The sequence below is a fragment of the Geodermatophilus obscurus genome (assembly GCF_900115395.1).
Lineage (GTDB): Bacteria > Actinomycetota > Actinomycetes > Mycobacteriales > Geodermatophilaceae > Geodermatophilus > Geodermatophilus obscurus_B.
Window position 1 is genome coordinate 113,735 of sequence record NZ_FOWE01000001.1, and the last position, 56,871, is coordinate 170,605.

Below are 56,871 nucleotides of genomic sequence, written 5' to 3' on the forward strand. Positions count from 1 at the left end.
CGCGCCGTTCAACGTGCCGACCATCCTCGCCATCCGAGCGGTCGCCCCGGCCCTGGCGCTGGGCAACGCCGTCGTGCTCAAGCCCGACCCGCGCACCGCGATCTCCGGCGGGGCGGTCTTCGCCCGCGTCTTCGAGGAGGCCGGGCTGCCGGCCGGGGTGCTGCAGGTGCTGCCCGGCGGCGCCGACGTCGGCGAGGCGCTGGTCACCGCACCGCAGGTGCGGGTGATCGCGTTCACCGGCTCCACGCGGGCCGGGCGGGCGGTCGGGGCGCTGGCCGGGCAGCACCTCAAGCGCGCGCACCTGGAACTGGGCGGGAACTCCGCGCTGATCGTGCTGCCCGACGTCGACGTCACCGCCGCGGCCAGCGTGGGGGCCTGGGGCACCTTCGCCCACCAGGGTCAGATCTGCATGGCGACGTCGCGGCACCTGGTGCACGAGTCGATCGCCGAGGAGTACACCGCCGTGCTCACCGAGAAGGTCGCGCACCTGCCGGTCGGGGACCCGTTCCGCGAGCAGGTGGCGATGGGCCCGCTCATCGACGCCGGGCAGCGCGACCGGGTGCACGGGCTGGTCACCGCCAGCGTCGACGCGGGGGCCACGGTGCGCACCGGCGGCACCTACGAGGGGCTGTTCTACCGGCCGACCGTCCTGGGCGGGGTGACCATCGACCACCCGGCCTACACCGAGGAGATCTTCGGTCCCGTCGCGCCGGTGACGCCGTTCGCGAGCCTGGACGAGGTCGTCGGGCTGGCGAGCGGCACCGACTACGGGCTGAGCCTGGGCGTCCTCACCCGCGACGTGTACGCCGGTCTCGAACTCGCCGAGCGCATCCCGTCGGGGCTGGTCCACGTCAACGACCAGACCGTCAACGACGAGGCGGTCGCCCCCTTCGGCGGGGTCGGCGCGTCCGGCACCGGGTCCCGGCACGGCGGGCCGCAGGCCAACATCGAGGCGTTCACCGAGACGCAGTGGGTCACCGTGCGCGGCGACCTGCCCGCCTACCCCTTCTGACCCGCCGGCCGGCGGGCCGTCGCCCGGGAGGACTCAGCCGCCCGGGCGGCGGCCCGCCGGTCCCGCTCCGCGGGCCAGCGCGCCAGGGCGGCCGTCAGCTCCTCGCGGAGGAAGGCCAGGAAGTCCCGGGTCTCGGCGAGGCGGCGCCCGCCGGGCCGGTGTGCTCCGAGGACCTCGACGCCGCTCGCCGCGGCCTCCTCGAAGCGCTCCAAGGTCGCCAGTTCCGTGCCCATGAACCGTGACCACAGGTCCCGGTCGTCGAGGACGTAGAGGTCGCTACGGGTCCCGGGCTCGCGCTCGCGGCTGAGCAGGCGCAGCGAGACGAGGAGCCGCACGGCCCCGGAGATGGCGGCGGGGCTGACGTCGAGCCCCCGCGCGAGATCGCCCGCCGTGTAGCGGTCGGCGTCATCGGCCAGCGCGTAGGCCAGGACGCGCGCGGGCATCGGCGGCATGCCCGACTCCCGGAGCACGAGCGCGAACCGCTCCACGAACCGCAGCAGGACCATCCGGTCGTCGTCCTCGGTCACGGCCACCTCCCCGGCGCACGATAGACGACGCGACACGCACTCCACATACTTCACAAATGTGTGAAAGATGTGTACGTTCCTCGGCCATGACACCGGTCATCGAAGCCTCCGGGCTCGTCAAGACCTTCGGCACAGCGCGCGCCCTCGACGGGCTCGACCTCGATGTCGCGCCCGGCGAGGTGCACGGCTTCCTGGGTCCCAACGGGGCCGGCAAGTCCACCACCATCCGCGTCCTGCTGGGCCTGCTGCGGGCCGATGGCGGCTCGGTGCGGCTGCTCGGCGGGGACCCGTGGCGCGACGCCGTGGCGCTGCACCGCCGCCTGGCCTACGTCCCCGGCGACGTCACGCTGTGGCCGGGCGTCACCGGCGGCGAGGCCATCGACCTGCTGGGCCGGCTGCAGGGCGGAGTCGACCCCGCCCGCCGGGCCGAGCTGCTCGAGCGGTTCGACCTGGACCCGCGCAAGCGGGCCCGCACCTACTCGAAGGGCAACCGGCAGAAGGTGGCGCTGGTGGCGGCGCTGGCCTCGGACGCCGAGCTGTTCGTCCTCGACGAGCCCACCTCCGGCCTCGACCCGCTCATGGAGGCCGTCTTCCAGGAGGAGGTGCGCGCGCTCCGCGCCCAGGGCCGCACGGTGCTGTTGTCCAGCCACGTCCTCGCGGAGGCCGAGAACCTCTGCGACCGGCTGACCATCGTCCGGCGCGGCCGCACGGTGCAGAGCGGCACCCTGGCCGGGATGCGGCACCTCACCCGCACCTCGGTCACCGTCGAGACCGACCGGCCGGTGCACGGGCTGGCACAGCTGCCGGGCGTCCACGACCTGCGCACCGACGGCGGCCGGTCTCACATGGACGTCGACACCGACGCCCTCGACGACGTCGTCCGGTTGCTGGCCGGGTGCGGTGTCCGGTCCCTCGTCAGCGCGCCGCCGACGCTGGAGGAGCTCTTCCTCCGGCACTACGGCGACGAGCTCGCGGCCGACGGCATCCCGGCCCTGGCGGTGCGGTGATGCGCGCGCCCCGGACGACCCTCAGCGGCACCGGCCCCCTGGTGCGGTTCGCCCTGCGTCGGGACCGCGTGCGGCTGCCGGTGTGGATCGGGGTCGGCGCGGGTCTGGTGGCCACCCAGTCGGTGTCCAGCCAGGCGCTGTACGACTCCCCGCAGGACCTGGCCGCCTACGCCGCCTCGGTGGGCGCGAACGCCGCCACGATCGCCCTGTCCGGCCCGCCGGTCGGCCTCGTCACCGTCGCGGGCGCGGTCGCCTTCGAGATCTCCTCGTTCGTCGTCGTCCTCACCGCCCTCATGGCCGCCGCCACCACCGGCCGGCACACCCGCGCCGACGAGGAGGCCGGCCGCGCCGAGCTGGTGCGCGCCGCCCGCGTGGGCCGCCACGCACCGCTCGCGGCCGCGGTCCTCGTCGCGGCGGCGGCGTGCCTGGCCATGGCGCTGGCCATCGGGACGGCGGCCACCGCGACCGGCCTGCCCGCCGACGGTTCGTTCCTCCTCGGTGCGTCGGTGGGCGCTGCGGGTCTGGTCTTCACGGGCGTCACCGCCGTCGCCGTCCAGGTGGCCGCGAGTGCCCGCGCCGCCCAGGGAGCGGTCGCCGCCGTCCTCGGCGCCGCCTTCGTGCTGCGGGCGCTGGGCGACGTCCAGGGTTCCTGGCCGGTGTGGACCTCCCCGATCGGCTGGGCGCAGGCCACCCACCCCTACTCGGGCAACCGGGTGCTCCCGCTCGCGCTCTGCCTGGTGGCCACCGGGGTCCTGCTCGCCGTCGCGGTCGCCCTGCTCGACCGGCGCGACCTGGGGTCGGGGCTGCTGGCGGCACGCCCCGGGCCGGCCTCGGCGCCGTGGTCGCTGCGCTCGCCCCTCGGGCTCGCCGTCCGGCTGCACCGCGGCGCCTTCGCCGGGTGGACGGCGGGCCTGGCGCTCCTGGGCGTGGCCCTCGGCGGCCTGGCGGGGTCGGTGGAGACGCTCTTCGGCGACAACCCCGAGGCGCGGGCGTTTCTCCCCGACGCCGCCAGCGTGGTCGACGCCTACCTGGCCACCGCACTGTCGATGGCCGCGCTGCTGTCCGGTGCGTACGCGGCGTCCGCGGTGCTGCGCGCCCGCGCCGAGGAGGCCGCCGGGCGGGCCGAGCCGGTGCTGGCGACGGCGACCGGCCGGGTCGCGTGGCTCGGCGGTCACGCCGCCGTGGCGCTGGTCGGGGCGACCCTGCTGCTCCTGGTCGCCGGGGCGGCCGTCGGGGCGGTCCGTGCCCTGGCCACGGGGGAGCCCGCCGAGCTCGGCCGGCTCCTGGGCGCCACCGGGGCGTACCTGCCGGCGGTGTGGGTGCTCGCGGGCCTGGCCGTCGCGCTGTCGGGGCTGCTGCCCCGGCCGGCCGCGGCGCTGGCCTGGGCCGCCGTCGCCTACGTCACGGTGACCACCTTCTTCGCCGCCTCCCTCGACTGGCCGGGCTGGGTCGACGCCGCCTCGCCGCTGGCCTGGACCCCGCTCGTACCGGTCGACGACGCGGCCGCCGCGCCGCTGGCCGTCCTCACCGCCGTCGCCGCGGCGCTGCTCGGCGCGGGCCTGGCCGGCTTCCGGCACCGGGACCTGGTGGCCGGCTGATGGGTGCAGTTCCGCGGAAGTGCACGGGGTCAGCGGCGCAGGCGCAGGGTCTGGCCGGGGCGGAGCTGGCCGCAGCGGTCGACGTCGGGGTCGGCGACGTACCCGGCCACCGGGTAGCCGCCGGTCACCGGGGCGTCGGCGAGGAAGAGCACCGGCGTCCCCGACGGCGGCACCTGCAGCGCGCCGCGGACCAGCCCCTCGCTGGGCAGCTCGCCGGTCTCGCGGCGCTCCAGCGGCGGGCCGGCCAGCCGCAGGCCGACGCGGTTGCTCTCGGTCGTGACCGTCCACGCGGCGGTGGCCAGGACGTCGAGCGCGTCGCCGGTCAGCCAGTCCGACCGCGGGCCCGGCAGTAGCCGCACGGTGAGCTCGCCGCCGGGCGGGTCGGGGACCGGCGCGACGTCGACGCCGGGCATGGGGCCGCTGGGGGTGCCCACCGGCAGCACGTCACCGGCCCGCAGCGCCGGCGGGCCCAGGCCGGCGAGCAGGTCGGTGGACCGCGAGCCGAGCACCGGCTCGACGGCGATCCCGCCCCGCACGGCCAGGTAGGTCCGCAGCCCCGCCGCCGGCGTGCCCAGCCGCAGCGTCGCGCCCGCGCGCAGCGCCACCGGGGCGTCGTGCGCGGGGCCCCCCGCCGGCCGCGCACCGGTGGTGACCACCACCAGGTCGGCCTCCGCGCGCACCGCCAGCCCGCCGAGGGTCGCCTCGAGCACGGCCGCTCCGGGGTCGTTGCCCACCAGCCGGTTGGCCAGCGCGGCCGCCGCCCGGTCGCAGGCACCCGAGCGGCCCACCCCGATGCCGGCCAGCCCCGGGCGGCCGAGGTCCTGGACGGTGGTGAGCGGGCCCGGGGCCACGACCGTCAGCACGGCACACCCCTCAGCACGGCACGAACCGCACCCGCACGCCCGGCCGCAGCAGCGCGGCGGGATCGCGGGCCAGGTCGAAGACGGCGACGTCGGTGTGGCCGACCAGCTGCCACCCGCCCGGGGACTCCCGCGGGTAGACGCCGGTGAAGCCGCCGGCCAGCGCCACGGAGCCCGCCGGCACCCGGGTGCGCGGCGAGGGCCGGCGCGGCAGGTCCCAGGCGCCGGCCGCCGGCGTGAGGTAGCCGAAGCCCGGCGCGAAGCCGGAGAACGCGACGGTCCACTCGGTGTCGCTGTGCCGGCGCACGACCTCGCCGGGGTCGACGCCGAGGTGGTCCGCGACGTCGCCGAGGTCCTCGCCGTCGTAGACGACCGGCAGCTCGAGCAGCTCGCCGGGACCCTGGTGCCCGGGGCGGGGCGTCACCCGCCGCAGCGCCGCCTCGACGGCGGCCAGCGTGGTGACGGCCGGGTCGGTCACCACCAGGACCGTGCGCGCCGCCGGCACGAGGTCCACGACGCCGGGCGGGCGGTCCTCCTCCAGCGCGGCGTGCAGGGCCAGGACGGCGTCGAGGTCGTCGAGCTCCACGAGCAGCGCCGTGGAGCCGCTGGGCAGGACGCGCATCACGGCGCGAAGGGCGCCAGGTCGACGCCGGCGCCGGTCAGGGCCGCCCGCACCCGCCGGGCGATGTCGACCGCGCCGGGGGTGTCGCCGTGCACGCAGATCGACGCGGGTGCCAGCGACAGGCTGCCGCCCTCGACGTCGGTGACCGGCTCCCCGGTGGCCATCGCGACGCAGCGGGCGGCGATCTCGCCGGCGTCGTGCAGCACCGCGCCGGGCAGCCGCCGCGACACCAGCGTCCCCTCCGGTGTGTACGCCCGGTCGGCGAACGCCTCCGCCACCGTCGTCAGCCCGGCCTCCCCGGCCAGCCGCAGCCACGCCGACCCGGGCAACCCCAGCACCGGCAGGGTGCGGTCGTACTCGACGACGGCGCGCACCACGGCCGCCGCCTGCTCCTCGTGCGCGACGATCGCGTTGTAGAGCGCGCCGTGCGGCTTGACGTAGCGGACGCGGGTGCCGGCCACGCGGGCGAACGCCTCCAGCGCGCCCACCTGGTACAGCACGTCCTGGGTGAGCGCGTCGGGCTCGACGTCGACGAACCGGCGGCCGAAGCCCGCGAGGTCGCGGTAACCGACCTGCGCGCCCACCGCCACGCCGGCCGCCGCGGCGCGGTCGCACACCCGGCGCAGGATCACCGGGTCGCCGGCGTGGAACCCGCAGGCGACGTTGGCGCTGGTGACCACGCCGAGCAGGGCGTCGTCGTCGCCGAGGGTCCACTGGCCGAAGCCCTCGCCGAGGTCGGAGTTCAGGTCCACGTGGTGACCCCGCTCAGGAGAACAGGTCGATGACGGGGCGGACGGAGTTGACCGCGAGGTAGAGGGTGCCCAGCCACGCCACCCAGCCGATCGCCAGCAGCCAGCGCGGGTAGCGGTAGCCGCCGAGCAGGTCGGTGCGCCGGGTGGCCACCCAGAGCACCACCGCGATGCCGATCGGCAGCAGCAGGCCGTTGAACGCCCCGGCGAAGACCAGCAGCGTCGTGGGCGCGGCGCCGACGAGCAGGAACGCCAGCGTCGTGACGGCGATGAAGCCGACCACCAGCAGCGTGCGGGTGCGGTCGGACGTGCGGGTCCGGGAGGTCACGAACGACACCGAGGTGTACGAGGCCCCGATGACGCTGGTGATCGAGGCCGCCCACAGCACGACGCCGAACACGCGCATGCCGACGTCGCCGGCGGCCGCCTGGAAGGCGTTGGCGGCCTGGTTCTCGGTGCCGAGGTCCGCCCCGCTGGTGACGACGCCGAGGATGGCGAGGAAGAGGACGACCCGCATGATCCCGGTGACGACGATCCCGGTGACCGAGCCGCGGGTGATGTCGCGGACGTGCGCGGGTCCGGTGACGCCGGAGTCGAGCAGCCGGTGCGCCCCGGCGTAGACGATGTAGCCGCCGATCGTGCCGCCGACCAGCGTGGTGATCGCCAGGACGTCGACCTGCTCGGGGAGCACGACGTTGCGCAGCGCCGTCCCGACCGGCGGCCCGGAGGTGACGGCGATGTAGGTCGTCAGCAGGATCATCACCAGCCCGAGGACGACGACGATCCGGTCGACGGCGACCCCGGCCCGCTTGCTGACGAAGACGCCGATCGCCACCAGCGCCGACAGCGCGCCGCCGATCCGCGGGTCGAGGCCGAACATCGCGTCGGTGCCCAGGCCCGACCCGGCGACGTTGCCGACGTTGAACACCAGCCCGCCGACGACGAGCAGGCCGGCCATGAACCAGCCGAGGCCCGGCAGGACGAGGTTGCCCAGCTCCTGCGCCCGGCGGCCCGAGACGCCGACGACCCGCCACACGTTCAGCTGCAGCGCGATGTCGATGACGATCGAGACGGCGATCGCGAAGGCGAACGCGGCGCCGAGCTGGACGGTGAACGTCGTCGTCTGGGTGATGAAGCCCGGCCCGATGGCCGAGGTGGCCATGAGGAACATGGCGCCGAGGACGGTCGAGCGGGTGCTCGCCGACATGCGCCCGCCGGGAGGCGCCGGGGACTCCTCGGTGGCCACGGGACGGTCCGTCGGTGGATGCGACATCGGCGCTCCAGGAGCGATCGGCAGGCGTGCGGATCGGGGCGTCCTGCGCGGCGGGCGTCGCCGCCCGCCGCCCGTGACGCTAGCCAGGCCGTCGGTGGGCGGCAACGCGAACCGGCCGGACCGGTTCCGGTCAGCGGCCGCGCTGGGCGAGGACGACGCTGCCGAGGGCGAGCACCACGCCCGCCAGCTGCAGCGGTCCCAGCGACTGCCCGAGCAGCACCCAGCCGGCGGCCGCGGCGACGACGGGGGACAGCAGCGCGAGGAAGCTCACCCGGTCGGCGGGCAGGAGGCCGATGCCGCGCAGCCAGAGCACGTAGGCCAGCGCGGTGTTGACCACCGCGAGGTAGAGGAAGCCCCCGACGTGGCCGGCGGTGAGGGCCGGCGGGAGGCCCTCGACCGCGAGCGCGACCGGGAGCAGCAGCAGGCCGCCCGCGGCGAGCTGCCAGCCGGTGAAGGCGAGCACCGGCACCGGCCGGCCCCACCGCTTGGTGAGGACCACCCCGGCGCCCATGCACACGGTGCCCACCAGCCCGGCGAGGACGCCGAGCGCGTCGAGCCGCGCCGCGTCGGTGAGCACGACCAGCGCCACCCCGGCCACGCCGGTCGCGCCGAGGACGAACGTGCGGGCCCGGAGCGGCTGGCCGAGGAGCGGCAGCGCCAGCAGGGCGACCACCAGGGGCTGGACGGCGCCGAGGACCGCGGCCACCCCGCCGGGCAGCCGGTAGGCGGCGACGAACAGCAGCGCGAAGAACGCGCCGATGTTCAGGGTGCCGAGCACCGCGGCCTTCCACCACCAGGCGCCGCGCGGCAGCACCCGCCCGGCGGCGACGAGGAGGAGGCCGGCCGGCAGGGCGCGCACGGTGGCCGCCAGCAGCGGGCGGTCGGGTGGCAGCCACTCGGTGGTGACGACGTACGTCGTCCCCCAGGTGACGGGGGCGACGGCGGTCAGCGCGGTCACCAGCCACAGCGACCGGCGGGCCGCGGTGGGGACGGCGGGTGCCGGGGGCGGTGCGGTGGTGACCATGTCGGCTCCCTCGATCGGATGTATCTCGATATCAAGATACTCAGCATCGAGAATCTGTCCACCGTGGGATGTGGCAGCATCGGTGCCGTGACCGACCGGGACGGGGTGGACGAGATCGTCGGGCAGTGGGCGCGGGAGCGCCCCGAGCTCGACACCACGGCGATGGCCGTCTTCGGCCGCGTCTACCGCACCGCCCGGCTGGTCGGTGACGCCCAGGAGCGGTGCTACGCCCGGTTCGGCATCACCCGGGCCGACTTCGACGTCCTCGCGACGCTGCGCCGGGCCGGCGGGGCCGACGGTCTCTCGCCCGGCCGGCTCACCGGCGCGCTGATGCTGAGCACCGGGGGGACGACCAGCCGGCTCGACCGGTTGGAGCGGGCCGGGCACCTGGTGCGCACCCCGGACCCGGCCGACCGCCGCGCGCTGCTGGTCCGGCTCACCGACTCCGGCCGGGCGCTGGTCGACGAGGCGGTCACCGCCGGGCTCGCCGAGCAGCAGCGCCTGCTGGGCGGCATGTCGCCGGCCGACGTCGCGCGGCTGCAGGACCTGCTGCGCGAGCTGCTCGCCTCGGTCGAGGAGCGGGCGGCCGAGGAGACGCCGGGGTCAGCCGGTCGGTGACCCGGCCAGCGCCGCACGGCGGATGCGGGAGTGCCGGTACCCGTACACGGCGTAGACCACCATGCCCAGCGCCAGCCAGGCCAGGAAGCGCAGCCACGTCTCGATGCTGAGGTTGAGCATCAGGTACAGGCAGGCCAGCGCCGCGACGAGCGGGAGCCCCGGCGACAGCGGCACCCGGAACGGGCGCTCGAGGTCGGGCCGCGTGCGCCGCAGCACCACCACGGCGACCGACACCAGCAGGAACGCGAACAGCGTGCCGATGCTCACCAGGTCGGCGAGCGTCCCCAGCGGCACGAACGTCGCGAGGGCCAGCACCAGCACGGCGAACAGCAGCGTGATCCGCGCCGGGACGCCGGTGCGCGGGCTGACCCGGGCGACCGCCTGCGGCAGCAGCCCGTCGCGGCCCATGGCGAAGCCGATCCGGCCGATGGTGATCAGGTCGACCAGGATCACCGAGGTCAGGCCGGCCACGGCGGCGATCGCCACCAGGGACGACGCCCAGCCCAGCCCCACCTGGTCGAAGGCGTCGGCGATCGGGGCGCCCTCGTCGATGTCGCCGTACGCGACCATCCCGACCAGGACGAAGGCGACGCCGACGTAGAGCGCGGTCGCCAGCCCCAGCGTGCCGAGCAGGCCCAGCGGCACGTCCCGCGCCGGGCGCCGGGTCTCCTCCGACAGGTTGGCCACCGCCTCGAAGCCGGTGTAGGCGAAGAAGACGACGGCGGCCGCGGTCAGGACCCCGCCCACGCCGAACGCGACCGGGTCGAGGCCCGCGACCACCTCGATGACCGGTCGGGTCAGCCCGCTGCCGCCCTCGGCCGGCTCGGCGGGCGGGACGAACGGCGTGAGGTTGGCGCCCCGCACGAACCAGGCCCCCGCGACGACGACGAACACGCACACGGCGACCTTGACGACCACCAGCGCGCCGGTGACCCGCGCCGACTCGCGGATGCCGAGCACCGCCACGGCGGTGAGCACCAGCACGACCGCGGCCGCGCCGACGTTCACCGTCGACGTCTCGCCGAACATCGACGGTGGCAGGTCCAGCAGGTTGCCCACGTAGCCCGACCACCCGCGCGCGACGACCGCGGCGCCCAGCGCGAACTCGAGGAACAGGTCCCAGCCGATCACCCACGCCACCACCTCGCCAGCGGTCGCGTAGGCGTAGGTGTACGCGCTGCCGGCCGTCGGCACCGAGGAGGCGAGCTCGGCGTAGCAGAGGGCGGCCAGCAGGGCGACCAGCCCGGCGACGAGGAAGGAGACGACGACGGCGGGCCCCGCGTTCTGCTTCGCCTGCACGCCGGTCAGCGTGAAGATGCCGGTGCCGATGACGATCCCGATGCCGAAGCCCACCAGGTGCCGGGCGCTGAGCCGCTTCCGCAACCGGCCGGTGCCGCCGTGCGCCTCGCCGTCCCCCGCGTCCGCGTCCGCGCGGACGGCCTCCACCGACTTCGTCCGGAACAGGTCCACCCGACCATGCTGAACGCCCCGGTCCGGACGTGCCCGGTGGGGACCGGCCGCTAGACCTCCTCGACGGGGAAGGTCCGCGACGGGGACACGTACTCCTCCTGCGCGGCGACCAGCAGGATCTCCCGCGACCCGGCCTCCTCGGTGCGGCGCAGCAGCCCCCACACGCTGGCGGCGGCCCGGGACAGCGCCTCGCCGGCCGAGCGGGTGTCGAGCCAGTGGGCGAGGAACAGCGCCGCGATGGCGTCGCCGGCGCCGTTGACCGACACCGACAGCCGCGGCGTCCGCACCCGGAAGTGGCGGCCGCCCTCGGAGGCGAGCAGGTCGACCGCGTCCTCCGGGGTGTCGTCGGCGGCCAGCGAGGTCGTGAGCACCACCCGCGGCCCCATGCCCTGCACCGCGGCGACGGCGTCCTTCACCGACGCCAGCGAGCGCGTCGTCGTCTGCGCCAGCAGGTCGAGCTCGTAGTGGTTCGGGGTCACGAGGTCCGCGGCGGGGACGGCGACGTCCCGCATGAACTCCTCGATGCCCGGCCGGACGAACACGCCCCGGCCGACGTCGCCGATCACCGGGTCGCAGCAGTAGACGGCGTCGGGGTTGGCCGCCCGCACCCGCGCCACCGTGCCGACGACGGCGTGCCCGATGTCGGCCGAGCCGAGGTAGCCGGACAGGACGGCGTCGGCGGTGCCCAGCACGCCCCGGTCGGCGATGCCGTCGACGACCTCCTCGACCGCCTGGCCGTCGAACACCCGCCCCGTCCACGCGCCGTAGCCGGTGTGGTTGGAGAACTGCACGGTGTGCACCGGCCACACCTCGACGCCGAGGCGCTGCAGCGGGAAGACGGCCGAGGAGTTGCCCACGTGCCCGTAGGCGACGTGCGACTGGATCGAGAGGACGTTCACCACGGGCGCACACGGTGCCATGCGCCCGGCGACCGGTCAGCCGAGGGTCACGCCGGTCCGGGTCCGGTCCAGCCAGGCGACGACCAGCGCGTGCGGCAGGGTGAGGGCGGCCAGCAGCGGCAGCGCGGTGGCGACCAGGCCGGTCCACCCGTCGCCGGCCGACCACAGCAGGGCGCCGACGGCGAGCACGGCGGCCGTCGGCAGGGCCGCGGCGACGGCGAACCGGCGCAGGGCGTCGGGGTCGTCGCCCGGGTCGTCGGCGACGGCCCGCGCCACGTGGCGGACGGAGTGCCAGCAACCGAACCAGACGCCGAAGGCGGCGAAGGGCGGGGCGAGCAGGACCAGCGCGAGGAGGACGGCGACCTCCGCGGCCTCCAGCCACCGGCCGGCGAGCAGCCGCTCGACCGCCAGCGCCGCTCCGGCCGGCGCGACGACGGCGAGCACGACGGTCACCACGGCCGCGGGAACGGTCCCGCCGCCACCCGGGACGACGGCGGCCAGCACCGGCGCTGCCTCGTGGGCGCCACGTGCCAGCGGGACCAGCAGGACCAGGCTCCCGAGCACGAGGGAGGCGGTCGCCTGCCGACGCACGGGACGGCCGGCGCGGAGGTCGGCGAACGCGGCCTCCCCGGTGCCGAAGTGCCGGACGGAGAGGGCGACGAAGACCAGCAGCGCGGGTACGGGGGCGGCCCGGAACGCCAGCCAGGCGAGCACCGCGACGACGGCGTAGCCGAGGGCGAACAGCGCCGTCCGCGGCAGCCGCCAGCCCAGCCGGTGCGCGGGGACCGGGTGGTCGACGGCGCCGTGCGGCAGGCCGAGCAGCAGGCCCGCGACCAGCGGCACCCAGGCGAGGTCGCCCCAGCCGACGGCGAGCTCGACGGCGACGACGGCGACGACGGCGCCCAGCGAGAACGCCGTCGCGACGCGGACCGGACCCGCCACGGGGCCGGCCGGCCGGTGCCGGGCGCCGGTCAGGACCACGTCAGCCCCGGTCGGACGCCGTCCGCGTCGCGCCGGACCGGTGCCCGTCCCCGTGGTCGTGGTCGTGCGCGTGGTCGTGCTCCGGGGCGTGCTCGCCGCGGATCGTGGCCGCCGCCGGGGTGGAGACGCGGGCGAGCTCGGGCAGCACGCCGTCGCTCTCGTGCACGTTGCTGATCCACACCGGCTCGGGATGGGTGTCCTCACCGGCCCGCACGTCCTCGGCGGTGCGCAGCAGGGCGACCTTGTGGATCAGCAGGCCGAAGCCCACCTTGGCGATGACGTCGGCGGCCGAGTAGGCGACCTGCATGGTGGCGAGCCAGGCGGGTGTGACGTCGGCGAAGACCGGGATCGCGTAGACGAGCGGGTACACGCCGAAGCTGGCCAGCAGCACGATCGTGGCGTTGCGGAGGCTGACGGCCGCCGCCCGGCCCATGTGCGGCAGCGAGGCCCGCACCGCCCCGATCAGGGCGACGTAGAGGTAGACGAAGAAGGCGGTGCTGATCAGCCCCCAGACGACGAGGGCGGTGCGGTCGCGCCCGTCGGCGACCAACTGCGAGCCGACGTAGCCGGTGAGGATCATGAGGAACGCCGCGGCCACCGTCGTCGCGCGCAGGTTGCGCGCCCGCCTCCCGGCCAGCGAGCACACGGCGAGCAGCTCGATCGTGAGCAACGGGACGGTGACCGCCCAGTCGGGATAGCGGGTGGAGCCGGTGAACCGGGCCTCGGCGTTGGGCTCGTACACGCCGTCGGTGAGCGTGAAGCCGCTGTCCCACTTGAGGAACAGCACGAGGTAGCTGACCGTCGCGATCGCGGCCAGGCACAGGCCGGCGTGGACGGCCGGCCGATAGCGGCGGCCGACCTCGCCCCTGCTGGCCCAGTTGTAGAGGAAGTAGGCGAACAGGGCGAAGCCCGCGGCCATCAGCGCGAAGTGCACCAGGTCGTAGAGGCCGAGCGACATGGTCTGCAGCTCGGGCGTTGGCGTGTCGACCACGTCCACGGGAGACTCCTGCGAGGCGACGGGGGTCCCGGCGCGGGGCCGGAGGGGCTCCTGCTCGACCCCGGGCGAGCGCTACCCGGTCGTGCCCCGTCGAACCCGGGGTCGCGCGGCTCCCGCGTCCCAGTGGCGGCGGGCGGCCCGCACGAGCACCCGGCCCTCGCCCCGGCAGCCGCGGGGGAGCGGGGGGAAGCGGTGCCCCGCGACGTCGGTGGACTCGTAGGCGTGGTCGTCGTCGTCCCCGTCGCACCGGTGGATGCCGCTGCGGGGGCCGATCCGGCCCGGGTGGAAGACCTGGGCGTCGTCGGTGGTCACGTCTGCTCCTCGGGGTCAGCCCGCCTGCGGCGGGGTGCCGGTGGCCGCCCGGACGTCCTGCCGGACGCTGGCGACCGTCCGCTCCGGCACCAGGGAGCCGGCCCGGCGCAGCTCCTGGCGGGCGGTGGACGCCAGCGCGGCGGCGCCCCCGCCGTAGAGCAGCGTCGCCAGGGCGGCGGCGGTGGGCGGGGAGAAGCGGCGTTCGAGCAGGCGGACCAGGGTGGCGCTCGACGTCCCCACGGCCAGGACGCCGAGGCCGGCTGCGCCGCCGAGCATCGCGGCCGCCCGCCCCGCGCGCCGCGCCTTCACGGCCAGCTCGGCGCGGGCCTGCGCGAGCTCGTCACGCACCAGCGTGGTCAGGTCGTCGGTCAGCGACTGAAGGAGGTCGGCGGTCGAGGCGCTCGCGGGCGGGGGGCTCTCGGTCATCGGTCCTCGCTGCGGCTCGGGTCGGCGGGACCGGGCGGTCCCGGAGCCCGCCTACCCGGCGGTCCCCGGGTCAACCGGGGGCGGGCACGCCGCCACGGCCCGGGCACCCGCCGGTCGTGACCGGAAGCCGGCGGCACGGGCCCGGTCAGGTCCCCGGGACGACGTCCAGCGGGCCGGGCGCGCCGGACTCGGCCAGCCAGCCGGGCACGCTGGCCTGCCACCCGGCGCGCTCCTCCGGGAGGACGCCGCGCAGGATGCGGTGCCAGGTCAGCGCCCGCTCCAGCGGGGCGATCCGCAGGGCGAGGCCGGTCAGCTCGTGGAGCGCGGGGGCCTCGGCGAACGCCCGCCACGGCCGCAGGTAGGCGTCGCGCAACCGCAGCAGGGCCGGGGAGCCGGGCGGCAGGCCGAGCGCGGCAGCGGCCACCCGCAGCGGCACGAGCAGGGCGAGGAACGGGTGCGACACCGAGGCGTCGCCCCAGTCGAAGAACCGGTGTCCGTCGCCGGCCACGAAGACGTTGCCGTCGTGCAGGTCGTCGTGCTGCAGCGACGCCGGCACCGGGCCGGCGGCGAGGGCCCGGCACAGCTCGGCGAGCTGGGCGAGCGACCCGCGCAGCCGCTCGCGCAGTGCGGGGTCGATGCCGTCGGGGGAGCCGGCGAGCAGCGCGTCGTCGTCGGCGAGGAGGCCGGCGACCAGCCCGGGCAGCCGCTCGGGGCGGGCGTCGGGCACCCCGAGGGCGACCATCTCCCCGGCGTGCTCCGCGACCTCGACCTGCAGGCGGGCGGAGTCGGCCAGCAGGGCCTCCCACGCCTCGACGGCGCCGCCGCGACCGCTCGCCCGCAGCGTCGTCCCGCCGTCGGGCAGGAGCAGCAGGCGACGGCCGGCGTCCGCACCCAGCGGCACCGGCACCCGCCCGGGCACCCAGCGGCCGAGGGCCACGGCCAGCGGCGGCTCCTGCGCCGAGCCGGCGCCCACGGACTCCAGCCACACCGCGCCGTCGTCGGTGGGGATGCGGATCGCCGTCGACCAGGCGCGCACGTGCACCTGCTCCGGCCGGCCGACGGGCGTCCGGCCGGAGGCGGCGAGCCGCTCGTGCGCCCACGCGACCGCGGGCTCCCGCCAGCCCGGGTCCCGCCAGGTGGCGGCCCCGGTGAGGTCCGGCGCGTCGGTGTCCACGCGGTCCGACGCCAGGGGACACGGGGCACTCCTGGCAGTCGGGGACACGACTCCGACCGGACTCCCCGGCCCCCCGGCTCCGCGGCGCAGCCCTCCGGCGTCCCCCGCGGGTGCCATCCGCCCGTCACGGGACCGTCATGCCCGACCGGGTGTCCGCGGCGCCCGTCGCCGGTATGGGAAGGGCATGTCCGGAGCGGAGGAGGCGCTCCCGGGCGGTCGCGGCCGCCAGAGCCGGCCGGGACGGCCACAGGGGGAGGACCCGTGGAGCTGACCACGACCGAGAGCGTCGTCGGAGCGCTGCTGCTGGCCGCCGTCCTGGCCGGACTCCACCTGGCGGCGCCGCACATCCGGCGGCTGCCGCTGGTGCCCGAGCGGGCGACGGCCTCCTTCGCCGGCGGGCTCGCGGTCGCCTACGTCTTCCTGCACCTCCTGCCCGAGATCGCCGAGGGCAACGAGGCGGTCGGGGAGGCGCTCGACGACGTCGTGGAGACCACCCCGCTGGTCGACCTCGGGATCTTCGTCGTGGCGCTCGCCGGCTTCGCGGCCTTCTACGGGCTGCAGCGGCTGGCCGACGAGCGTGCCCCCGCGGCGTCCCGCGTCCCGGACGGGCGGCCGGCCACGGTCGAGGAGCCGGCCGGGGTCTACTGGCTGCACCTCGGCTCGTTCATGGTCTACAACGCCCTGATCACCTACACGATGGCGCTGCGGCTGCGCACCGGCGTGGCCTTCGCCGTCCTGTTCACCGTCGCCATGGGACTGCACTTCGTGCTGACCGACCGGTCGCTCGAGGAGCACTACCCGCGGCGCTTCCCCGGCAGCGGCCGCCCCCTGCTCGCGGGCGCGCTGCTGGCCGGCTGGCTGCTCGATGCCGTCCTCGCACCGACGAGCACGCTGCTGGTCGCCCTGCTGACCGCGGGGCTCGGCGGGTCGATCCTGCTCAACGTCTTCAAGGAGGAGCTGCCGGCCACCCGGCGGTCCAGCTACCGCTGGTTCCTGACCGGGCTGGTCCTCTACGCCGGCCTGCTCGCCCTGGTCACCGCGTCCGGCGGGTGACGGCGTCCCCGGCACGCCCGGGTCCGGTCACCTCGTCAGGGCGGCCGTCCCCCTGCACTCAGTCCGGACTGACGGCCGGCCAGGACCCGGCCAGGGCCTGCTCCAGCCGCAGCGCCCAGGCCTGCCGTTCCTCGGCGGTCACCCGGGTGCTGTCCCCGGCCACGGCGGCCACGGCGGCGACGTGGCCGCGCAACCGGTCGTCGAGCAGGCCCCGGGGCGCGCGCCAGGCGACCTCTCGCAGAAGCGCGGCCATGCGCCGTAGGACCGCCGGCTGACCGGAGGCGTACTGCAGTGGCTCCTCGAGCGCCAGGTCGAGCAGCGCCGTCGCGGACCACTGCCGCACCACGGCCCGCAGCACGCCGTCGTCGCTCAGCCGGCGCGCCTCCAGCGGCCTCGTCACCAGGTCGCCGAGCAGCGCCGAGCGTGGGACAGGGCGTGCACCGCCGTCGTCGGGTCGTTGGTGCCGGGGGAGAGTGCGCGGACGGCGACGTCGACGACCTTGCGCAGTCCGTAGGAGAGGTCGCGGTCCGGCGAGCGCTCGAACCCCAGGTGCACCGCGCCCGCCACCGCCTTCCCGAGCGCGCCGGCGTCCACCGGGCCATCCGCCGGTCCCGGCCAGGCGTGCGCGAGCGGGGTGCCGGTGATCACCGAGTCGCCGATCCGGGCGGCCAGCAGCACGACGGCGCCGTGCCCTCGCGCGGCCTCCACCAGCGCCGCCTCGTCGACGGCGACGAGGAAGCCACTCGACGTCGCCGGGACCGGCGTGCCCGGTCCGCGGGGCAGCGCCGGGCCCGCGACCCCGGGTCCGGGTCCGGGTCGGGGTCCGGCCGGCAGCTCGCGGGCCAGCGTCGCGCTGCCCTCGTCATGGACGTCGCGCAGCATCGTCTCCACCCGCAGCATGCGCGCCAGGTGGCCGAGGAACAGGAGCAGGGCGACGACGGAGCCCAGCGTGAGGACGTAGCCCACGGTGATCGACAGGCGGGGGACGAACGCGCTCTCGTCCGTCGTCGCGTCCTCGGTGCGGACGGTGCGCAGCACCGTGAGCGCGTAGACGAATGTCGCCGTCAGGACGGCGAGGGTCAGCTGCACGCCCCGGTCGGTGACGAAGGTCTGCAGCAACCGGGGTGAGTACTGGCTGCTGCCCAGCTGCAGGGCCACGACCGTCAGCGAGAAGGTCAGACCGGTCACCGAGATCAGGGAGCCGGCGATCGCGGCGAGCAGGTCCCGCGCTGCAGCCGGGCCACCGCCGAAGACGAAGGCCAGCGGATGTCCCGACCCGCCGTCCCCGAGAAGGCCGTCGAGAGCGGGCAGGCCGACGCCGGCGCCGATGGCCAGGACCACCGCCACCGCGGGGATCGGCCACAGGGCGCTCTGCAGCCGCGCGCGCAGTCCCCGTCGGCGCCTCGGCCGGGCGGTCCTGCTGGTCCCGGGCACGGACCCAGCCTGGTCCACCCGTGCAGGCGGCGCCGGTCGACCGGCAGCCGGGCGGCCGTGCGGCGCCGGAGTCGTCGAGCGGGGCCTCAGGCGGGTGTGACCCCGGGCTCGTTGCGCAGCAGCAGGCGGGTGCCGCGTCCGGACAGCGTGTCGCGCAGTGTGTGCAGGGCGTCCAGGCCGGCGTCGTCGGCGGCTCGGACGCCGGCCAGGTCGACCACCACGACGGGGGATCCCGTGCGGCGCGCCGTCTCCACCGTGCCCCGCACCAGGTCGGCCCCCTGGCGGGTGAGGTGTCCGCTCACCCGGATCGGGCCGACCCGCGGGACGACGACCTCGGTGCGCGGCGCAGCATCGCGCGACGGGCTGCCGGCAGTGGTCATGCGGTCCTCCCGAGAGGGTCGGTGCGGCCGGGTGCGGGTCCACCCTGGCAGCCGGGGCCGTTCCCGCCGAGATCCCGGCGCAGGTCGTCACGAGGTCGTCACGTCCGCGGCGGGGAGTCGCGGTCCTCAGGTCGGGGGCGAGGTGAGGAAGACGGCGTAGTCGGCCTCGGTGAGCGGAGCCGAGGTCAGCTCGCCGGAGGGCAGCGGCGCCTCGACGGGGACGCCGTCGCGGGTGAGGAGCACCGCGTCCGCGCCGGGCAGGCTGGTCGCGGTCAGGACGACCTGGGCGACCGCCGACCGGCTCTCCCGGCCAGACGGCGCGTCGACGGGCCCGCCGAGGTCGACCGTCACGGTCCCGTCGTCGTCCCCGGTCACGCCCAGCTCCACCCCGGGCGGCAGGGCGGTGGACAGCCCCTCGGCGCGCTCGCCCTCGGTCGGGCCCGCGGCCAGCGCGGCCAGCAGCGCGTCGAGCCGGTCGGCCGGCGTGCCGGTGCCTGTGCCGCGGCCCCGCGGGACCAGCAGGTCGCCCGGCCCCACGAGGAACACCAGGGGCTCGTCGGCGCGGGGGACGGGGGAGGCCGTGGAGGGCGACGCCTCGGTCGGGGACGCCAGGCCGTAGGGCACGTCGCTCGGCGCGATCGTCGTGGGGGCGTCGCCGACCGGGACCCCGCACCCCGCGGCGGCGAGCGCGACGAGGAGCGCGGCGCCGGCCGGGGCGAGGCGGCGGGCGGTCACCGGGCCGACCTCGGGACGGAGAGGGTGAAGCGGGCGCCGCCGCAGGGGCCGTCGGTGACCCAGGCCGCCCCGCCCGCGCGGGCCGCGGTCTCGGCGACGATGGCCAGGCCCAGACCCGCTCCCGGCCGGGAGCCCCGGGTCGAGGCGCTGCCCCGCGCGAAGCGCTCGAAGACGCGTCCGCGGTCGCCGGCGGGCACCCCGGGGCCGGCGTCGTCGACGGACACCAGGACCACGTCGTCGCGGGGGACGACCTCCACCCCCCGGACGCCGCCGCCGTGCCGGTCGGCGTTGTCGAGCAGGTTGCGCAGCGCCCGCTCCAGCCGGCCCTTGTCGACCGGCACCCGCGTGTCGCCGTCCTCCGGGGTCAGCAGGTCGGGGTCCCGGTCTGTCCGGACCAGCACCTCGCGGGCGAGCTCGGCGAGGTCGACCGGGTCCGCGTGCGGGTCGGTGGCGTCGCTGTCGAGCCGGGCGAGCTCCAGCAGGTCGTCCAGCGTCCGCCGGAACCGAGCGAGCTCGGTCTCCACCAGCGCCAGGGCCTCCCGCGAGCGCGGCGGCAGCTCCCCGCGCCGGGCCCCCAGCACGGAGACGCTGGTCACCAGGGTGGTGAGGGGACTTCGCAGCTCGTGGCTGACGTCGCCCACGAAGCGGGCGTCCCGCTCGATGCGGGCGGCCAGCGCGTCGACCATGGCGTTGAAGCCGCCGACGATGGCCACCAGGTCCGGGTCCTGCGTGGCCGGCAGTCGGGTCGCGAGGTCACCGGCGGCGATCCGGGTCGCCGCGCCGGCGACCTGCTCCAGCGGCTGCACCACGCGGCGGCTGGCCCAGACGCCGAACGCCGCGCCGACGAGGGTGGCTGCCCCCGCGCCGGCCGTCAGGACCGCCGCCAGGGTGCGGAGCACCTCCTGCAGCTCGGTGAGCGGGGAGAGCTCGTAGAACTCGAGGTCCGCGCCCGGCACGGGGACGCCCACGACCAGGCGCGGCCCGTCGGCCGACCCGGTCCGCACGGTGGCCGCCGTGCCGTCGTCGACGAGGTCACGGAGGTCGGCCGGGACGTCCCGGGCCCCGACCTCCAGGCTCGAGGAGTACCAGGAGCCGCCGTGGTGGACGACGACGTCGGAGGAGCCGGACGGCTCCAGTTCCTCGAGAGCGGTGCCGATCTCGGCGCCGGCGGTCGACAGCCGGCTGCGCAGGACGTCGGCGTCGGCGAAGGCCTGCCGGGTGAGGGTCCGCTCGCGCTGGTCGAGCAGGTAGCCCCGGGCCAGGAGGAACGTCGTGGTCACGAGCACGGCCGACACCAGCAGGGTGGCCGCCGCGAACCCGAGCACGATGCGCGCCCGCAGGCCCCGGGGCCCCGGGGCGCGCCTCATCGCAGGTCCAGCCGGTACCCCAGGCCGCGGACGGTGACCACCACCCGCGGCGCGCCGGGGTCGCGCTCGACCTTCGTGCGCAGCCGGCGGATGTGCACGTCGACGAGCCGCTCGTCCCCGAAGAACCCGTGCTCCCACACGCGGGCCAGCAGGTCCTGCCGGCTCAGCACCCTTCCCGGCACGGCGGCGAGCTCGCACAGCAGCCGGAACTCGGTGAGGGTGAGCGCGAGCTGCTCCTCCCCGCGGTGCACGGTGCCGGCGTCGACGGTCAGCACCAGGGGCGCCTCCGGGTCCTGCTCCAGGACGACCGGCCGCGGCTCCGGGGCCGGCCCGGTCGACCCCACCCGGCGTCGCAGGGCCCGCAGCCGCGCGGTGATCTCCTTGACCTCGAAGGGCTTGGTCACGTAGTCGTCGGCTCCGGCCTCGAGGGCGGCCACGATGTCGTGGGTGTCGGCGCGGGCGCTGACCACGATGATCGGCAGGTCGTGGCGCCGCCGGACCTCGCGGACGACGGCGAACCCGTCCATCCGGCCGAGCATGAGGTCGACGACCATCAGGTCCGGCACGGCATCCCGCACCTGCCGGACGGCGTCCTCACCGCTCACCGCCTCCTCGACGGCGTACCCCTCGTCCTCCAGCGCCCAGCGCAGCGCGGTCCGGATCGCGTCGTCGTCCTCGACGACCAGGAGACGCGGCAGCACCCGGCCACTGTGCCACCGTGAGGTACGGCCCTCCCGGTTCCGCACGCGGACCGTCACCGGATCGCAAAGCGGCCGACCGGGTCCCCGCAACGGACGGCGAGCATGCTCGGGAGAGCCCACCAGCCGCCCGGGACCGGGAGGACACCCGTGACCCCACCTGCCGCGACCGGCGCCGCGAGCGCTCCGCCGCGCTCGGACGAGGTCGTCGTCGCCGTGACCCCGGCCCTGCTCGACGACGGGCTGGCCGACCTCCGGTGGCTGTTGCACGACGCGTTGACGGCCGGCGCCCGCACCGTCGTCGTCGACGTCGCCCGGCTCCCGCAGCTGACCAGCCCGCTCCTGGCCAGCCTGCTCGAGGCGCACCGGGTGTGCCGCGCCCGGGGCGGCGGCGTCGTCCTGCGCGGTGCGGGCCGCCGCACGCGCGACGTCCTCGTGCGGACCGGTCTGTGGCGGGTGCTGCAGGTGCAGCCCGCTCACCGCCGCCGGGCCGGGTAGAGCCGCGGGCATGTGGTTCGACGCGTGGTCCGACCTCGGCCGGGTGGCCGCCGTCGGGGCCAGCGCCTACCTGACCGTGGTCGTCGTGCTGCGGCTGTCGGGAAAGCGGACGCTGGCGAAGCTCAACGCCTTCGACCTGGTCGTCACCGTCGCTCTCGGGTCGACGCTGGCCACCATCCTGCTCAGCTCCGACGTGTCGTGGTCGGAGGGTGCGCTCGCCCTGGCCCTGCTGGCCCTGCTGCAGTTCGTGGTGGCGCAGATGACCTCGCGGCTCCCGTGGGCGCGTGCGGTCGTCACCGCCGAACCCACGCTCCTGTTGCGCGACGGCCGGCTGCTCCCCGACGCGCTCGCCCGGCAGCGGGTCGCGGTCGACGAGGTCCGGCAGGCCGTGCGGGCCACCGGGCAGGGCGACCTGTCCTCCGTCGCGGCGGTGGTGCTCGAGACCGACGGGTCGCTGAGCGTCGTCCCCGCCTCGCAGGCCGGTGACCGGTCGGCACTGGACGGGGTGCGCCGCGAGACCGCCTGACCGGCGTGCGCCGCCCGCGGGGGACGGCGCACGCCGGCCCGCTCCCGCCGACGTCCTCGTGGACCGCACGGGACCCCAGGCGGACCATGGCGGCATGCTGCTCGACCCTGCCCCGGCGGCCCACGAGCCGGCCCGCGACCCCGCGGCGGCCCGCGCGGCCTTCCGCGCCGGCCTCGCCGTCCCCTCGTCGGGCTGGGCCCCCGGGCACGCGCAGGCCAACCTCGTCGTCCTGCCGCGGGACTGGGCGATGGACATGCTGCTGTTCGCCCAGCGCAACCCCCGGCCGGTACCCCTGCTCGACGTCACCGACCCCGGGTCGTACCGCACCCCGCTGGCCCCTGACGCCGACCTGCGGACCGACCTGCCGCGCTACCGGGTCTGGCGCGACGGCGAGTGCGTGGACGAGCCGACCGACGTGACCGGCCTGTGGACCGGTGACCTGGTCGCGTTCCTCGTCGGCTGCAGCTTCAGCTTCGAGACGGCGCTGCTCGACGCCGGCGTCCCGGTGCGTAACATCGAGCAGGGCCGAAACGTGTCGATGTACCGCACCGATCGGCCGTGCCGTTCCGCCGGGCGGCTGTCCGGGCCGCTGGTGGTATCGATGCGGCCGGTCCCGGGCTCCCTGGTGCCCACCGCGGTCCAGGTCACCGCCCGCATGCCCGAGGTGCACGGGGCGCCGGTGCACGTCGGCGCACCCGGGGCCCTCGGCATCGCCGACCTCGACCGCCCTGACTACGGCGACCCGGTCGTCGCCGAGGACGGCGACGTGCCGGTGTTCTGGGCCTGCGGGGTCACCCCTCAGGCGGCGCTGCTGGGCTCCCGACCGCCGTTCGCGATCACCCACGCCCCGGGGCACATGTTCGTCACCGACGTCACGGACGCCGCCCTCCGCCTGCCCTGACGGGAGCCCGCCCGGGGTTTCCGCCCCGGGCGCGACGGGGCAGGACGCGCCGGTGAGCACCCGCATCGGGCTGGTCGGAGCCGGGTTCATCGCCGGCCGGCACGTCGAGTCCTTGACCGCACTGGACGGCGTCACCGTCGCCGGGGTCGCCGACCCGCAGGCCGACCGCGCGCAGCGGCTGGCCGAGCGCGCCGGTGCACGGGCCTACGCGACGTGGGAGGACCTGCTCGGCGGCGAGACGCTCGACGCCCTCTACGTCTGCGTCCCTCCGCACCAGCACGGCGCCGTCGAGGACGCCGCGGTCGACGCCGGCCTGCCGCTGTTCGTGGAGAAGCCGCTGGCCACCGACCTGCCCACCGCCGAGCGGCTGGCTACCCGGATCGAGGCGGCCGGGCTGCTCACCGCGGTCGGCTACCACTGGCGCTACCTCGACACCCTCGAGCAGGCCCGCGCCCTGCTGGCCGACGCGCCGCCGCGGCTGCTGCTGGGCGCGTGGCTGGACAAGGCGCCCAACGTGCCGTGGTGGGCGCGCCAGGACCAGTCCGGCGGGCAGACCGTCGAGCAGGCCACCCACCTGCTCGACGTCGGCCGCGTCCTGGCCGGGGAGGTGACCGGCGGGTTCGCCACCGGCGGGCGCTCCCCGGACGGGCCCGGCGACGTCCTCGACGTCTGCACCGCGTCGCTGCGCTTCGCGTCCGGCGCGGTCGGGACCTTCTCCAACAGCTGCGTGGCCCCGCGCGGCTACCGGATCGGCGTGCAGGTGGTCGCCCCCGGCCTCGGGCTGGACCTCACCGAGCACGACCTGCGGATCACCGACGCCGCGGGCGAGCGCACGGTGCCCCGGCAGCGGGACCCGATCGCCGCCGAGGACGCCGCCTTCGTCGCCGCCGTCCGCGGGGAGGGCGACGACGTCCGGGCGCCCTACGCCGAGGCGCTGCGCACCCACCGGCTCGCCGTCGCGGTGGCGCGGGCCGCGGCCGACGGCGGGACGGTGCAGCTGTGAGCGGGCGGGCCGTGCGCACGATCGGCGTCCTCACCCCCGGCCACCCGGCCGTCCTCGACGACACCGAGGCCGAGCCCGGTCCCGGGCAGGCGTGGGTGACCACCGAGTACAGCGGCGTCAGCGCCGGCACCGAGGTGGCCCTGGTGCGCGGCACCGATCCCCACCACCGGTTGCACTGGGACCCCGACGTGCGCTCCTTCTCCCGCGGCCCGGTGGCCGGCTACCCGGTGACCAACCTCGGCTACATGGAGGTCGGGCTGGTCACCGAGAGCCGCGCCGACGGCCTGGCCGAGGGCACGCGGGTGGCGATGGCCTACGGGCACCGCACCGGCCGGTGCGCCGACCCGGCGAGCATGCACGTCATCCCGGTGCCCGGCGACCTCGACCCGCTGCTCGGCGTCTACCTCGCCCAGATGGGCCCGATCTGCGTCAACGGCCTGCTCCACGCGACGGCGCAGTTCGCCGGCCCCGGCGGCGGGGTGGGCGACGGCGTCCGCGACCGGCACGTGCTGGTCACCGGCGCCGGGGTGATCGGGCTGCTGTCGGCGGTGCTCGCCGTCCGGCACGGCGCCGCCGACGTCGTCGTCGAGGACCCCTCGCCGCAGCGGCGGGCGGTGGCCGAGACGCTCGGGCTGGCCACCGTCGACGCCGACGGCGCCTGGGAGGCGGTCAAGCAGCGGTGGCGGCACGGGCCCGGCGACGCCGGTGCGGACCTGGTGCTGCAGTGTCGCGGCCACGACTCGGCACTGGCCACCGGCCTCAAGGCGCTGCGGCCGCAGGGCGTCGTGGTCGACCTGGGCTTCTACCAGGGCGGCGCGGAGGCCGTCCGGCTCGGTGAGGAGTTCCACCACAACGGCCTGTCGGTGGTGTGCGCCCAGATCAGCCGGGTGCCGCGCGGGATGGCCGCGGACTGGTCACGGCCGGCGCTGGCCGCCGTCACCCTCGACCTGCTCCGCGAGCGGGGCGACGACGTCCGCCGGCACGTGGTCACCGACGTCGTCCCCTTCGACGACGGCCCGGCGCTGCTGGCCGACCTCGCCGGGCGCCGCCTCCCGTCCCCGCCGCTGCAGGCCGTCCTGCGGTTCTGAGCCGACTCCCCGAGGCGACCCGTCGCACCGGACGGGGATCATCCGGCATCTGCCTGATCCGCCCGTCGGGCCGTTCGACGGCGACCGCGTCGACGCCTCCGACGACGCCTACCGGCGGGCGCGAATCCGGACGGCTGGGCATGGTGCTGACCTGCGCCGTCACCGCCTGGCTCGCGGGGGCGGGCGGTCAGGACCGGGCGCGGCACCGGCCGGTGCTGCCCCTGCTGATGACGGCCGGGGTGGTCGCCGACGTCACGCCACCGGCGCGTCGCCCGGTGCGCCGCGCCGACCACTTGTCCTGGCCCGTCGACGGCGGGATCCTCCGGTCATCGCCGCGGACGCCGGGCCGCCGGGCTGTGCGGCGTGGTCCAGGGGAGGACCACCATGCTGTGGGCAGCCGTCAGCGTCCTCGGCTTCGTCGTCCTGACCGCGCTCGTGGTGGTGATGGCCCGCGGCAACACCGCCCGGTGGGAACGCGACCACCGCGCACCGCAGGCCGCGGCCCGGGCGCACGGGGCGGCCGTGCGCAGCGGGTGGAAGCGGACGCTGTCGCGGTGGCAGCAGGCGGAGGAGTCGCAGGACCGGCCGGCCCGCGTTCCCGCCCTCCACCTGCCCGCCGGGCTGGCGGCGCGGCTGCCGCACCCGCACCTGCCGCACCCCCACCTGCCCCTGCACCTGCCGCGTGTGCACCTGCCGCGGCGGGCGCGGTCGGTCCCGCAGGACGACGCGGGGGAGGACCCGCGCCCCTAGCCGGCGGCCGGGAACGGCAGGGTGCCGGTGCGGACGTCCCACGGGACGGCGCCGGCCCGCTGCGACCACCGCCCCGCCTGCCGGGCCACCCGGCGCGCGGCGTCCTGCCGGGCGGCGGCCCGCCGCTGGTGCGCCGCCCGTGCCTCCGCCAGCCCGGGCGCGGTGATGCCGTCGGCGGTGAGCCGGCAGGCCGCGAGGCGCACCCACCGGACCCCGCCGCCGGCGTCGCGGACCCCGACGAGCAATCCGCGGTCGTGACGGCGCAGCGACAGCGCCGCACCGCGCACGCTCGCCTCGGTGGCCGCGACGCCGTCGGCCTCGGGGCCGTGCAGCCAGGTGACCGACCGCGCCGTGCGGCGGACCCGGTCGTCGCGCGCCCGCCAGGCGGTGTCGGTGAGGGGTGCGAGCTGGACCTCGACCGCGGCGCCGAGCGCGTCGACGACGACGTGCAGCCCGGTGTGCCCGTCCGGCCCGGTCACCGTCGCCACGCGCGAGGAGAGCCCCTGGGCGGTGAGCCAGCCGGTCAGCGCCGACCGGTAGCGCAGGTGGTCGTAGGCGTGCCCCGCCGCCGCCCCCCGGCGGAGGAACCGGCACGGCGCGTCGACGGTGTGCCGGAACGCCGGACGGGCGCCGTCGAGGACGACCCGCAGCGCTCCGCCGCAGCCGCCTGCCCGGCGCGCGCACCAGAAGCCGCCGGCCTGCCCGTCGAGCCGGCGCGCCGAGGCGGCGTCGTCGGGCAGCTCGACCGCCGCCGTGCCGTCGGGTCCGTCCGTCACCGCCCACGTCAGCTCGTCCACGCGCCCGACGGTAGGGACGGGCTACGACAGTCCGGGACGCCCGCACGTCCTGCGGACCACGGAGGCCGCGCCGACCGCCGGTGCCCGTGCACCGGTGAGCGGATCGCTGTCCTCGGGGCACGCTCACACCCACACGACGCGTGCGCCTGCGAGAGGAGCCGACGGCAACCGCCACAGCGGCGACCACCCGGGGTGCGACGGGACCCAGGCAGGCGGCGTCGCGACCTGGGTGGTCGCGGTGGGCGTCTGCGTCCGTGTCCGGTGACGTGGCGGTGACGCCGGCAGGGCCAGGCTCACGTATCGACGGTGTGGTCCGCGGCTCGGTGCGCTCGTCGTCCCCGTCCGTACGTGGGCCCGGTGGGCGACCGCGTCCCATTCGACGAGTCCGTCGTGGTCAGTTCCCGCATGCAGCCGGTCCGGGTCGTCCAGAGGAGCCGTCAGTGGTGCTGAGTCCAGTCACACCGGTGCAGGACGTGCGGATGTTCCTGGATCCGCCATTCCGTGCGCCGACAGCCGTCGCCCCGAACGGCCAGGCGGCTCCGGATGACTTCAACAAGCTGTTCCCCCACCTCCCTCCGTTCGCCGCCTGCGAACCGACGGTCATCGCCCGGATCCGCGAACTGGGCAAGAGGACCGGGCTGATGGACGCCCTCGATCCGCGGGTCACGGTCACCAACCCGCTCGCCGCCAACGACACCGAGACCCCGCACCCGACCCATCCCAACCGCAACCCGGACAATCCGAACCCGGACATGACCGTCGGCTTCACCTTTCTCGGCCAGTTCATCGACCACGATCTGACCTTCGACCCCATGCCGATCAGGTGTGGTCGGACAGCGAGTCCGAACCTGCGCTCACGGTTCTTCGACCTGGACAGCGTCTACGGCCGCGGACCGGACCTCGATCGCCTCCTCTACGACCGAGCGTCCGAACTCGACCGACAGGCACCGGTCAAGTTCTTCGTCGACTTCGACGCCCCGCGGGACCTGCCGAGAACGAGCCAACTGCGCGCCGTCATCGCCGATCCGCGGAACGACGAGAACGTCATCACCTCGCAGCTCCATCTGGCGTTCCTCAGGTTCCACAACGAGGTCACCGATCACCTGGCCGCGCAGAGGGCAGGGGAGCTCGCCGCACTCGCTCCTGCGGAGCGGCCGCGACGACTCTTCGAACTGACCCGGGAATCCGTGCGACGTCACTACCAGTGGGTGGTCGTCGAGCAGTTCCTCGCCGCAACGCTCGACCCAGCAGTCCTCGCCACCGTCGCAGCTGCCGGTCCGACGGTCTACACGGGTGCCGGGACCCAGAAGATCCCCCGCGAGTTCCAGGTCGCCGCGTACCGGTTCGGGCACAGTCAGATCAGGCCCGGGTACAAGCTGAACGTCGGATTCGGAGCCCCCATCTTCGACGCCCGGGTCGATCCGCGCGAGGAGGACCCGAACGACCTGCGCGGTGGACGCCGGGCCCCACGCCGGTTCGTCGAGTGGGACACCTTCTTCGACTTCGGGACGAAGGAGGTCGACCCGGACACCGGGGCCGTCCGGGCCAAGGTCAAGCGGAACAAGCGGATCGACCCCTACATCTCCTCGCCGATGTTCGACCTGCCGGTGGGGCCAGGTCTGGTCGAGCCGGACGATGCGCTCAAGTCCCTCGCCGGGCGCAACCTGGAACGGCACCTCCAGCACGGACTGGCCTCCGGGCAGGACATCGCCACGGCCCTCGGCTACACGCCGCTCGCGGCCGCCGACCTCAGCGAACTGCAGCCGCTGGGCTTCGAGAGCGCGACTCCGCTCTGGTACTACGTCTTGAAGGAGGCGCTGGTCCAGCAGCAGGGCACGCGGCTCGGTGAGGTCGGGAGCCGGATCATCGCCGAGGTCTTCTACGGACTCCTGCTCGCCGATTCCCGCTCCTACCTGAACTGCCCAGGCTGGACGCCCGACCTCCCGCGGCGTGACGGTTCCACCGGTGGGGGGTTCACGATGACCGACCTGCTGACCTTCGCCGGCGTCGCCTGAACGGCTGTGGGAACGGGCGGCCGCCCAGTGGTGCGTCACCGACGACGAGGGACGGGCGTAGCACCTCCGTACGGGCCACCGGAGCCGGTGACGAGCGATCGAACCTGGGATCCGGCGCCTCGGAACGCCTCCGCCGTCACCGCCGGCGACGGTGGCCGCGGCGACGTCAGCGGGCGATCGAGCGGAACAGGTCCACCAGGCGGTCGGCGTGCGCGTCGAAGGTGTGCCGATCCCGCGCGGCCAGCGCCGCGGCGTGCCCCGCCCGGGTCGCGACCTCCTCGTGCAGCACCGCGGCGACGTCGTCGGCCGAGCGGTAGAACAGCCCGGTCCCGTCCTCGCGCAGCACCCGCTCCACCGACACCCGCGAGCCCGGGTTGGCCTGCTGCAGCAGCGGCAGTCCCGCGGCCAGGCACACCGGCAGCCGGGCGGGGGAGTTGAGGTCGTCCCAGGTGGCCCGGCGCAGGTCGCCGCCGTTGGCCGAGTCGAAGCGGTGCAGCCAGCCGGCGTCGTGGCGGGACAGCTCGCGCACCCAGTCCTCGGGCCCGACCGCCGGGTGCACGTGCACGAACCCCGGCGCGCGGGCCAGCGCCTCCTCCAGCCAGCCGGTCCAGGAGCCCTTCGGCCCGGGCGCGCGCACCTGCCCGTAGAGGTGCGTGTGCACCCCACGCTGGGCCAGGGCCAGCACCCAGTCCAGGTCCAGCCCGGAGGGCCGGCCGACGACGGCGGCGTGCGGCTGCCCGTCGGCGTCCGACAGCTTCGGTGACGGCGGCGCGTCGAGCCAGTCGCGCTTGGGCAGGTCGCCGTCGAGGACACCGAGCCGTGCGGGGTCGACCCGGCCGGACAGCGCGAGGGCGAACCAGTCGCGCTCCTCCTCGGTGGCCAGCAGGACGGCGTCGGCGCCGCAGACGAGGTCGGCCAGCAGCGGCCACTCCCCGCGGACGACGCTGCGCTGCGGCGCCTCCTTGAAGTGCCAGACGAACGGCAGGTCGGGGAAGGCGGTGCGGACGGCGTGCGCGAACGGCACCGCCCGCCAGTTCAGCTGCGCCCAGACGACGTCGGGGGCCAGGGCCCGCACGCCGTCGCGCCAGGAGTCGCGGTCGACGTCGGGGACGGAGCCGAACGGCAGCGGGCCGACGGTCGCGTCGCCCAGCCCGTCGGCGGTCCACAGCCCGGTGAGCCGGTGCCCGCGCTCGGCCAGCGCCAGGACCCGCTCGGGGTTGAAGGCCAGCTCGCCGACGACGAGCACCGACAGCCCGTCGGGACCGGCCTCGTACGTGCGCGAGCGGAACCGCGCGTAGCGGGCCTCCTCGTCGAGGTCGCTGCCGTCGGTGGAGGCGAACCGCAGCGGCCCGGCCACGCGGTAGCGGGTGCGGAACACGTTGGGGCCGCCGTCGAAGGACTCCCGGATCGCCCGGGAGCGCTGGCCGGGGTGCTGCGTCCAGGCGCAGGTGACCCGGCCGGTGCCGGTCGCCGTCCCGCGCGCGCCCACCCGGGCCCACATCAGCCGGTCGAGGTCGTCGGTCTCGAGCTCCGCGCGCTCGGTCCAGCGGTCGCCGGTGCGGCGGTAGACCACCTGCACCAGCTGCGCGTACGGGGTGCCGGCGGGCTCGGCGAGCTCCGCGCGCACCAGCACCACCGCGGGGTCGGCGAGCCGGTCGAGCGCGGTGGCCAGGTGGTCGGGGAACCAGACGTCGTCGGCCGGCAGGTACGCGACCACCGGCGCGGTCGTCTCGTCCAGCGCCCGGTTGAGCGCCGCCCCCAGCCCCCGGTTGTCCTCGGTGCGCACCAGCCGCAGCCGCGGGTCGGCCGGGACGGTCACCGGCTCCCGCGACCCGTCGTCGACGACCACCGCCTCCCACGCCGTCTCCTCCTGCGCGAGCAGCGACTCCAGCGCGCGCGGCAGGAACGCCGCCTGCTCGTGCACCGGCACGAGCACGGCGACCCGGGGGGTCACGCGGCCGGCTCGAGGTCGGCCGTCAGGCCCCGTGCCCGGTCGTACACGGCGGCGACCCGCGCGGCGAGGGCCGGCCAGCCGTACTCGGCCGAGCGCGCCCGGGCGCCGGCGGCCAGCCGGTCCCGCAGCCCCGGCTCGGCGACGAGCCGGTCGAGCGCGGCGGCCAGCGCGCCGACGTCGCCCGGCGGGACGAGCAGCCCGGTGACCCCGTGCCGCACGACCTCGGGGATCCCGCCGACCTCGCTGGCCACCACCGGCAGGCCCGCGGCCATCGCCTCGGTGAGCACCGAGCCCATCTCCTCGTAGACCGAGGGCAGCACCAGCACGTCGAGGGAGGCGAGCACCGCCGGGACGCGGGCGTGCTCCACGAAGCCCGCCAGGGTGATCCGGTCGGCGGCGGGGCTCTCGGCGGCCAGCCGGTGCACCAGCGCCCGGTCCGGGCCGTCGCCGACCACGACCAGCGACGCCGTCTCCCGCATCCGCCCGAACGCCTGCACCAGGGTGCCGGGGCTCTTCTGCGGCGCCAGCCGGCCGACGTAGCCGATCCGCGGCCGCGGCGTCCCGGGGAGGACGTCGCCGGTGTCGCCGGTGAACAAGGCCGGGTCGAACCCCGACGGGATGGTGCGGATGCGCGCGGCCGGCACGCCGTCCTCGCGCAGCGCCGCGGCGGTCCGCCCGGTCAGCACGACGACGGCGTCCGCGCGGCGGAGCGTGCTGCGCTCGATCCAGCCGCCCAGCGCGCGCAGCAGCCGCACCTTCGGGCCGCCGCCGGTGAGGGTGTGCCCGACGCTGCAGTGCACCGTGACCACCAGCGGGCAGCGGTGGACGCGGGCGGCGAGGCGGCCGAGCGGCAGGGTGGCGAGGTCCTCGCCCTGGTGAGCGTGCACGACGTCGACCGGTGCCCGGCGGCCGGCGCGCAGCACCGCCGGCAGGCCGCGCAGCGCCCACAGCTGGCGCAGCCGCGGGACCGGCAGCCCCGTGCGGTGCACCCGCGCGGACGCGCCCAGCGGCGTGACCCCCGCCGGACCGGCCAGCCGGGCGGTCACCACCGTCTGCCGCACCCCGCGGGCGTCCAGGCAGCGGGTGAGCGTCGCGGTGTGGTTCTGCATGCCGCCGATCGGGTCGAACCGCGCCGCGCGGGCGTCCAGCTCACCGGGCAGTGCGCCCGGCCGCGCCCGGCCGGTCGCCGCGCGGGGTTCGAACACGCTGCACAGGCGCAGCACGTGCAGGTCGGCGGCAGGGCGGGACACGCAGGGGACCTCCGGTTCCTCGGCAGGGGGACCCGTAGTGCACCACGAGTTAGCGCACGGCACAGCCGGGGCAGAGGGCCCGGGTGATCACGCCCCTCGCCGACCCCGCCGTCCGCCGGGTGGCGCTCGTCCGGCTCCGGGTGGGCCTGGGCGACCTGCTGTGCACCGTGCCCGCGCTGCGCCGGCTGCGCGCGGCGCGCCCCGACGTCGAGGTCACGCTGGTGACCTTCGGCCGGATGGCGCCGGTGGTCGACCGGCTCGGCGGCACCGTCGACTCCCTGCTCGCCTTCCCCGGCGCCCCCGGCGTCCCCGACGGCCCGGTCGACCCCGCGGGCTGGGCGCCGTTCACCGCCGCCGCCCGCGCGCGCCGCTTCGACCTCGGCCTGCAGGCCTACGGCGACCGGCCGGCCGCCAACCGGGTGACCGCCGCGCTCGGCGCCCGGCTGACCGGCGGCTTCGCGCCCACCGGCTGGGACCCTCCGGCCGGCAGCGAGGCGCTGCACCTGCGCTACCCGCTGCACCTGCACGAGGCCGCGCGGCACGTCGCGCTGCTCGAGCACCTGGGACTGCCGCCCGGCGGCGAGGCGGCCATGGACTTCCCGGTCACCACCGACGACGAGGCCGAGCACGCCGCCACGCTGGCCGCGCACGGCCTGGTGCCCGGCCGCTACGCCGTCCTGCACCCCGGCGCGTCGGCCCCCACCCGCCGCTGGCCGGTGGACCGCTACGCCGCGGTGGGTGACGCGCTGGCCGCCGACGGGCTGGCCGTCGTCGTCACCGGGGTCGCCACCGAGCGCGACGTCTCCGCGCGCGTGGTCGCCGCGATGCGTGCCCCGGCCGTCGACCTCACCGGCGCCACCGGCCTGGGCGGCCTCGCCGCACTGCTGCGCGACAGCGCCGTCCTCGTCGGCAACGACACCGGCTCGGCGCACCTGGCCGCCGCCGTCGGCGCGCGCAGCGTCACCGTCTTCCTCCCCGGTGACCCGGTGCGCTGGGCACACCCCGGACCGCGGCACCGCGCCCTGACCCCGACCGTCGCCTGCGCGCCGTGCCCGCACCTGGCCTGCCCGATCGAGTTCCGCTGCGCGCTGACGGTCGACCCCGCCGACGTCGCCGGCGCGGCGCGGGAGCTGGCGGCCCCGTGAGGGTCTCGTTCGTCGCCGACTCCGATGCCTGGGGCGGCGCGGAGGTGTGGCTGAGCCACCACCTGCGCCGCGCCGCGGACAACGGGGCGACGGCGTCGCTCGTCTGCGCCGAGCCGGTGGCCGGCGGCTTCGCCTCCCTCGGCCTCGACCGCGCCCTCGTCCCGCTGACCCGGCACACCGCCACCGCACCGGCCACCCGGGCGGCACTCGCGGCGCAGTGCCCCGACGTCGTCGTGGTCAACCTCGTCGACCCCGCGTCCAACGCGGCCGCCGTCGCCGCGGCCCAGCAGGTCGCGCCCACCGTCGGCGTCCTGCACCTGGTGGGCGACACGGGGACGGGGGAGGAGCGCGCCGCGCTCACCGCGCTGTACCGGCGCATGGCGGCGGTGGTCAGCCCGTCGGCGCAGGGGCGGGGCCAGCTGGTCGCCGAGCTCGGCGTCGACCCCGCACGGGCGCACGTGGTGCCCAACGGCGTGGACGTCCCGACCGACCCGGCGGGTCCGGCCGGGAACCCGGTGCCGCGGGTCGGCGCCTTCGGCCGGCTGACCGCGCAGAAGGGATTCGACGTGCTGCTGGCCGCGCTGCGCCGCGTCGATGCGCCGTTCGAGGCCGTCATCGGCGGCGCCGGGCGCGACGGCGACGCGCTGCGGGCCGCGGCGGCGGGCCTGCCGGTGACCTTCCCGGGGTGGGTGTCCGACGTCCGCGGGTTCCTCGCCGGGCTGGACCTGTTCGTGCTGTCCTCGCGCGTCGAGGCGCTCCCGCTGGTGCTGCTCGAGGCGATGGCCGAGGGCCTGCCGTGCGTGGCCACCGACGTCGGCGACGTGCGCCGGGCGGTGGGGGAGGACGCGGTCGTCGTCCCGGTCGAGGACGCCGGCGCGCTCGCCGACGCGGTCGCCGGACTGCTCGCCGACCCCGCGCGGCGGGCCGCCCTGGGCGTGCGGGCCCGGGAGCGCGCGGTGCGCGACCTCGGCGCCGACCTGATGGCCGCGCGGACGTTCCGGGTCCTGTCCGGCGCGGCGGGCGGTCCTCCGGTCAGTGGCCCGCGGTGAGCGGGCGGACCGATCCCGACGCCCAGCGAGCCGCCGTCCGGAAAGCAGGGCCCCTCGCCCAGTGAGGCCGGCGCGACCACCGGTGCCTCGGAGCAGACGGACCACGTCCGGAAGGGCGACGACCGGCACGGGCACTCCGGCGCGCAGGGCAGGAGCAGGAGCCGAGGAGGCCCCACCCACGAGACCGGGGGGCGGCGGCGTCCCTCCGTCAGGCGCCGCCGCTCCCCGGCCGGTCTACCCGGCGGTCCCGCCGGTGGTGGGCAGCCCGTCGGCCACCCAGGCCCGGTGCCCGCCGATCACGTCGGCGGCCTTCGTGAGGCCCAGCGCGCGCAGCGCGTCGGCGGCCAGGCTGGAGGTGTAGCCCTCCTGGCACAGCACCACGACCTCGACGTCGTAGCCGGTGGCCTGCGGGAGCCGGGCGTCGCTCTCGGGGTCGAACCGCCACTCCAGGTGGTTGCGCTCGACGACCAGCGCGCCGGGCACCTCGCCGTCGGCCTCCCGCTGCGACTGCGGCCGGATGTCGACCAGCAGGGCGCCGTCGGCGACGCGCTGCGCCGCCTCGACGGGCGTCAGCCGGGTGATGCGGGACCGGGCCTCCGCCAGCAGCTGGTCGACGCTCCGGGCGCCGGGCGGACGCGAGCCGCTCACCAGTCGACGCCGGCGCGCTCGGTACCGGTGTGCAGGAGGACACCGGACTCGAGGGCGTAGGTGCTCATCTGCCGGAGGGCGGGGGTGTAGGCGTGCACGCTCACGGCCGCCACCGTGCCCCGGTTGGTCACCCGGTGCACGTGGTGCGGGCCGAACGGGCGCACCCGCCCGGCCGACAGCTCGACCGACACCTCCCGGACGGCGCCGGCCGGGCCGCCGACGGTGTCCTCGGTCAGCGCGCCCCGGACGACGGCGAACGCGCCCGCCGACCCGCCGTGGTCGTGCAGCGGCGTGCCCTGGCCGGGCAGCCAGGTGAGCAGCCAGACCTGGGCGCCGGCGACGTCGGCCGCCGCCGACGGGTCGAGCAGCGCGGCCGCCTCGTCGGCGGGCAGCAGCCCGGTCCAGCGGCCGTCCTCCCGGAACGCGACGCGGGGCAGCCACGCGTCGGCGACGGCGGCGAGGGCAGCCGCGACCGCGGCCGCGGAGGTGGAGCGGGTGACGGACCCGGGGTCGTGGGCGACGTCGGACAGCAGGGAGGTCATGGAGGTCTCCGGGTGCGGGCGCGCGAGGGCCCCGTCCTGGGGCGGCGCGAGAGGTGGCGGGCGGCCGGGGGGTCAGGCGGCCGGACAGAGCGCGCTGGCCACCCGCAGCAGGTCCACGGCGGACCGGCGGGTGAGCGTCAGGGTCTGTGCCACCCCTCCATGTGACCCCGGTCCCCAATCCGTGTCAAGTCGATCGGCCTGGTAGGGATTGCGGCATGACGGCGAGGGGACCGCGGGCGTCAGTCGGGGACGACGACGGTGCGCAGCTCGTGCGCGCCGTCCTCCCGGGTGGCCTCGTAGAACCAGCGCGCCCCACCGCCGGGCAGCGCGACGACGTCGGCGTAGCGCAGCCCGTGCGGGGCGTGCGGGCTCTGCAGGTACGGGCCGCCGGGCACCGGCCGGAAGGCGCCGCCGTCGAGCCGGGCGAGGCCGGTGCGCTCCTCCCAGTTCTCCTCGGCTGTGGCCCGGCCGTCGTAGAGCGCCCAGCTGCGGTCCCCGTCGAGCACCACCGTGCTGATGCGCGTGCCGCGGGCGTCCCAGCCACCCGGGGTGCCGGCCAGGGCGGTGCCGTGCCAGGTCCAGGTCACGCCGTCGGGGCTGGTGGCGTGCTCGGTGGTCATCCGGTCGGTGGCGCCGGGGTCGTCGAGCGGGTGGACCGAGGCCCACAGGTGCCACTGCGTGCCGTCCCAGCGGACCACCGGGTCCTTCGGCGCCTCGGTGGCGCTGCCGGGGAGCACGGTGCGCGCCTCCGCCGTCGCCAGGCCCGCCACGGTCCCGGCCTCGAGCAGGTCCACGCGCCAGTGCTTCGTGCCCGGCGTCGCGCAGCTGACGTAGAGCCGCCAGCGACCATCCGGGGTGTGCACGAGCGCGGGCCGCTCGAGCGACTCGGCGCCGAAGCGGTCCTTGCCGACCGCGACCACCGGCTCGAACCGCACGCCGTCGTCGGAGCGGGCCACCACGTTGCCGAAGCCGCGACCCTCGCCGACCGGGCGGCGCAGCCGGTAGGCCAGCCACCAGACACCGTCGACGAGCTGGGCCGACGGGCCGCCGGCCCACGACCCCGGGCGCGGGTCCTCCGGCTCGACGACGACCGTCGCACCACTCCAGAAGGCGTCGGCCACCGGCGGGCGGGGCACGGTCACGGGGCGTCTCCGTTCGGGGAGGGGGACAGACCTGCCCGTGTGTACACGGCGGGCCGTCGCGGACCGGGAGGGGACCGATGAGCACCGACGCCGACCGCCTGCCGCAGTTCGTGATCGCCGGGGCGCCGAAGGCCGGGACGACGGCGCTGCACGCCGCGCTGGCCACCCACCCCGGGCTGTACCTCTCGCCGGTGAAGGAGCCGAAGTACTACCTGACCGGCGGCCGGCCGCCGCCGCGCAGCGGGCAGCGGGGTCCCGGGGATGCGCACAGCGCGCAGGAGTGGGTGTGGCGCCGCGAGGAGTACCTGCGCCTCTTCGACGGCGCCCCGGCCGGTGCCGTCCGCGGGGAGAGCACGCCGTTCTACCTGCACGACCGCGCCGCGCAGCGCCGGCTGGTGGCCGACGTGCCCGGCATCCGCGTCGTCGCGATCGTGCGGGACCCGGTGGACCGGGCGTGGTCGAACTGGGTGCACCTGCGTGCCGACGGACTCGAGCCCGAGGCCGACTTCGCCGCCGCCGTCGAGCGGGAGGAGTCCCGCGTGGCGGCCGGCTGGGCGCCGTTCTGGCGGTACCGGGACCTCGGCCGCTACGGCGAGCAGCTGCGCGACCTGTACACCCTGCTGCCGCGGGCGCAGGTGCTGCTGCTGCGGTACCGGCAGTTGGTGGACACCCCCGACAAGACGCTCGACCGGGTCAGCGCCTTCCTCGGCGTCGAGCGCGGGATGGCGCACACCGTGCCGCCGGAGAACGTCAAGCCGTACGTGGCCGACACCCTGCGCCACCGGGCGCTGGCCCGGGTGACCCGCGCCGGTGCGGCCCTGGGCGCCTACACGCCCCCGCAGGTGTGGCGGCAGGTGTCCCGCCCGCTGCTGGCCGCGCTTCACGCCGGCCGGGCCCCGCGCCCGCCGATGCCGGTCGAGGTGCGGCGGGAGGTGCTCGCGCCGCTGCTGCCCGACATCGCGCTGCTCGAGGAGCTCACCGGCGAGTCCTTCGACGACTGGCGCCGCGACACCGGCCGCGGCGACTTCCGCTCCCGCCGCCAGGGCTGACCAGCGCTGCACCCGGTAGGTGGGGTGGTGCACACCGGGGAGACCTCCACCGCGACCCGGGTGAGCCGGTGCCGGCCGACCCCGGCGAGTCGTGGGCCGGTCGATGTCCCATCACCGGGCCCTACATCGACGCCCACGCACGTGCTGACGGGGCCTGCCCGGGCCGGGGGACCGGTCTGGGCACGCCTCATCGCCGTGTCCGTCCGGCGGTTCGATGACGACTGTCGAGCGGTCGTACGGATCCGTGGACAAGCTCTTGACCTGCGGAAACAGGTCGCCGCTCGCGTCTGGTCGCGGTAGACTTCGTACATGCGTTCGGATGACTGGCAGCTGGGTGACGTGCTCGACGACGTCGCCGGGCTGTTCGCCGAGCGCAACCGGATCGACGCCGCGCTGGCCCGCCGTGTTCGGGCCGCGGAGCTGGCGCAGGCCCCGGAGCGGGACGGTCAGCGGTCGATGGCTGCGTGGTTGCGGGGGCACTGCCGGCTCTCCGGTGCCGAGGCGTCGCGGGTGGTGACCGCCGGGCGCGCGCTGGAGCACCTGCCCGCGCTGGCCGAGGCGGCCGAGGCGGGGCTGGTGTCGGCCGGTCAGGTCGCCGAGGCGGCGAAGGCGGTGACGCCGCGGCGGCTGGCGGTGGCAGCGGCCGCCGGGGTGGACCTGGCGGTCATCGACGCGGTGTTCACCGGCGTCGCCAGTGAGCAGCCGCACGCCGACCTGGTGGCGGTGGTGGCCCGCTACCTGCTCGGGCTGGAGCCCGACGGACCCGAGCCGGACCCCACCGAGGGCCGGTCTCTGACCATCGTGCGGCACGCCGACGGCACCGTGACCTTCTCCGGCCGCCTCGACCCCGTGGGTGCGGAGAAGTTCCAGACGGCGGTGGAGGCGCACGTGCAGGCCGACCGGCCCGCCGGGGACGAGCGCACCCGCGCCCAGCGGCAGGCCGACGCCCTGGTGCAGACCTGCGACAACGCCCTGTCGGCGGGCTCGGTGCCGGTGCTGCGCACCGTCAAGCCCCACGTCGCGGTGCGGATCGACATCGGGGACCTGGCGACCGGTGAGGGGACCGCGCAGCTGGGGTCCGGCGCGGTGATCTCTGCAGCGAGAGCCCGCTGGCTGGCCTGCGACGGCGGCATCGCCCGGATCGTGTTCGGCCCCGACGGCGTCCCGCTCGACGTGGGACGCGAGCAGCGCCTCGTCAGCGGAGCGCTGCGGCGGGCGGTCGAACTGCGGGACGGCGGCTGCGTGTTCACCGGCTGCGACGCCCCGAACTCCTGGTGCGACGTCCACCACCTGGTGCACTGGATCGACGGCGGCGACACCAGCCTCGACAACTCAGCCCTGCTCTGCGAACGCCACCACACCCAGGTCCACCACGGCTACCGGGTCGAACGACGACCCGAGGGGCGATGGCGCACCTGGCGACCCGACGGCACCGAGATCACCGTCCCCGCACCCCTGGCACCCACGGCTGCGTGAATCGGCGGGGCTGGCAGGCTGGGCGCGCCGACCACCGACCCGAGGACGCCATGCCCCCGGACCCGATCGCCAGCGGCGCGCCCCCGTCGGGACCGCGTGCCACCGCGGCCGTGCCGTTCGGCACCGCCGTCCGCGCGTGGTTCCTCATCTCGCTGCAGACCTTCGGCGGCCCGGCCGGCCAGATCGCGGTCATGCAGCGCACGTTGGTCGACGAGAAGCGCTGGATCGGTCAGCGCCGCTTCCTGCACGCCCTCAACTACTGCACCCTGCTGCCCGGGCCGGAGGCCCAGCAGCTGGCCACCTACGTCGGATGGCTGCTGCACGGCACCCGCGGGGGCCTGGTCGCCGGCGGCCTGTTCGTCCTGCCCGGCGTGGTCGCGCTCCTGGCGCTGTCGGCCGTCTACGTCGCCTACGGCACCACCACCGCCGTCACCGCGCTGTTCACCGGCCTCGCCGCGGCCGTGCTCGCCATCGTCGTGCAGGCGGTCATCCGCGTCGCCAGGAAGGCGCTCGACAGCCGCGCCCTCGTGGTCCTCGCGGTGCTCGCCTTCGCCGCGCTGGCGCTGTTCGCCGTCCCGTTCCCGGTCGTCGTCGCCCTCGCCGGCGTCGCCGGCTGGTCCCTCGGGCGGTGGCGGCCCTCCGCCCTGCCGCAGGAGAAGGCCGCCGACGCGGCCGACGGCGGCCCGGCGCCGGTGGTCTCCGACGACGTCCTGCACCACGAGGCCCCGACGACCCGCCGCACGCTCCGGGTGCTGCTCGTCGGGCTGGGGGTCTGGGCCGTGCCGGTCGCCGCGGTCGCCCTGCTCACCGGCGCCGGCAGCACGCTGACCGAGCAGGGGGTGTTCTTCTCCGGGGCGGCGGTGGTCACCTTCGGCGGCGCCTACGCGGTGCTGGCCTACGTCGCCCAGCAGGCCGTCGCGGTCTACGGGTGGCTTTCGCCGGGGGAGATGGTGCGCGGGCTGGCGCTGGCCGAGACCACGCCCGGCCCGCTGGTCATGGTCGTGCTCTTCGTCGCCTTCCTCGGCACCCACCGCGACCCCGGCTCCCTCGACCCGTGGGCCGCGGCGGTGATCGCCGCGCTCCTGGTCACCTGGGTGACGTTCGTGCCGAGCTTCCTGTTCGTCCTCCTCGGCGCCCCCTACATGGAGCGGCTGCGGGGCAACCGGTCGCTGTCGGCGGCGCTCACCGGCATCACCGCGGCCGTCGTCGGCGTGATCGCGAACCTGGGCGTCTACTTCGCCGTCCACACGCTGTTCTCGCGGACGGTCGACGTCGACCAGGGGCCGCTGGCGCTGGAGCTGCCCGACCCCACCACGCTGCGGCCGGTGCCGCTGGTCATCGCGCTGGTCGCGGCCGTGCTGCTCTTCCGGGTGCGGTGGTCGGTGCTGCGCACCCTCGGCGTATGCGCCGTCCTCGGCCTGGCCGCGGGGCTGGCGGGGCTGCCGGTCGGCTGACGCGGGTGACCGGCGGCCGGCCGGGTAGGGCCCCTGGCCGGAGGTGCGCGCAGGACGTGCGCGCCGCGGACGGGAGGCGACCGACATGGCCATCGCGACGATCAACCCGACGACCGGCGAGACGGTGACGACCTACGAGCCGCTGTCGGACGATGCCCTCGAGGACCGCATCGCCCGCGCGGCGGCCGCCTACCGGGCCTACCGGCTGACCAGCCCCGAGGAGCGGGTGGGCTGGCTGCGCTCGGCCGCCGACGTCCTCGAGGCCGACACCGGCGCCGTCGCCGAGCTCATGGTCACCGAGATGGGCAAGACGCTGGCCTCCGCGACGGCGGAGGTCGGCAAGTGCGTCACGGCGCTGCGGTACTACGCCGAGCACGGCCCGGCCATGCTCGAGCCGAAGCCCGCCGACGCCGCCGCCGTCGGGGCTCAGCAGGCCTTCGTCGTGCACCGGCCGATCGGCGTCGTCCTGGCGATCATGCCGTGGAACTTCCCGCTCTGGCAGGCGATGCGCTTCGCCGCCCCGGCGCTGGTGGCCGGCAACGTCGGCCTGCTCAAGCACGCCAGCAACGTGCCGCAGACGGCGCTGTACCTGGAGGAGCTGTTCCGCAGGGCCGGGTTCCCCGCCGACGTGTTCCAGACGCTGCTCATCGGCTCCTCGACCATCGAGCGGGTGCTGCGCGACGACCGCGTCGCCGCGGCCACCCTCACCGGCAGCGCCCCGGCCGGGCAGTCGGTGGCCGCCATCGCCGGCGACGTCCTGAAGAAGACCGTCCTCGAGCTCGGCGGCAGCGACCCCTTCATCGTCATGCCGTCGGCCGACCTCGACCGCGCCGCCGAGGTCGCGGTCACCGCCCGCTGCCAGAACAACGGGCAGAGCTGCATCGCCGCCAAGCGGTTCTTCGTGCACGCCGACGTCGCCGAGGAGTTCACCCGGCTCTTCGCCGAGAAGCTCGGCGCGCTCGTCGTCGGCGACCCGATGGAGGCGACCACCCAGGTCGGCCCGCTGGCCACCGAGTCCGGCCGGGAGGACGTCGAGCGGTACGTGCAGGACGCCGTCGACAAGGGCGCGACCGTCGTCGTCGGGGGCAACCGGCCCGACCGGCCCGGCTGGTACTACGAGCCGACGCTGCTCACCGGCATCACGCCCGAGATGGACCTCTACGACGAGGAGGTCTTCGGCCCGGTCGCGGCGCTGTGGACCGTGCGGTCCCTGGAGGAGGCGCTGGAGATCGCCAACAGCCACCCCTACGGCCTCGGCGCCAACCTGTGGAGCGAGGACGAGGACGAGCGGGCGACGTTCGTCCGCGACGTGGAGAGCGGCATGGCGTTCGTCAACGGCATGGTCACCAGCTACCCCGAGCTGCCCTTCGGCGGGGTCAAGCAGAGCGGCTACGGCCGGGAGCTCACCGAGCTCGGCATGTACGAGTTCATGAACGCCACGACCGTCTGGATCGGCCCGCCGAGCAGCGAGCAGGCGTCGGGGGACACCGCCAGCGCCTCCGAGTGAGACCGACCGCAGAAGACCGACCGCAGAAGACCGACCGCAGAAGACCGGCCGAGTGACCGGCGCGGACCGCGGGTAGGCCGCTGCGCACGACCGGCCCCTCAGCAGCGGGGACGCCGGCCGACGACCCGACGGGTGCGCTCGGCACCCGGACAGGAGCACTCGTGACGACGACGACCACGGACAACCACTTCCTCGCCCAGGCCGTCCACGACCTCGGCGCCGCACTGTGGTTCGGCGGCTCGGTGATGGGAGTCGCCGGCGTCAACAAGTCCGGCAGCGACCTGACCTCCGGCATCGACAAGGTCCGGGTGGCCAGCTCCGCCTGGGGCCGGTTCTCGCCGGCGCAGTGGGGCGGCATCCTCGCCACCCTCGGGACCGGGCTGCAGCTGACCAGCACCAACAAGACCCGGCTGGCCCTGCAGGAGGGCTACGGGCGGGTCGGCGCGGTCAAGGCGGCCCTGACCGTGGCCGGGGCGGGCGCCACCGCCTTCGCCGCCTACTCGGGCGGCAAGATCGGCAAGCTGGCCGAGCAGGCCGACCGCGACGGCGGCCTCGACGTCAAGGACGCCACGCTGCCCTCGGCCGGGACGCCGCCGGAGGTCGCCACCTGGCAGGGGCGGCAGCGGGTCGCGCAGGCCGCCGTCCCGCTGCTGGCCGGCGGCGTGATCGTGTGCAACGCCTGGCTGGTGCAGGCCTACCGTCCGGCGTCGACCCTCAAGGGCCTGCTGGGCAAGGTGCTGCCCGGCTGATCAGCGGGCCTCCGGCTCCCCGCCGCCGTCGGCCAGCCGCACCCGGCGACCCGGGTGGCGCCCGGCCACCAGGCCGACCAGCCGCCCGGTCGGCCCGGCGGCCCCCACCAGGTTCAGCCCCGGTGGGCCGGCGGCGGCGGCGACCAGCGTGTCGGCCGCGTCGACGTCGAGGAAGTGCAGGTCGGTGACGTCCCAGGTCACCGGGCGGGTGGCCCGGGACGTCGCGGCCAGCACCGCCCGCAGCGCGTCGGGGTCGGCCGACGACAGCTCACCGGCCAGCCGCAGCACCGAGCCGTCCCGGACGAGACGGAAGACGCCGTCGTCGTACTCGGCCGTGGCGTCGTGCTCGGCGTCGTGCAGGGCGGTGAGCTCCTCGCGCTGGCCCGGCAGGAGCAGGTCGCGGAAGTAGGGGCAGAGCACCGTGAGCGGCAGGGTCGCGGTCAGCTCGGTCACCACGGCCTCGAAGTCGTTGCGCCCCGGCGTGGTCAGCGCCCCGGTGAAGCGGACACCGCGCTGCCCGCCGGCCAGGGAGTCGGTGATCGCGGCGCGCAGCACGTGCGGGTCCGGGGGCAGCACGAGCACCGCCCCGGCGTTCGCCGGCAGGCCCTGCCGCCGCAGGCGGGCGCGCAGCCGTTCCTCGCGGTCCTCCACCCCGATGAGCAGGACCCGTTCGCCCCGGCGCACGCCCTCGGCGACGAAGTCACCCACGACCTGGGCGTGCGCCTCCTCGCTGTCGAGCACGACCCAGTCGTGCCGGCCCACGCTCACCGCGCGTTGCGCGCCGCCAGGGACCGCCGTCGTTCCACGGTGCACCGCCGCACCTCCAGCCGGGACCTGCCCGGGACGAGGGAGTGCGCGACGTCCGCTGTTCGATCCGTCGCGGTTCTCCGGTGGCCGCGATGGTGCCACCGGAGTGCGCGACACGCCCACGACCACCCCCGAGAGTGAGGCAGTGGACACGCGCCGCTCAGGTCGGGGCGCCTTCGTGCCGAACCCACCGGCGTGACCGCCACCCCGAGGACGCAGGCCGAGCGCGAGGACGTGCTCGCCACCCTGCTCCGGTTGCCCGACGCCGTGCTGGCCGCCGTCGCCTCCGACGGCGTCCTCGTGCCCATGCCGGCCTCGGTCGGCATCGCCCCGCAGCGGGCCATGACCCCACCGGCCGACCGCGCCACGCTCCTCGACGTGATCCTGCCCGCCGAGGCGATGCTCGTGATCACCGCCTGGGAGCGCGCCCGCAGCCACGGCGTGGGGCTGGCCACGGTGCACGGGCGCCGCGAGCCCGACGTCGCGCTGTCCCTGACCTTCGTCGACGTCCGCGATTCCCACGGCGTCGTCGTCTGCGCGCTCGACGTGGTCGCCTCCGGCACCCCGGCCGGCGACGGCACCGCGCCGCTGGCCGGCCTGGAGGTCTCCCGCCGGCCGCGCACCGCGACGGTCCGCAAGACCGCCCTGGCGGTCGTCACCGAGATCGACGAGCGCACCACCCGGATGCTGGGCTGGACGGCGGCGCAGATGGTCGGCCAGCGCTCCTCGGACTTCGTCCACCCCGACGACCAGGAGCGGGCGATCGCCACCTGGCTGGAGCTGCTGTCCCGCCAGGACTCCCAGCGGGTCCGGCTGCGGCACCGGCGCGCCGACGGCACCTGGGCGTGGCTGGAGCTGGAGAACCAGTACGTGCCGGCCGACGACCCCGCCGACGCCGTCGTCGTCACGCAGATGAGCGACGTCTCCGACGAGATGGCCGCGCACGAGGCACTGCAGCAGCAGGAGCGGCTGCTGCGGCGCCTGACCGAGTCGCTGCCGCAGGGCATCGCCCAGCTGACCCCCGACCGGGAGGTCGTGCACAGCAACTCGCGGCTGCCGGTGGTCCTCGGCGTGCCGGCCGTGCGCACGTGGGACGACGTCGCCGCGGTCGTCGACGAGGGTGCCCGCGCGGCGCTGGACACCGCGCTGTCCCGGGCGCTCGGCGAGGGGGTCGACGCGACCCTCGAGGTGGCCGTCCACACCCCGGCCGGCGAGGGGCGGGTGTGCGCGGTGAGCCTGGTCGCGCTCGGCGACCGCGAGGGCGCCCCGGGCGCGCTGGTGTGCGTCGCCGACGTGACCGACAGCGCCCGGATGCGCGAGGAGCTCACCGCCAAGGCCACCTTCGACCCGCTCACCGGCTGCCACAACCGGGCCTCGACGATGGCCGTGCTGGAGGCGTCCCTCGCCGAGGGCGCCACGGCGGTGGTCTTCGTCGACCTCGACGACTTCAAGCCGGTCAACGACACCCTCGGCCACGACGCCGGCGACGAGCTGCTGGTCACCACGGCCGCCCGGCTGGCCGGCGTGCTCCGCCGCGACGACATCGTCGGGCGCATCGGCGGCGACGAGTTCCTCGTCGTCAGCCGTGGTGTCGACGGCGACGACGCAGCGGTGGCGCTCGGCGCGCGGATCCGGGCCGCCCTTGCCGTCCCCGCCGAGATCAGCGCGGGCACCGTGCCGCTGCAGGCCAGCCTGGGCATCGCCTGGGCCGGCCCGGGCACCGACGGGGCCGTGCTGACCAAGCGCGCCGACCAGGCCATGTACCTGTCCAAGCAGGGCCACCGCGGCGAGCCGGTGCTGTGGACGCAGGACGTGGCCGCCCCCGCCCGGTGACCCGCCGCCGCTAGCGTCGCGGGGTGACCGGCACCGTCCGAGACGCCACCCTGCGCGACGCCGCGGCCTGCCGGGACGTCTACGCCCCCTACGTCACCGGCACCGCCGTCTCCTTCGAGGCCGAGGCCCCGACTGCGGAGGAGATGGCCCGGCGGATCGCCGCCGCCCAGGAGCGCCACGCGTGGCTGGTCCTCGACGACGGCGGGGCGGTGCGCGGTTTCGCCTACGGCGGACCGTTCATGGCCCGGGAGGCCTACCGGTGGTCGTGCTCGGTGAGCGTCTACCTCGAGCCCGGCCGGCGGCGCACCGGCGCCGGCCGGTTGCTCTACGGCGCGCTGTTCGACCGGCTCGCCGCCCGCGGGTACCGGCGCGCCCTGGCCGGCGTCGCCCTGCCCAACGAGGCCAGCCTCGGCCTGCACCGGGCGCTGGGCTTCGAGGACGTCGGCACCTATCGGCGGGTGGGCTGGAAGGACGGCGCCTGGCACGACGTCACCTGGCTGCAGCGCGACCTCGGACACGACGTCGACGGCCCGCCCGCCGAGCCGCGGTGACGGCCGGCCGGCTCTACTCTCCGGCCCGTGCGTGCGCTGCTGACCAGTTTCCGCAACTTCGCCTTCTCGGGGAGCCTCGTCGACCTCGCCGTCGGCCTGGCCATCGGGGCGGCCTTCGCCACGGTGGTCGAGTCCCTGGTGGGGGACGTCATCCTGCCGCTGGTCGCGGCCGTGTTCGGACAGCCGGACTTCGACGCCCTCGTGCTCACCGTCAACGGCTCGCAGATCCGCTACGGGTCCTTCCTCACCGCGTTCGTCTCGTTCCTGCTGCTCGCGGTGACGATCATGTTCCTCGTCCAGGCCGTCCGGCGGGCCACCGGCCGCGAGACCGCCGGCGCGCAGGGCAGCCGCGAGTGCGACCACTGCAAGAGCTTCATCCCGGTCGACGCCTCGGTGTGCATGTTCTGCACGCGCGACGTCGAGCCCGTGGTGCCCTGAACCCGGTGGTGCCCTGAAGGCTCCGGTGCCCTGAACCCGGTGGTGCCCTGACCGCCGGGGTGCCAGCATCCGCGGCGTGGACCTGGTCGCCTCCCTGCCGGCCTTCCTGCTGGCCGTCCTGCTCATCTCGGCGTCACCGGGCCCGGCGATGGCGCTGATCCTGCGCCGCGCCGCGCTGCGGGGGTTCCGCGCCGCCGTCCCGACCGTCCTCGGCCTCGAGCTCGGCCTCTACCTCTGGGCGCTGCTGGCCGCGGCGGGGTTCGCGGCGCTGGTCGCCGCGTCGGAGCTGGCGTTCCTGGTGCTGCGGGTCGTCGGCGCCGTCGTGCTCGTGTGGCTGGGCGTGCAGGCCTGGCGCGCCGCCTGGCGCCAGCGGCGCGGTGCCGCGGCGGCGGGGGACGTGCACGACGACCTCGCGGTACCCGCGACCGCGGGCCGCCGTGGCTGGTGGACGGCGCTGGGGGAGGGGCTGCTGGTGCAGCTGGCCAACCCGAAGGCCGCCGTCTTCATGATCGCCTTCTACCCGCAGTTCGTGCTGGCGGACCGGCCGCTGGTGGCCACCACCGCGGTCCTCGCCCTGGTGCAGGTGGTCGTGGAGACCGTGCTGTACCTGTCGCTGGCCGCCGGGGTGGCCCGGGCCGGGGCGTGGTTCCGTCGGCGCCGGGTGCGGCAGGCGCTGGAGGCGGTCAGCGGCACCGTGCTCGTCGGCCTCGGCGTCCGGGTGGCCGTCTCCAGCCGCTGACCGGCGACCCACCCTGTCCCACGGGCTACGGTTCCCGCCGGCAGGCACGGGCGAGGGAGGACGCGTGGGCACACCGGCAGGCACAGCGGCACGGCACGGGCAGGGCACGCTGCCCACGGGGCAGTACTGGCAGGGCTGGTCGGTGCCCGATCCGGCCGGCGTCGTGGTGCTGGTGCACGGCGCGCACGAGCACGGCGGCCGGTACGCGCACGTGGCCGAGCGGCTCGCGGCCGGCGGGTACGCGTCCTACGCGCCCGACCACCCCGGGCACGGCCGCTCCCCGGGCCGGCGCGGCAACATCGCCAGCCTGGCCGCGGCCGTCGAGGGCGTGGCGCAGACCTCCCGCGCGGCCGCCGACCGGCACCCCGGCGTCCCGCTGTTCGTCTACGGCCACAGCCTCGGCGGGCTCGTCGCGCTGCAGTACCTGACCGGGGAGCCGCACGAGCGGGTCGCCGGTGGCGTGGTCTCGGCTCCGGCCCTCGACACCAGCACCGCCAACCCGGTGCAGCGCGTGCTCGCGCCGGTGCTGTCCCGGCTCGCGCCCGACCTCGGCGTGCTGCAGCTCGACGCGGAGACCGTCAGCCGCGACCCCGAGGTGGTGGCCGCCTACCGGAGCGACCCGCTCAACCACACCGGGAGGATGGCCGCCCGCACCGGCACCGAGATCATGCTCGGCGCCGCGGCGATGCCCGCCCGGCTGCGCGGGCTGCGGCTGCCGCTGCTGGTCCTGCACGGCGGCGCCGACCGGCTCATGCCGCCGTCGGCGAGCGAGGTGGTGCGCGCGCACGCCGGCTCGCCCGACCTCACCGTCCGCATCTGGGACGGGCTCTTCCACGAGCCGCACAACGAGCCGGAGAAGGACCAGGTGCTCGACGACGTCGTCGCGTGGCTCGACGCCCGTCGCACGGGGGGCGAGCGCCGGTGACGTCCGCCCTGGGGGACGGGCTGCGCCTGCTGCGTGCCTTCGCCACCAACCCGCGGCAGGTCGGCGCGGTGCTGCCGACGTCCCGCACGGCGGTCCGGGCGATGCTCGACCTCGCCGACGTCCCGTCCGCGCGGCTGGTCGTCGAGCTCGGGGCGGGCACCGGTGTCGCGACCCGCGAGCTGCTCGCCCGCCTCGGCCCCGACGCCCGCCTGGTCGCCGTGGAGATCGACCCGCAGCTGGCCCGCCTGCTCACCGAGCGCCTCCGCGACCCGCGGCTGCAGGTGGTGGTCGGCTCCGCGGAGGACCTCGGCGACCACCTCGACGGGGAGCGCGCCGACGTCGTCGTCTCGATGCTGCCGTTCACCTCGCTGGAGGCCGGCCTGCGCGGGCGGCTGCTCGACCAGCTCCCGCGCGCGCTGACGCCCGCCGGGACGGCGCTGGTCATCCAGTACTCGCCGCTGGTGCTCGGGGAGCTGCGCCGCCGCTTCGCCGGGGTCCGCATCCGGGTGACGCCCTGGAACGTCCCCCCGGCCTTCCTGTACGCCTGCACCGGCCCCGGCGGGTGAGCCGGCGGACCGCCGTCGTCACCGGGGCCAGCAGCGGCATCGGCGCCGCCGCCGCCCGGCTGCTCGCGCGGGACGGGTGGCGGGTGGTCGTCGTCGGCCGCGACCCCGGGCGCACCCGGGCGGTGGCGGCGGAGGTCGGCGGGGAGGCCGAGGTGGCCGACTTCGCCCGGCTCGACGACGTCCGCGCGCTGGCCGCCGGCCTCGCCGCCCGCCACCCGCGCATCGACGTGCTGGCCAACAACGCCGGCGGGGTCTTCGGCCGGCCGCGGTGGACCGCCGACGGGCACGAGACCACCCTGCAGGTCAACCACCTCGCGCCCTTCCTGCTCACCGCCCTGCTGCGCGGGCCGCTGGTCGCGGGCCGGGCCACCGTCGTCGCCACCTCCAGCGCCGCCGCCCGGATGGCCGGCGTCCTCGACCTCGGCGACCTGGACAACACCCGCCGGTACTCGGCGACCAAGGCCTACGGCGACAGCAAGCTCGCGCAGGTCCTGCACACCCGCGAGCTGCAGCGGCGCCTCGGGCCACAGGGCGTCTCGGCGGCCGCCTTCCACCCGGGCGTGCTCGCCACCCGGCTGGCCCGCGGCTCGACCAGCCCGCTGCGGCTGGCCTACCGCACGCCGCTGCGCTGGTTGGCCATGGGCCGGCCCGCCGCCGGCGGGGCGGAGCTGGCCCGGATCGCGGCCGGCACCCCGGGCGTCGACTGGGAGCCGGGGGAGTACCACGAGCGCGGGGTCGCGGTGCGCGACAGCCCGCAGGCGTACGACGACGACCTCGCCGTCGCGCTGTGGGAGGCCAGCGCCGACCGGGTGGGCCTGACCGGGGCCGACCGCTGCTGAGCTACAGCGGCCGGGCCGGCAGCAGGTGCTCCTGGTGGTCGAGCTCGCGCTCGAGGACGCGCAGGCCGTCGTCGGGCAGCCGGCCGAGGTCGCGCCAGCGCAGCAGCTCGGCGCGTTCGGCGTCGATCACAGCGCGGCGCACCCGCAGCGCCGCCTCGTACTGCGGGGACAGCGGCACCGCCCCCTCCGCGTCGCCGAGGACCTCCAGCCGGCGCCGGTAGCGGTCCAGCCGGGTGCGCAGCGCGGCGCGCACGGACTCGATCGCGGCGTCGTCGACGTGGTCGTGCTGCTCGGCCTGCAGCTCGTCGAGCCGGTCGAGACCGGCCTCGACCGCCGCCATCCGGGCCTGGTTGCGCAGCCGGGCGGCGTCGGCGGCGTCGGCCCGCAGGCCCAGCCGCCGCACCAGCGGCGCGAAGGTGGCGCCCTGGCCGACGAGGGTGACCAGCACGGTGAGGAACGCGCAGAACAGCAGCAGGTCGCGGGCCGGGAAGGGGTCGCCGGCGTCGGTGACCGCCGGGATGGTGAACACCGCGGCCAGGGTGATGACGCCGCGGGTACCGGCCCAGCTGAGCACGGTGATCTCGCGGCCGGAGAGCTGCCGCGGCGGCGTCGACGGGTCGTCGTCGTCATCGGCGCCGGGCGCGCCGCTCAGCCGCACGTGCAGCGCCTGGGGCGCGTGCTCGGTGAGCCACAGCCACAGCGGGCGCACCAGCAGGACCGACCCGACGGTGACCACCGCGGCGACGACGACGGTCCCCGGCGGGTACGCCCCCAGGCCGCCGATCACCGCGGGCAGCTGCTGGCCGATGAGCAGGAAGACGACGCCCTCGAGCAGGAAGTCGACCAGCCGCCACACCGCGTCGGTCTGCAGCCGGGTGGCGCCCGAGGTCCAGTACGGCGCGTTGTGCCCGATGACCAGCCCCGCCACGACGACGGCGAGCACGCCGGACACGTGCACCGACTCGGCCAGCAGGTAGGCGACGAACGGGGTCGCCAGCGAGACGGCGTTCGACGACAGCGGGTCGCGGCGCAGCCGGCGCAGCGGCCGGATGCCGTGGGCGACCGCCAGCCCGGCCGCGACGCCACCGGCCGCCGACAGCGCGAACTGGCCGAGCGCGCCCCCGGTGGAGTACCCGTCCCCGACGGCAGCGCTCACAGCGACGCTGAGCAGGGTCAGCGCGGTGGCGTCGTTGAGCAGGCCCTCGCCCTGGATGAGCGTCACCAGCCGCGGCGGCAGGCCGACCCGCCGGCCGACGGCGAGCGCGGCCACCGGGTCGGGAGGGGCGACGGCGGCGCCGAGCGCGATGCCCGCGGCGAGCGTCGCGCCGGGCACCCACAGCGCGAACCCGGCGCCGACGACCAGCGCGGTGACCACGACGAGCAGCACCGACAGCCCGACGACGGTGCGCGTGTTGGCGCGGATGGCGATGAGGGAGGAGTCCAGCGCCGCGCTGTAGAGCAGCGGCGGGAGCAGGACCGCCAGCACGATCTCGGGGTCCAGGCTGAGGTTGGGGCCGGGCAGCAGGGCGTAGACCAGTCCAGCCACGGTGAGTAGCGCGGCGGACGGCAGGCCGGTGCGCGCGGCGAGCCAGCGCGCCGCGACGATCACCGCCACCGCGGCCAGGACGAGCAGCAGGACGGTCTCGGCGTGCACCGGGACATCCTCGCCGAGGGGCAGGCGGAGCCTACGGCGACGGTCCGTGGCCCCCTGCGGGGTCCCGCCTCCCGCGCGCAGGAGGCGGGACCGCGCCGGGTCAGGCTGCGGGGACGGCGGCCATCGCCTCGGCGACGAGGGTGACCGAGCGCAGCCGGGCCTCGGCGGTGGGCGCCTGGTGGGCGACGATCAGCTCGTCGGCGTCGGCCAGCCGCGCGAAGGCGGTCAGCTGCTCGCGGACGTCGTCCGGCGTGCCGGCGGCGGTGTGGGTGAGCATCGTGTCCACGTGCCGGCCCGCGCCGGAGGACAGCAGCAGCTCGGCCTCCTCGTCCCCCAGGTCGCGGCCCTGGCCGAACAGGCCGACGGCGAGCCGGTGGCGGGTGGCCTGCAGCGCCGTCCGGGCGTCCTCCGCGGTGTCGGCGGCGATCGCGTTGACGCCGGCGATCACGTACGGGGCGTCGAGCTGCTCGGACGGGTGGAAGTCGCGCCGGTAGGCGGCGACGGCGGGCTCGAGCATCTGCGGCGCGAAGTGCGAGGCGAAGGCGTAGGGCAGGCCGAGCGCGGCGGCCAGGCTGGCACCGAACATCGAGGAGCCGAGGACGTAGAGCGGCACGTTCGTGCCGCGGCCGGGAACGGCCTGCACGCCGGGCACCCGCGAGTGCCCGGTGAGGTAGCCCTGCAGCTCGAGGACGTCCTGCGGGAAGCGCTCGGCGGAGGCGGCGTCGCGGCGCAGCGCGTACATCGTGTTCTGGTCCGAGCCCGGGGCGCGGCCCAGGCCCAGGTCGATGCGGCCGGGGTGCACCGAGGCGAGGGTGCCGAACTGCTCGGCGATGGTCAGCGGCGAGTGGTTGGGCAGCATGACGCCGCCGGCGCCGAGCCGGATGGTGCGGGTGTGCGCCGCCACGTGGGCGACGAGCACGCTGGTCGCCGACGAGGCGATCGAGGGCATGTTGTGGTGCTCGGCGTACCAGACCCGCCGGTAGCCGGCCTCCTCCGCGCGCTGCGCCAGCGCGACGCTGGCGGCGATGCTGTCGCCGACCGACTGCCCGCGGGCGACGGGGGCGAGGTCGAGCACGGACAGCGGGATCGGCACGGGGGTCCTCCGGGGGGTGCTGGGGGGTCTCGTCGGCCGCAACGCCGTCCGGGCGCCGGGGCTTCCGTCGCCGGGCAGGTGACTCGCAAGTCACCGGCAACCGCCTGCCCGCACCGTTCCGGCATGCCCGCGAGCGCTCCGCTGCCCTTCCCCGTGACCCCGCGCCGGCCGGGCGACCCCGAGCCCGACCTCGCCGGGTTCGCGCTCGTGCACTCCGCCCTGCGCTCGGGCTGCCGGCTGATCGCCGACGCCACGACCGCGATCGCCGCCGGGTCCCCGTGCCCGCCCGCCCGGCACCGCGCCGCCGTCCGGTTCGCCGCCGCGGTGCTCGAGGAGGTGCACGTGCACCACTCCCGCGAGGACGACGTGCTGTGGCCGGTGATCGCGGCCTCGGCCGGCGCGCACGTGGACCTGGAGCCGCTGTCGGACGACCACGCCGAGCTGCAGCGGGTGCTCGACCGCGCGCAGGCCGCCCTGGCCCGCTTCGAGGCGGCCGGGCCGGCGCAGGCGGCACCGCTGGCGGCGCTGCTCACCCACCTCGCCGACGACCTCGACGAGCACGTCGCGGAGGAGGAGCGGGAGGTGTTCCCCGTGCTGCGGCGGTTCGTCTCGGCCGGCGACCTCACCCGGGCCGAGGCCCGCTTCCGCGCCGGCACCACGCCGCGGCAGCTGGCCTTCCTGCTGCCCTGGCTGGTCGACTCCTGCCCGACGCCGGCCGACCGGGCCGCCCTGCTCGCGCGGGTGCCGCTGCCCCTGCGCCTGCTGCTGCGCGCGGTGTCCCCGGCCTGGCAGCGACAGCGGGACCTGGTCGCCGGGACCGGGTGAGCCCGCTCAGGCGGGCAGGGCGCGGGCGGCGGTGATCCAGCCGGGGTGTCCGGTGCGCTCCGCGACGGCGACGGCGACCTCCCGGTGGGCCGCCGCGGCAACGGTGTCGCCCCGCGCCGCGGCCAGCCGGGCCAGCAGGGTCGCCGTCGGGCCGAAGGCCATGATCGCGGTGGCCGCGCCGCACACGGTGTCCCGGTAGGGGAGCAGCTCGGCCTCGGCCTCGGCCCGCCGGTCCGCGTCGTCCAGGGCCAGCCCGACGAGGCCGCGGCAGTACTGGAAGAACGGCGTGAACAGATCGCGGACCTCGCGGGAGCGGGGCGGGCACTGCGCGCGGGCCTCGTCGGCCCGCCCGGCCAGGACCAGGGCGACGGCCCAGGTCTCGCCGGAGATCTCGGGGGAGATGGGCACCAGGGCGGCCATCTCGTCCGGGTCGACCGGCTCGGCGTCGGCGCAGCCGAGCTGCAGGGCCAGCTGGGCGGTCAGCCGCAGAGACCGCGCGACGACGGGGTAGTAGCCGGCCGCGAGGAGGGCCTGCTCGGCCTCCTCGTAGACGTCGGTGGCCTCGGCGGCCCGGCCGGCGACGGCGGCGCGCAGCCCGGCGTAGCAGCGGGCGATGCCGTGCAGCAGGGGCAGCCCGTAGGCCGCGGCCAGCCGCTCGGCCTCCGCGGCGTGCCGGTCGGCGGCCTCGAGGTCGAGGACGGCGCAGGTGTCCTGCAGCAGCATCAGCCGCGCCACGGCCTCGAACAGGCCCAGCCCCTCGCGCTGCGCGAGCTCGAGCAGCTCGGTGCCCACCGCGGTGGCCTCGCTGCGGTCGGGCCCCCGGACGGTGTGGAAGTGCCGGGCCGACAGCGCCTGGGCCAGCGCGAGCGGGTCGCCGCCCAGCCGGGCCTCGGCGACCGCCTGGGCCGAGGCCCGCACCGCGCGGTCCTCGTGCCGCTCCTCGAGCTCGGAGGCCAGCATCGCCAGCAGCCGGGTGCGTTGCGGGTCGCCGGGCGGCAGGCCGGTCACCGCCCGCTCGGTGCGCGCGACGAACCGGTCGTCGACCGGGTCCACCCAGGCGTTCCAGAAGGTCGGCACGTCGCAGGACAGCAGCACGGCCGCGGTCTCGGAGGCCGGGGCGTCGTCGGGCAGGACGGCGAGCGCCCGGGTCCGCAGCGCCCGCGCCTCCCCGACGGCGCCGGCCAGCGCGGTGGCCTCCGCCTGGGCCGCCAGCAGCCGCGCCAGGCCGGCCGCGTCGGAGGGGCGGGCGACCTCGGTGGCCGCGGCCGCCCGCCGCCACATCTCGGCGGCGTCGGCGTGGGCGAAGCGCCGCCCGGCCAGCTCGGCGGCGGCCTGCGCCCAGCGGGCGGCACCGGCCGCGGCGGCCGGACCTGCCGCGGCGGCGTGGTGGGCGAGCGCGGTGACGTCGTCGGGCCGCAGCCGCTCGAGGACCGCGGTGACCCGCCCGTGCAGCCGGGTGCGCCGCAGCGAGGAGAGGTCCTCGTACAGGGTCTCGCGCACCAGGGCGTGCACGAACCGCAGCCGCCCGGGGCCCGGTTCGACGAGCAGGCCGCTGACCAGCGCCGTCTCCAGCGCCTCCACCAGCTCCTCGTCGTCCCCGCCCGGGCCCTCCGCCGGCGCGGCCGCGGCCAGCAGCACCTCGGCGTCGACGTCGCGGCCGATGACGGCGGCCAGGCGCAGCAGCGTGCCGGTGCGCGCGGGCAGCGCCGCCAGCCGGTGCCGGACGACGTCGCGCACGGTGCCCGGCACGGAGGCGACCTCGGCGCCGGTGCCGGCCAGGCGCACCAGCTCGCGCACGTGGAAGGGGTTGCCGTCGGCGCGGGCGGCGATCGCGGCGCGGGTGCGGGCGTCGACCGGCGCGAGCGCCCAGCCGTCGACGAGGGCGTCGACGGCGGCGCGGTCCAGCCCGCGCAGCCGCAGGGGGACCGGCGAGCGGCGGGCCAGGGCGGCGAGGACGCCGGCCAGCGACTCGCTCTCCTCCGGGCGGTGCCCGGCCACCACCAGCAGCCGGGATCCCTCGAGGGCCGGGAGCAGGTCGAGCAGGAGCGAGACCGTCTCGCGGTCGGCGCGGTGCAGGTCGTCGACGGTGACCACCAGCGGCGCCGCGGCCGCCACCTCGCCGAGCCACCCGGCCACCGCCCGGTGCAGCCGGAACCGGTTGCCCGTCGGGTCGCCGCCGGACTCCGGCGGCGCGTCGTCGGTGAGCAGCGCGGCCAGCGGCGCGGGGTCGCGCGGCGGAGCGGTGGCGGCCAGCGCGCGCAGCGCGGCGGCCCACGGCCAGCCGGGCGGGGCGCCGTCGGTCTCCGGGCAGGAGAGCGCCAGCGCGGTCCAGCCCCGCGCGCGGAGGTCGGCGCGCAGGTGCTCGAGCACGGTGGTCTTGCCGCTGCCCGCCTCGCCCGCCAGGAGCACGATCTCCACGCCGCCCCCGGCCGCGCGCTCCGCCGCCGCGTCGAGGGCGGCCAGCTCGGCGTCGCGGCCCACCGGCCGCGGCACGCCGGCCGCCGGCCGCGGGACGGCGACCGGCGGGGGAGCCGGACGGCCCACGGCGGGCGCCGGCGCGCGGGCCGGCAGCAGGTGCGGGGCCTGCGCCAGGACGTCGTCCTCCAGGGTCCGTAGCTCCGGGCCGGGGTCGATGCCCAGCTCGTCGGCCAGCCGGCGGCGGACCTCGCGGAGTGCGGCCAGCGCCTCGCCCTGGCGGCCGGCGCGGTAGAGCCCGAGCGCGAGCAGCCGCCAGCCCTCCTCGCGCAGCGGGTGCTCGGCGACGTGCGCGCGCAGCAGCGGGAGCGGGTCGCGGCCGCCGGGTGCGGCGAGCGCGGCCGCGGCGCGCCGCTCGACCGCGGTCAGCCGCAGCTCGTCGAGGCGGGCGGCCTCCGGCGCGGCCCACGGCTCGTCGGCGTACTCGGCGTACGAGGGGCCCCGCCACAGGTCGATGGCCTCGGTGTAGCGCTGCCGCGCCCGGGCCGGGTCGGTCTCCAGCAGCCGGTCGCCTTCGTCGACCAGCCGGGTCGCCTGCAGCACGTCGACGGCGTCCGGGTCGGGGCGCAGCGCGTACCCGGGCGGCACGGTGACCAGCAGGCGGGCCGGCGTCCGCGGGGCGCGGCCGGGCTCGAGGATCCGGCGCAGGTGGCTGACGTGCGCCTGCAGCGCCCCCATCGCGTCGGCGGGGGAGGCGGCCCGCCACAGGTCGGCCACCAGGCTGTCGGCGGGGACCATGCGGCCGCCGGCGACCAGCAGCCGGGCCACGACCGAGCGCTGCCGTCGCCCGCCCAGGTCGAGGGCGACGCCGTCCCGCACGGCGCCGACCTCGCCCAGAACCCGGAACCCGACCGTTCCGGCACCCCCCGTGCCCATGACGGCGCGAGCATAGGTCCCACCGGCCCCCGTGGTCAGCCGCCTGTGTCCGGTTCCACCCGTGGGGGGTCTCGGATCGGTCACGGGACGCCCCGGGTGTCCCGTCCGCCGTGCGGTACCGGCCGCCCGCGTGCCCTCAGGCGGTGCGGCTGCGCCGTGTGCGCGGAGGTGCCGGCCGGGCGGGCGCGGTCTCCACCGGGGCGTCCGGCCCCTCGACGCCCAGCCGCCGCTCGAAGCCGGGCGGGACGACGACGTCGTCGCGGGAGAGCTCGGCGGTCGAGCCGCGGGCCAGGCCGGTGAGGCAGGAGCCGAGGCCGTCGCGGAGCAGGTCGAGGACGTTCTCGACGCCGGCCTGCCCGTTGGCCGCCAGGCCCCACAGGTAGGCGCGACCGATCATCACGGCCCTGGCGCCGAGGGCCAGGGACTTGGCGACGTCGGAGCCTCGCCGGATGCCGCCGTCGAGGAGCACCTCGACCTGGTCGCCGACGGCC

The 56,871-nt window shown here is 76.7% G+C and carries 57 protein-coding genes (2 of these 57 only partly in view); 27 read left to right on the forward strand and 30 right to left on the reverse strand.

Annotation, left to right across the window (positions count from 1 at the left end; translation table 11 throughout):
* Positions 1-1,012, forward strand: the 3' portion of a protein-coding gene (locus BM165_RS00535) for a benzaldehyde dehydrogenase (protein ID WP_075011584.1). The gene continues 449 nt to the left of window position 1, outside the view; 1,012 of the gene's 1,461 nt are visible here — the last part of the coding sequence; its start codon lies beyond the left edge, outside the window; its stop codon occupies positions 1,010-1,012.
* Here BM165_RS00535 and BM165_RS00540 read toward each other — a convergent pair.
* Positions 1,000-1,539, reverse strand: a complete 540-nt coding sequence (locus BM165_RS00540) for a GbsR/MarR family transcriptional regulator (RefSeq protein ID WP_143107959.1) — start codon at positions 1,537-1,539, stop codon at positions 1,000-1,002. The genes BM165_RS00535 and BM165_RS00540 overlap by 13 nt on opposite strands.
* 86 nt (positions 1,540-1,625) lie before the next feature.
* Here BM165_RS00540 and BM165_RS00545 point away from each other — a divergent pair, with 86 nt between their 5' ends.
* Together BM165_RS00545 and BM165_RS00550 are read left to right on the forward strand one after the other, a co-directional pair.
* Entirely contained in the window at positions 1,626-2,546 is a 921-nt protein-coding gene (locus tag BM165_RS00545; protein WP_075011585.1) for an ABC transporter ATP-binding protein, read from the forward strand.
* Positions 2,546-4,144: an ABC transporter permease gene (locus BM165_RS00550; RefSeq protein WP_075011586.1), complete on the forward strand. Its 1,599-nt coding sequence runs from the start codon at positions 2,546-2,548 to the stop codon at positions 4,142-4,144. Before BM165_RS00545 ends, BM165_RS00550 begins: the two co-directional genes overlap by 1 nt.
* Before the next feature lie 29 nt (positions 4,145-4,173).
* Here BM165_RS00550 and BM165_RS00555 read toward each other — a convergent pair whose 3' ends face one another.
* The 5 genes from BM165_RS00555 to BM165_RS00575 all read right to left on the reverse strand — a co-directional run bounded on the left by BM165_RS00555 (position 4,174) and on the right by BM165_RS00575 (position 8,672).
* Positions 4,174-5,007: a 5-oxoprolinase subunit C family protein gene (locus BM165_RS00555; RefSeq protein ID WP_075011587.1), complete on the reverse strand. Its 834-nt coding sequence runs from the start codon at positions 5,005-5,007 to the stop codon at positions 4,174-4,176.
* 10 nt (positions 5,008-5,017) lie between these two features.
* Positions 5,018-5,626 (reverse strand): 5-oxoprolinase subunit PxpB, encoded by a 609-nt coding sequence (gene pxpB / locus BM165_RS00560; protein ID WP_075012051.1) that lies wholly within the window; start codon positions 5,624-5,626, stop codon positions 5,018-5,020.
* Positions 5,626-6,378, reverse strand: a complete 753-nt coding sequence (locus tag BM165_RS00565; RefSeq protein WP_075011588.1) for a LamB/YcsF family protein — start codon at positions 6,376-6,378, stop codon at positions 5,626-5,628. The genes pxpB and BM165_RS00565 overlap by 1 nt, the downstream gene beginning before the upstream one ends.
* A gap of 13 nt (positions 6,379-6,391) precedes the next feature.
* On the reverse strand, positions 6,392-7,621 hold the full coding sequence (locus tag BM165_RS00570; protein WP_244273941.1) for an NRAMP family divalent metal transporter: 1,230 nt from the start codon (positions 7,619-7,621) through the stop codon (positions 6,392-6,394).
* 157 nt (positions 7,622-7,778) lie between these two features.
* Entirely contained in the window at positions 7,779-8,672 is an 894-nt protein-coding gene (locus BM165_RS00575; RefSeq protein ID WP_083426911.1) for an EamA family transporter, read from the reverse strand.
* A gap of 87 nt (positions 8,673-8,759) precedes the next feature.
* Between BM165_RS00575 and BM165_RS00580 the strand changes: the two genes are divergently transcribed.
* On the forward strand, positions 8,760-9,290 hold the full coding sequence (locus tag BM165_RS00580; RefSeq protein WP_075011590.1) for a MarR family winged helix-turn-helix transcriptional regulator: 531 nt from the start codon (positions 8,760-8,762) through the stop codon (positions 9,288-9,290).
* Here BM165_RS00580 and BM165_RS00585 read toward each other — a convergent pair.
* From BM165_RS00585 to BM165_RS00615, 7 genes are all read right to left on the reverse strand, one after another.
* Complete coding sequence (locus BM165_RS00585; protein ID WP_075011591.1) at positions 9,276-10,760, reverse strand: amino acid permease; 1,485 nt, start codon at positions 10,758-10,760, stop codon at positions 9,276-9,278. The genes BM165_RS00580 and BM165_RS00585 overlap by 15 nt on opposite strands.
* Before the next feature lie 50 nt (positions 10,761-10,810).
* Complete coding sequence (gene pdxY, locus BM165_RS00590; protein ID WP_208976590.1) at positions 10,811-11,662, reverse strand: pyridoxal kinase PdxY; 852 nt, start codon at positions 11,660-11,662, stop codon at positions 10,811-10,813.
* Between the two features lie 33 nt (positions 11,663-11,695).
* The gene (locus BM165_RS00595) at positions 11,696-12,640 is read right to left on the reverse strand and encodes a beta-carotene 15,15'-dioxygenase, Brp/Blh family (protein WP_075011592.1); all 945 of its coding nucleotides are present in this window, start codon (positions 12,638-12,640) and stop codon (positions 11,696-11,698) included.
* Position 12,641: 1 nt separating this feature from the next.
* Positions 12,642-13,637, reverse strand: a complete 996-nt coding sequence (locus BM165_RS00600; protein WP_244273942.1) for a bacteriorhodopsin — start codon at positions 13,635-13,637, stop codon at positions 12,642-12,644.
* A gap of 72 nt (positions 13,638-13,709) precedes the next feature.
* Positions 13,710-13,949: a hypothetical protein gene (locus BM165_RS00605; RefSeq protein WP_075011593.1), complete on the reverse strand. Its 240-nt coding sequence runs from the start codon at positions 13,947-13,949 to the stop codon at positions 13,710-13,712.
* Between the two features lie 15 nt (positions 13,950-13,964).
* The gene (locus tag BM165_RS00610; RefSeq protein WP_075011594.1) at positions 13,965-14,375 is read right to left on the reverse strand and encodes a phage holin family protein; all 411 of its coding nucleotides are present in this window, start codon (positions 14,373-14,375) and stop codon (positions 13,965-13,967) included.
* Between the two features lie 145 nt (positions 14,376-14,520).
* A complete protein-coding gene (locus BM165_RS00615) occupies positions 14,521-15,549 on the reverse strand; it encodes a phosphotransferase (protein ID WP_075011595.1) in 1,029 nt (342 codons plus the stop codon).
* A gap of 261 nt (positions 15,550-15,810) precedes the next feature.
* Between BM165_RS00615 and BM165_RS00620 the strand changes: the two genes are divergently transcribed.
* Positions 15,811-16,602: a hypothetical protein gene (locus BM165_RS00620; protein ID WP_083426914.1), complete on the forward strand. Its 792-nt coding sequence runs from the start codon at positions 15,811-15,813 to the stop codon at positions 16,600-16,602.
* A gap of 58 nt (positions 16,603-16,660) precedes the next feature.
* On the opposite strand, the gene BM165_RS00625 is transcribed toward BM165_RS00620, so the two are convergent.
* The 6 genes from BM165_RS00625 to BM165_RS00650 form a co-directional block, all read right to left on the reverse strand.
* Positions 16,661-17,002, reverse strand: a complete 342-nt coding sequence (locus tag BM165_RS00625) for a hypothetical protein (protein ID WP_075011596.1) — start codon at positions 17,000-17,002, stop codon at positions 16,661-16,663.
* Complete coding sequence (locus tag BM165_RS00630) at positions 16,999-18,036, reverse strand: DUF2254 domain-containing protein (RefSeq protein ID WP_075011597.1); 1,038 nt, start codon at positions 18,034-18,036, stop codon at positions 16,999-17,001. The genes BM165_RS00625 and BM165_RS00630 overlap by 4 nt, the downstream gene beginning before the upstream one ends.
* Before the next feature lie 86 nt (positions 18,037-18,122).
* Positions 18,123-18,416, reverse strand: a complete 294-nt coding sequence (locus BM165_RS00635; RefSeq protein WP_075011598.1) for an STAS domain-containing protein — start codon at positions 18,414-18,416, stop codon at positions 18,123-18,125.
* Between the two features lie 126 nt (positions 18,417-18,542).
* Positions 18,543-19,151, reverse strand: coding sequence for a GerMN domain-containing protein (locus tag BM165_RS00640; RefSeq protein WP_075011599.1), 609 nt, complete (start codon positions 19,149-19,151; stop codon positions 18,543-18,545).
* On the reverse strand, positions 19,148-20,518 hold the full coding sequence (locus BM165_RS00645; protein WP_075011600.1) for a HAMP domain-containing sensor histidine kinase: 1,371 nt from the start codon (positions 20,516-20,518) through the stop codon (positions 19,148-19,150). Before BM165_RS00645 ends, BM165_RS00640 begins: the two co-directional genes overlap by 4 nt.
* On the reverse strand, positions 20,515-21,219 hold the full coding sequence (locus tag BM165_RS00650; RefSeq protein WP_143107960.1) for a response regulator: 705 nt from the start codon (positions 21,217-21,219) through the stop codon (positions 20,515-20,517). The genes BM165_RS00645 and BM165_RS00650 overlap by 4 nt, the downstream gene beginning before the upstream one ends.
* Positions 21,220-21,366: 147 nt before the next feature.
* On the opposite strand from BM165_RS00650, the gene BM165_RS00655 reads away from it, so the two are divergent.
* From BM165_RS00655 to BM165_RS00680, 6 genes are all read left to right on the forward strand, one after another.
* On the forward strand, positions 21,367-21,714 hold the full coding sequence (locus BM165_RS00655) for an STAS domain-containing protein (RefSeq protein WP_075011601.1): 348 nt from the start codon (positions 21,367-21,369) through the stop codon (positions 21,712-21,714).
* Between the two features lie 10 nt (positions 21,715-21,724).
* Positions 21,725-22,240, forward strand: a complete 516-nt coding sequence (locus BM165_RS00660) for a DUF421 domain-containing protein (RefSeq protein ID WP_075011602.1) — start codon at positions 21,725-21,727, stop codon at positions 22,238-22,240.
* A 94-nt stretch (positions 22,241-22,334) separates the two neighbouring features.
* Entirely contained in the window at positions 22,335-23,141 is an 807-nt protein-coding gene (locus BM165_RS00665) for a putative hydro-lyase (protein WP_075011603.1), read from the forward strand.
* A gap of 52 nt (positions 23,142-23,193) precedes the next feature.
* Complete coding sequence (locus BM165_RS00670; protein ID WP_075011604.1) at positions 23,194-24,144, forward strand: Gfo/Idh/MocA family protein; 951 nt, start codon at positions 23,194-23,196, stop codon at positions 24,142-24,144.
* Positions 24,141-25,232, forward strand: coding sequence for a zinc-dependent alcohol dehydrogenase (locus tag BM165_RS00675; RefSeq protein WP_075011605.1), 1,092 nt, complete (start codon positions 24,141-24,143; stop codon positions 25,230-25,232). The genes BM165_RS00670 and BM165_RS00675 overlap by 4 nt, the downstream gene beginning before the upstream one ends.
* 384 nt (positions 25,233-25,616) lie before the next feature.
* A complete protein-coding gene (locus tag BM165_RS00680; protein ID WP_075011606.1) occupies positions 25,617-25,982 on the forward strand; it encodes a hypothetical protein in 366 nt (121 codons plus the stop codon).
* On the opposite strand, the gene BM165_RS00685 is transcribed toward BM165_RS00680, so the two are convergent.
* Positions 25,979-26,779, reverse strand: coding sequence for a hypothetical protein (locus tag BM165_RS00685; protein WP_075011607.1), 801 nt, complete (start codon positions 26,777-26,779; stop codon positions 25,979-25,981). The two genes, BM165_RS00680 and BM165_RS00685, sit on opposite strands and share 4 nt — an antisense overlap.
* 440 nt (positions 26,780-27,219) lie before the next feature.
* On the opposite strand from BM165_RS00685, the gene BM165_RS00690 reads away from it, so the two are divergent.
* Complete coding sequence (locus tag BM165_RS00690; RefSeq protein WP_143107961.1) at positions 27,220-28,794, forward strand: peroxidase family protein; 1,575 nt, start codon at positions 27,220-27,222, stop codon at positions 28,792-28,794.
* A 166-nt stretch (positions 28,795-28,960) separates the two neighbouring features.
* Here BM165_RS00690 and BM165_RS00695 read toward each other — a convergent pair whose 3' ends face one another.
* Complete coding sequence (locus BM165_RS00695; RefSeq protein ID WP_075011609.1) at positions 28,961-30,748, reverse strand: glycosyltransferase; 1,788 nt, start codon at positions 30,746-30,748, stop codon at positions 28,961-28,963.
* Complete coding sequence (locus BM165_RS00700; protein WP_075011610.1) at positions 30,745-31,998, reverse strand: glycosyltransferase; 1,254 nt, start codon at positions 31,996-31,998, stop codon at positions 30,745-30,747. The genes BM165_RS00695 and BM165_RS00700 overlap by 4 nt, the downstream gene beginning before the upstream one ends.
* A gap of 83 nt (positions 31,999-32,081) precedes the next feature.
* On the opposite strand from BM165_RS00700, the gene BM165_RS00705 reads away from it, so the two are divergent.
* Complete coding sequence (locus tag BM165_RS00705) at positions 32,082-33,143, forward strand: glycosyltransferase family 9 protein (protein WP_075011611.1); 1,062 nt, start codon at positions 32,082-32,084, stop codon at positions 33,141-33,143.
* Positions 33,140-34,192, forward strand: a complete 1,053-nt coding sequence (locus BM165_RS00710; protein ID WP_075011612.1) for a glycosyltransferase family 4 protein — start codon at positions 33,140-33,142, stop codon at positions 34,190-34,192. Before BM165_RS00705 ends, BM165_RS00710 begins: the two co-directional genes overlap by 4 nt.
* 234 nt (positions 34,193-34,426) lie before the next feature.
* Here the strand turns inward: BM165_RS00710 and BM165_RS00715 are convergent, their stop codons facing one another.
* The 3 genes from BM165_RS00715 to BM165_RS00725 all read right to left on the reverse strand — a co-directional run bounded on the left by BM165_RS00715 (position 34,427) and on the right by BM165_RS00725 (position 36,524).
* Complete coding sequence (locus BM165_RS00715; protein ID WP_075011613.1) at positions 34,427-34,840, reverse strand: rhodanese-like domain-containing protein; 414 nt, start codon at positions 34,838-34,840, stop codon at positions 34,427-34,429.
* Positions 34,837-35,382, reverse strand: coding sequence for a cysteine dioxygenase (locus BM165_RS00720; RefSeq protein WP_075011614.1), 546 nt, complete (start codon positions 35,380-35,382; stop codon positions 34,837-34,839). Before BM165_RS00720 ends, BM165_RS00715 begins: the two co-directional genes overlap by 4 nt.
* Before the next feature lie 239 nt (positions 35,383-35,621).
* Positions 35,622-36,524 carry a glycoside hydrolase family 32 protein gene (locus BM165_RS00725; RefSeq protein WP_083426917.1) on the reverse strand — a complete coding sequence of 301 codons (903 nt, stop codon included), beginning with the start codon at positions 36,522-36,524 and terminating at the stop codon, positions 35,622-35,624.
* Positions 36,525-36,601: 77 nt separating this feature from the next.
* Between BM165_RS00725 and BM165_RS00730 the strand changes: the two genes are divergently transcribed.
* From BM165_RS00730 to BM165_RS00750, 5 genes are all read left to right on the forward strand, one after another.
* Complete coding sequence (locus BM165_RS00730; protein WP_075011615.1) at positions 36,602-37,573, forward strand: sulfotransferase family protein; 972 nt, start codon at positions 36,602-36,604, stop codon at positions 37,571-37,573.
* Positions 37,574-37,882: 309 nt separating this feature from the next.
* Positions 37,883-39,049, forward strand: a complete 1,167-nt coding sequence (locus BM165_RS00735; RefSeq protein WP_075011616.1) for an HNH endonuclease signature motif containing protein — start codon at positions 37,883-37,885, stop codon at positions 39,047-39,049.
* A gap of 50 nt (positions 39,050-39,099) precedes the next feature.
* Positions 39,100-40,503, forward strand: coding sequence for a chromate efflux transporter (chrA, locus tag BM165_RS00740; RefSeq protein ID WP_075011617.1), 1,404 nt, complete (start codon positions 39,100-39,102; stop codon positions 40,501-40,503).
* An 85-nt stretch (positions 40,504-40,588) separates the two neighbouring features.
* A complete protein-coding gene (locus BM165_RS00745) occupies positions 40,589-42,010 on the forward strand; it encodes an NADP-dependent succinic semialdehyde dehydrogenase (protein ID WP_075011618.1) in 1,422 nt (473 codons plus the stop codon).
* Positions 42,011-42,171: 161 nt separating this feature from the next.
* Complete coding sequence (locus tag BM165_RS00750; RefSeq protein WP_075011619.1) at positions 42,172-42,759, forward strand: hypothetical protein; 588 nt, start codon at positions 42,172-42,174, stop codon at positions 42,757-42,759.
* Here the strand turns inward: BM165_RS00750 and BM165_RS24550 are convergent, their stop codons facing one another.
* Positions 42,760-43,527 (reverse strand): MEDS domain-containing protein, encoded by a 768-nt coding sequence (locus tag BM165_RS24550; RefSeq protein WP_177225054.1) that lies wholly within the window; start codon positions 43,525-43,527, stop codon positions 42,760-42,762.
* Positions 43,528-43,761: 234 nt separating this feature from the next.
* Between BM165_RS24550 and BM165_RS00760 the strand changes: the two genes are divergently transcribed.
* The 7 genes from BM165_RS00760 (at position 43,762) to BM165_RS00790 (ending at position 49,457) form a co-directional block, all read left to right on the forward strand.
* Entirely contained in the window at positions 43,762-45,399 is a 1,638-nt protein-coding gene (locus BM165_RS00760; protein ID WP_075011621.1) for a GGDEF domain-containing protein, read from the forward strand.
* Between the two features lie 23 nt (positions 45,400-45,422).
* Positions 45,423-45,950: a GNAT family N-acetyltransferase gene (locus BM165_RS00765; protein ID WP_075011622.1), complete on the forward strand. Its 528-nt coding sequence runs from the start codon at positions 45,423-45,425 to the stop codon at positions 45,948-45,950.
* Between the two features lie 27 nt (positions 45,951-45,977).
* Entirely contained in the window at positions 45,978-46,388 is a 411-nt protein-coding gene (mscL, locus tag BM165_RS00770) for a large conductance mechanosensitive channel protein MscL (RefSeq protein WP_083426918.1), read from the forward strand.
* A gap of 76 nt (positions 46,389-46,464) precedes the next feature.
* The gene (locus BM165_RS00775; RefSeq protein WP_075011623.1) at positions 46,465-47,127 is read left to right on the forward strand and encodes a LysE family translocator; all 663 of its coding nucleotides are present in this window, start codon (positions 46,465-46,467) and stop codon (positions 47,125-47,127) included.
* A 64-nt stretch (positions 47,128-47,191) separates the two neighbouring features.
* Entirely contained in the window at positions 47,192-48,052 is an 861-nt protein-coding gene (locus BM165_RS00780; protein ID WP_083426919.1) for an alpha/beta hydrolase, read from the forward strand.
* A complete protein-coding gene (locus BM165_RS00785) occupies positions 48,049-48,618 on the forward strand; it encodes a class I SAM-dependent methyltransferase (protein ID WP_075011624.1) in 570 nt (189 codons plus the stop codon). The genes BM165_RS00780 and BM165_RS00785 overlap by 4 nt, the downstream gene beginning before the upstream one ends.
* Entirely contained in the window at positions 48,615-49,457 is an 843-nt protein-coding gene (locus BM165_RS00790) for an SDR family NAD(P)-dependent oxidoreductase (RefSeq protein ID WP_075011625.1), read from the forward strand. Before BM165_RS00785 ends, BM165_RS00790 begins: the two co-directional genes overlap by 4 nt.
* Before the next feature lies 1 nt (position 49,458).
* Here the strand turns inward: BM165_RS00790 and BM165_RS00795 are convergent, their stop codons facing one another.
* Positions 49,459-51,111 (reverse strand): Na+/H+ antiporter, encoded by a 1,653-nt coding sequence (locus BM165_RS00795; protein ID WP_083426920.1) that lies wholly within the window; start codon positions 51,109-51,111, stop codon positions 49,459-49,461.
* A 100-nt stretch (positions 51,112-51,211) separates the two neighbouring features.
* Positions 51,212-52,204 (reverse strand): LLM class flavin-dependent oxidoreductase, encoded by a 993-nt coding sequence (locus BM165_RS00800; RefSeq protein ID WP_075011627.1) that lies wholly within the window; start codon positions 52,202-52,204, stop codon positions 51,212-51,214.
* 123 nt (positions 52,205-52,327) lie between these two features.
* On the opposite strand from BM165_RS00800, the gene BM165_RS00805 reads away from it, so the two are divergent.
* Entirely contained in the window at positions 52,328-53,029 is a 702-nt protein-coding gene (locus BM165_RS00805; RefSeq protein ID WP_075011628.1) for a hemerythrin domain-containing protein, read from the forward strand.
* Between the two features lie 6 nt (positions 53,030-53,035).
* On the opposite strand, the gene BM165_RS00810 is transcribed toward BM165_RS00805, so the two are convergent.
* Positions 53,036-56,380: an ATP-binding protein gene (locus BM165_RS00810; protein WP_075011629.1), complete on the reverse strand. Its 3,345-nt coding sequence runs from the start codon at positions 56,378-56,380 to the stop codon at positions 53,036-53,038.
* A gap of 136 nt (positions 56,381-56,516) precedes the next feature.
* Positions 56,517-56,871, reverse strand: the final stretch of a protein-coding gene (mftD, locus tag BM165_RS00815) for a pre-mycofactocin synthase MftD (protein WP_244273943.1). 899 nt of this gene lie beyond the right edge of the window; the window shows 355 of its 1,254 coding nt (coding positions 900-1,254); its start codon lies off the right edge, out of view — the gene reads right to left on this strand; it ends in the stop codon at positions 56,517-56,519.

Bases quoted from the DNA above. Each gene is read 5' to 3' on its own strand.
- pxpB (WP_075012051.1), bottom strand. From the start codon at position 5,626: ATGCGCGTCCTGCCCAGCGGCTCCACGGCGCTGCTCGTGGAGCTCGAC.
- chrA (WP_075011617.1), top strand. From the start codon at position 39,100: ATGCCCCCGGACCCGATCGCCAGCGGCGCGCCCCCGTCGGGACCGCGT.
- BM165_RS00645 (WP_075011600.1), bottom strand. From the start codon at position 20,518: ATGAGGCGCGCCCCGGGGCCCCGGGGCCTGCGGGCGCGCATCGTGCTC.
- BM165_RS00575 (WP_083426911.1), bottom strand. From the start codon at position 8,672: ATGGTCACCACCGCACCGCCCCCGGCACCCGCCGTCCCCACCGCGGCC.
- BM165_RS00660 (WP_075011602.1), top strand. From the start codon at position 21,725: ATGTGGTTCGACGCGTGGTCCGACCTCGGCCGGGTGGCCGCCGTCGGG.
- BM165_RS00635 (WP_075011598.1), bottom strand. From the start codon at position 18,416: ATGACCACTGCCGGCAGCCCGTCGCGCGATGCTGCGCCGCGCACCGAG.
- BM165_RS00805 (WP_075011628.1), top strand. From the start codon at position 52,328: ATGCCCGCGAGCGCTCCGCTGCCCTTCCCCGTGACCCCGCGCCGGCCG.
- BM165_RS00550 (WP_075011586.1), top strand. From the start codon at position 2,546: ATGCGCGCGCCCCGGACGACCCTCAGCGGCACCGGCCCCCTGGTGCGG.
- BM165_RS00810 (WP_075011629.1), bottom strand. From the start codon at position 56,380: ATGGGCACGGGGGGTGCCGGAACGGTCGGGTTCCGGGTTCTGGGCGAG.
- BM165_RS00720 (WP_075011614.1), bottom strand. From the start codon at position 35,382: ATGACCTCCCTGCTGTCCGACGTCGCCCACGACCCCGGGTCCGTCACC.
- BM165_RS00610 (WP_075011594.1), bottom strand. From the start codon at position 14,375: ATGACCGAGAGCCCCCCGCCCGCGAGCGCCTCGACCGCCGACCTCCTT.
- BM165_RS00745 (WP_075011618.1), top strand. From the start codon at position 40,589: ATGGCCATCGCGACGATCAACCCGACGACCGGCGAGACGGTGACGACC.
- BM165_RS00545 (WP_075011585.1), top strand. From the start codon at position 1,626: ATGACACCGGTCATCGAAGCCTCCGGGCTCGTCAAGACCTTCGGCACA.
- BM165_RS00735 (WP_075011616.1), top strand. From the start codon at position 37,883: ATGCGTTCGGATGACTGGCAGCTGGGTGACGTGCTCGACGACGTCGCC.
- BM165_RS00680 (WP_075011606.1), top strand. From the start codon at position 25,617: ATGCTGTGGGCAGCCGTCAGCGTCCTCGGCTTCGTCGTCCTGACCGCG.
- BM165_RS00665 (WP_075011603.1), top strand. From the start codon at position 22,335: ATGCTGCTCGACCCTGCCCCGGCGGCCCACGAGCCGGCCCGCGACCCC.
- BM165_RS00730 (WP_075011615.1), top strand. From the start codon at position 36,602: ATGAGCACCGACGCCGACCGCCTGCCGCAGTTCGTGATCGCCGGGGCG.